Here is a 57,671-nt window from a genome sequence, read left to right as displayed (position 1 = left end):
CCATGGATATACGAACTATTACCGCACAGATCGACCAGTACAAGACCAATTCCCTGACAACGTCAAAGACTGGCAAAAATGCGGCCAAAAAGGACGTGCCGGAATCTTCAACCGACACCATTTCCCTGTCCAGCCGGGCCAAACTTCTGCAGAGCGCAGGAGAAGCGGCAAATGGTTCCACAGGTGTGCGCACGGAAAAGGTTGATGCCCTCAAGGAACAGATAGAATCCGGGGAATACGCCCCCGACTTCCAGGCAATCGCCCGGAACATGCTCAAGGACGACCAGGACATCCTGGGTTAGCAACGCGTTTTACCCAAACGGCAAGAGCCCGTCCGGCCAGACGATTCACATGGCCGGACGGGCTCTTGCCGTTTGAAATAGGGTTTAGAGATCCCGGAGCAAGACCGGCTGGCACATGGCCGGATCCAGCTGAGGGGCCTGGACACCGATCCTGGTGACATTGTTGATGAGAATGGGTCCGCACAGATTGAGACAGGTCTTTTCGGGCTCCCCGTGAGGGATGGTCACCGTGACGATAACCGACAGGTCCTCTATGCGTGAGGTGCCCAGAATTTCGGCGTCGTGGTCCTCGACCTTCAACGCATAGTCGGGAACAAAATCAAAGGGATTGGTAACGATCAACCCGACGGCATTCTCATCCACATCCTGGAGCATCAAAAAGGGCGAATCCTCCTGAATAGCGAAAAGAATGAACCGCCGGCTGGTCTCAAAACCGATAAGTCCCTTGGGAAAAGAGATGACCTTGCTCAAATCGATACATTTTTCCCCGAGACGGGAAGGAATTATTTGTTCTTTTTTGGTTTCCATAGTTCAGTCACGGCAAGAAGATCATCCTGCAGGGTCTGGGCAGCCTGCTTGTTCTGCTCCTGGATTTTTTCGTAAATCTCATCACGATACACCGGCATACCATCGGGGACATCGATCCCGAGCTTGATCCGCTGGCCTTTGACGGACAAAACAGTGATGGTGATATGATCCCCCAGGTGGAGGCTCTCCCCGGGGCGTCTTGAAAGAATGAGCATGAGATGGGTGGTTAGATGTAATTGAGAAGACTCATCTTCATGATCTTGGACGAAGATGTCAATACAGCCTGATAGACGATCTCCTGCTTGTTCAGATCCGTCATCAGCTCGGCAATGTCCACATCCTCGATATTGCTCATCCGCTCTTCCTGGTTGAGCTGAAGCCCGGACAGGATATTCTTGGTCACGGCAAGACGATTTTCTCGCGAACCCACATCAGCGGCCTGATTCATCAACCGATTCTGGGCCACCCCCAACCCCTCCAATGCCTCGGCAATACCGGACTGATCGTTATTCTCCAAAGAGGCAATCAGCTTGCCCATGGTCACGAACAGATTGGAGCCTTCCTCGTCCTGGGAATGATAGTAACCGGTTCCATACTGGAGAGATCCCCCGAAGATGTCCGAACCCATGTTGTTGATGGCCACCCTGTTGTCTGCGGAAATATCCACGGAAAGATCGGCAAGCTTGGGCTGGATGATGAATTGATCGCCTTCTTTGAGGTCATCGTTTCCGTCCTTTGCCGCAAGCTTCAGACTCCCGCCGGGAACGAGGAGTTCGGGGGGGGTGGGGGGGTCGGGGGGTACAGCTTCGTTCGCCGCCTCCTTGCCCGTCATCCAGGACCTGCCTCCGTCCAGGCTGTAGGAGTACTCAATAGTATAGTCTACGGTTGTGAAATCAGCCGAGTCGTTATCGATACGCACCATGATCGGTCGATCGAATTCACCCTCGCCCCGGGCATTGACGTTACTGCCCATCTGCAAAACAGGTGTGGTCGCGGCATGAACGGTCAGCTGGAGACCCGAAGCATCTCCACTGCCATCGATAGTCACCTGCCCGCTGGGGAGTTCGATCTCAAAGTTACCTCCTTCGAGAACCTTGGCCGAAAAAGTGGCGGCCCCGGGGGGAAACGTCTCTCCATCTGATGTATAACGATACGTGACCTCAGGAGGAGAAGCCGAACGATTATCAGTGTCGATCGTGATCTCTACATCCTGTTCGAAACTTCCCCTGGTGGAGGCATGAAAATCTTCCGCGGCACCGCCTGTAATCGTCACTGCCGACTGATCATCAATGCCACCCGTGTACACAGCCGTAGGGGCAACGGTCAGCCAGGTGCCCACATCGGTGTTTTCGTTGTCCACCGAAGAACCCGTGACCACGTACCCGTCACGCAACGTCACGGACAATCCCCCGCCCAGATCGAGCTTGTTGCCGGTGCTGGAAACCGTCCCCGTCTTCCAGCTCTTGCCCCCATCCCGGGTGTACCGATAGTCGATATCATCATCTCCTGTTGTTAACTTTGTTCCATCCCCCAAGAACTGCACCTTCACGGACCGATCACTCGATCCGACGATTGCTTCCACATAGGGATCGACCGAGCCATCCTTGTCATAGACCATCAACCCGGCCTCATAGGCATTCTTGTCCACTTCCTGGCCCGCAAAGATGCTCTTGCCGCCAAAACTGGTATTGGACAGGCTGATCATCTGATCAAAAACCTGGCGCATATCATAGGACAGGATGTTTCGGTTTTCCGCATTCATGGTACCTGTGGCCGCCTGTTCGGCAATCTCCTTGGCCCGGGTGACCAGATCGCTGGCCTGAACCAGGGTTTCGTCGGCCAGACTGAGCCATCCCTTGGCCGTATCGATATTCTCCAGATATTGATCAAACGCGGACAGAGAATCCCTATAGGCCAGAATCCTGGACGTTCCCAACGGATCATCCGAGGGCTTGTTCACATCCTTCTGACTCGAGGCCTTGTTATTCAAATCGATGAGTTCCGAGGTGGCCTGATTCATATTGGTCAGAAAATTGGAATACATGGAACGATGACTCACCCGCATGGAAATTCTCCTTAATTCTTCATGGCCAGCAAGGTATCAAACATCTGGTTTGCCGTGGTAATCAGCTTGGCCGCGGCCGAATAGGCCTGCTGGAACTTGATCAGATTACTCATTTCCTCGTCCAGATTGACTCCGGCAATGGAATCCTGCCTGGCCCGCAAGTCATCTGCCAGACTTTGCTGAAAATTGAGATTGAACTCGGACCGGGCCGTGTCTGCCCCCACATTGCTCACCAGGGCGGTGTAATAATCCTGCAGGGTCTGACTGCCCGTCTCGCTTGAAAAGGTGGAAAAGGCGACCCCGGTATACTGCAGGGCCGCAATGTCCTGGGCCACCACATTGCTCCCGGAATCCATGGACCCCGAGGCATCGAGTTGCCCGGCATTGATATAATCGAGATTTCCGGCCACGACACTGTTCACGGCCAGGGATGATGCGTTCGACCCCTGCAGATAGGTATTGATGCCCAGGCCGGCCAGCAACCCCGTGGAATCCTGCCCAAAGGAAAAGGATTTGCCCGAATCCGCATGCAGATGGAGCTGGTTGTTCTGAATCGTTGCGGTCAGGCCGTCGACGCCATTATCAGGATGATTAATAGCGTCTTGCACTTCTTTCAGAGAATGTTTTTTAGGATCGAAATTCTCCCCGCCCCCAAAATCCAGCACAGAGACAACACTCTCCCCTGAATTTGTATCGTGTATGCTCACAGACAGACTCCCGGCCTGCAGCTTGTCGGCAAAATCCAGCCCCGAACCAGCAGACCCGAGAGCCACTCCGTCATTGGTCACCGAATAGGTACCGGTCACGTCGGTAAAGGATGCAAGACCGCTTCCCTGGGTGTGAATGGCATTGACCTCCCAGACCAATCCCTTGGCCAGGGCGTCCAGACGTTCCTGATACCCCCCGACGTAATCATCCCTGAAGGCCAGATACCCGCCCAAGCTGCCCCCGGTGATCCGGGAGGAATTGGACTGACCATTGACATAGACCTGGGAGGTGATGTTCGTGGTCATGGTGTCTCCGCCGTGCCAGTAAACTCCCTTCTTGGGCACGATGGTGAACATGTCCCCCTGCGCGAGATCATTGGTTGGAACCCCGCCTATATCATCCTTCTTGCCGAACCAGACCTCCAATTCCCCTCCCGGCAGGCTGATCCGGTTGTCATAGCTCGTGGCATCAAATCCACGGACCGTGCCGTCATCGTTTTTCAGCCAGGTGCGACCTCCGTCCAGGGAAACATTGAAGCGGGTCGGGTCATCCTCCGCGCTATCTACCGCCCCCCCGTCAACCACTTTGAGGGTATATTCATAGCTCGATGAGCCGTGAAAATAGACCTGGCCATCGGTATCAAAATCTGAACCATCGGTCAGGTGGGTACTCACCTTGGGCCCCTGAACCCCGAGACGAAACGACGCACCTCCATCCACCAGGGTCTGGCCGCCGCCGGTGGTGATGGTCAGGTTGCCCCCACCGTTATCAATGCAATTGACGTCCAGTTTTTCCGAAAGCTCACGGATCTTGAGGGCCCGCTCATCCCGGGCGACGTTGGCGTTGATGCCGGGCTGCTCGCTGACCTGGATCTGACTGTTCAGATCGGCAATCTGTCTGATGATTTCGTTAATGTCATCGACCTCTTGGGCGATGTAATCGTCCATGCGCCCGGCCAGATCCTCGAGATCCTCCGAAAGCATGCCCATGGTCTCGAGAAGACTCTGGGTATTTCCAAGCAACGCACTGCGGACATTGGCGTCATCGGGACGAACCGACAGATCCTGCCAGTCCTTGAAAAACTGGGCCATGACATCGTTGAGTCGCCCTCCCTGATTCTCGTTGATGAGCATCTCCACACTCTGCAGATTCGTGTTGAGTGCGCCCCACTTCCCTTGCTCGGAAAGCTTTTCCGTGTATTGGGCTTCAACAAATTCATCGAAAATGCGGACGACTTCCGTCCCGTTGACCCCCGAGCCGATCTGACCGGGCCTGGTGTTGATAGGACGATTTTCCTCGACATTGATCTTGCGCCGACTATAGCCCGGGGTATCTGCATTGGCGATATTGTTGCCGGTCACCTCGATCTGACTCTGGGTCAGATTGAGGGCCTGCTTGGCGATGTCCATAGTCCCTAAAATGCCGCCCATTAGAGTCTCCCGCTTATGAGTGTGGCTGTCTGGGTCCTGGCAGCCCACCGCCCGTGGTTGGAATAGGTGTGCTGGGTTTTGGGCATGACCTGCTTGCGAAAAAAGGCCAGCAGGGAACTGCTCTGATCCTGCAGGGCCTGCGCTATTTCCGCATTCATGGCGGCCTTGCGGGCACATTGCTGCTGGCGCGTATCAATATCACCCGTCAGGCTATCCAACATGACGTTTTCTTCTTCAGAGAACCGCTCCATGACATCCCCAAGCCGGGAAGCCTCTGAAGACATTTCCCGGATACAGGTTTTCACCCAGGTCTTTTCCATTGCGATCTGGCGCACCAACTCCTGGATGGAAAACTCGAGACCGGCAACGGCCTGAGGCGAATCCTCCTTGAGCAATCGCAATTCCTGGTCGAGAAGGGTTCCAAGGAGCAAGAGTCCCTTGGCCTGTCGTGAAAGACTCTGGATGATCAAGGTTTGCATATTCGTATTCCTTATGAAGCGACAAAAGAGAGTTCCTGCGAGGTATGCCACCGGGAAAAAGATTCCGGTGACCATATGTATGCAATGTTTTTACCAAGTAACCTAACAGCCTCTCATGACTATCTTTTTCCCATTGCCCGGCAACAATCTCCGTCCCTTGAGGAGATACCCTGGCCCTTTTTGAATCAACCCGTGCTGAAACGACAATTTTTTGACCAACTCCACGAAAAAAACCCGCCCTTTTCAAGCTCGTCCGGGCTGAAAAGAGCGGGGCTCGAAGTGAACCAAAAAATGAATATTTCACGAAAAATACAACCACCCAAGCAGGATCATGGCCCCTGTACGAGGCAAGCAGTGCGGTCGCACATCAGGGATGATTACACATCCCTGGTGAACTTTGCCTCCGATTCATCTACGCCGTGTTCCTGTTCGATCTTTTGAATGAGCTGTTCCAGTTCACGCATGGTTCCGGAATCGCGCGTTGGAGGCGGGGGAAATGATGCCTCCATCTGGGTTCTGCTCCGGTTCGGCAGAGGATTCAACGAGGCTGCTTGGGATCCGAGGGGTTTGAGGGACACGGCGTTGTGACTGGCCTCTGAAAGTCGATCCTTCAAGCTGTCATAGAGCATTTTTCCGAGCCCAATGCCCCCGGCATCGGCCATTTTCTGTGACAATTCCCGGTCGAACATGGACAGATAGAATTCCTCTTCCTTGCTGTGCAGGTAGTCGTCCTTGGGCACGGTAGCCCGCATGCGCTCCCAGATCTTGCCCATGAAAATGGATTCAAACCCTTGGGCCGCTTCCTTGAGCTTTGTATCCTGGTTCTGCCCCTCGCCCAACTGATTGCCAAGCCTTTTGAGCTTTTCCTGATCCTGCAGGGAAGCGATATCCTGAGCCTGAACAGATGTCATGCTGGTGATTCCCATTGTCTACCTCTCTTTGAATGCGTCCACTCTCAAAAACAATTGTGTATCCCAGACCGGGGTTATATGGTCTCCAGGTCGGCATGCAGGGCACCGGCGGCCTTGAGAGTACGCAGAATGGACATGATGTCCCTTGGAGTGGCCCCGATGGCGTTGAGACCGTTGATCAACTCCTGAATATTGGCCCCTTCCACAAGAACGAGCCGTTTGGTCTGCTCCCTGACATTGATCTGGGTGTCCGGCGTAATGGCTGTCTGCCCCCGTCCAAAGGGCTGGGGCTGGGAGACCTGAGGGGATTCCTTGATCACCACATTGAGATTGCCATGGGTCACAGCGACCCGGGAGAGGGTCACGGTGCCGCCGAGCACAACGGTTCCGCTGCGCTCGTCAATGACCACCTTGGCCCTGATATCCGGTGAAAATTCAATGTTTTCCAGGGAGGCCATCAAGGGAACGAGATTGCCCTGGTACTGCTCGGGGATGGTCAGCCGGACGGAGGCGATATCCTCGGCCGAGGCATACCTCCCGCCCAATGCCCCGTTGACCCGCTGCACGACCTGTTCGGTCGTTGAAAAATCCCGTTCGTTGAGATGAATGAGCAGGGATTGCTGGTTGTTGAAGGCAAAGGGTACCGCCCGTTCCACCGAGGCACCTCCGGGGATCTGCCCCACGGTCGTCACATTCTTGGAGGCCTGTCCGGCATCACCTCCGGCCGAATATCCGCCCAGAACCAGGGAACCCTGGGCCAGCGCATAGACCTTGCCATCGATACCCTTGAGCGGGGTCATCAAAAGTACCCCGCCATACAGACTCGAGGCATCGCCCAGGGATGAGACCACCACGTCCAGCTTGGCTCCCGGCCGGGCCGATACCGGCATCTTGGCCGTGACCATGACCGCAGCCACGTTCTTGACCTTCAGGCTCGTCCTGTCCACGCGCACCCCCATCTTCTCGAGCATGTTGACCATGGATTGGATGGTGAATTCAGTCCCGGACTTGTCTCCACTCCCTGAAAGACCCACGACCAAGCCATATCCGACGAGCTGGTTGGTACGCACCCCGCTGAAGGTGGCCATGTCCTTCAGCCTGACGGCATCAGCTGTGGGGACAAACAGACCTGCCGCAAGCAGGGGTAGCAACGCTGCCAGGAATATCCGTGTAACGGTCTTTCCGAGTGGGGAATTCATTGCACTTCGCATACAGTGTCCATTGATACTCATGGGTTAAAAAGGCCAGATATTGTCCAGAATCCGGGCCAGCCATCCGGGTTTCTGCTTGTCGGCCAGAATACCCTGGCCATACAATTCTATCCGGGCATCAGCCATGGCCGTGGAGGGGATGGAATTGTCCGGCCCGATATCCCGGGAACGGATGATCCCCCTGACGACCACAATCTGGGTCTCGTCGTTGACACGAACCTCCCGGCCCCCTTCGACTTCGAGAATCCCGTTGGCCAGAACCCGAACAACACGGACAGAAACGGTTGTGGTCAGATAGTTTTCGCGTTTGGTCTCGCCATCACCGGAGAACTCACTGGAAGAGCTGGTCTGTATGGCCGGAGCCTGCCCAACGGGAATGCCCTTGAAATAGCCATCTCCCATAAAATTCTGAATACCCAGATTAAGGCTTGATTCCTTGTTCGCATCCGTGGAGGCCTTGTTCTTGGAAACCGTGTTCTCGGCAATATAGATGGTCACGATATCCCCGACCCGCCGCGCCCGACTGTCGGCAAAAAGATAATCGGCCTGGCCGGTATCAAAAAGCGATCCCGGATTCTCTTCAGGTGAAACATATTCGTTGGCCTGGGTGTACACGGGTTCGGGCAGGGCATGCTTCTGGGACGTAGCACATCCCGTCACAACCGAGAAAATCCCGAAACACACGGCAACAAGCCATGTACGTTTCCAGAAGGAAACATGAAAAACAACCTGTTCAAAATGGAGATGTCGATGTGATGACATGGTGAACCCTTGGGTGAAAATCGCCTGAAATGGTCACTGCCCTTAACTTAATGGACAACAACCGTGTTCTTGTCCCTGACACGGGCAAGGATCTGCTTATCACTTTGCAAATTGCGAACCATGATGGATTTGCCCGTGCGGCCATCCTCCAATGCCTCGGCCGGGACCTCGAGCCTGATGTTCGGTCCATCGAAAACAAGGGATACCCGAGCCCCTTGGACAATGATCGGCATGAGCTCGATATTTTTGTCGTACACGACCTCCCCCGTTCCCATGGGCCGTTTCACCCACCAGGGGCCACCGCGGCCATTCCAGACCGCACCGCGCAGATACGCCAGATTCTTGCGTTCAAAACGCACGGCCTCGGGAACGATCACCCTCCCGCGACCAAGGGGCCGCGCGGCACAGGGAACCGTTACCCATGCATCGAGAAACACACTCGCTGAAATCCGTTTGACAACATTCCTGTTGCCGTCCAGCACGTTGATCCGAAAAGAGATCCGCCCGGGCTCGATCTCCCGGGAGGTGTCCATGGCCAGGGTACCTGCAACATCGGGCACAAAAATACGGTCGGGAAGTCGATAATCCCGGATGTTCACCTCGGCCTGTTTGGACGCAAGGGCCCGTGTCAAAAACTTGTCGACCTCTTTTCTGATCTGGGGCCCATCGATCACACGCCCTCCCCGCTGAACCTGAATCTGAAAGGGGATATCACAGCTGCCCGGGGCAGCCGCGATCCTGCTCAACCCCTCACGGATCATATCTGCGCTGATGACCTTTCGATCCCCCTGGCGAGGCGGGGCGTCAGCCAGCGTGTGCGCGGCGAAGTGTTCCAGAAAAATCGTGGATTCCGGACCATTGGCCACGGCAAGATCCCCGAGAGTCACCTCGGCGCCCTGCACACAGACGGCCTCACGAAAGACAATGTGCTCCTGTGCGTGGGCAACGTCCCACCCTTCTCCCATGCAGAGAAGCAGGAGAAGCATGGCAAAGATGCGAAACCGTTTTTCTGGCAAACCCTGCATCATCTCACCTATCGCTTCATCTGGTTGGCGGTCTGGAGCATGGTATCCGAGGTGGTGATGGCCTTGGAATTGGTTTCATAGGCCCTCTGGGCAACGATCATGTTCACCATCTCTTCCACGAGATCCACGTTGGAGGACTCCAGAAAACCCTGGGCAAGCGTACCGACATTGTTTTCACCGGGAATACCTTCCACCGGATCGCCGGAACCTTCGGTCTCGGCGTAAAGATTGCGTCCCCTGGCATTGAGTCCTGCAGGATTGATGAAGGTGTACAAGGGGATGTCGCCCTCCTGCAGAGCCTCGCCATTCTTGTCGAGTGCCGAGATATGACCGTCTTCGGTGATAACGAGGTTCTGCGTTTCAGCAGGAACGGTGAAGTTCGGCTGCAACCGGTACCCTCCCGAGGTGACCAGCTCGCCGTCGACATTGAGTTTGAACGAGCCAACACGGGTATAGGCGTCATCGCCGTTGACATCCTCGACCCTGAAAAAGCCGTCGCCTTCGATGGCCACGTCGAGCTGATTCCCGGTGTTCTTGAGATCCCCTTCGGTAAAAATCTTGTGCACATCCACGGCCCGAACCCCCATACCGATCTGGATACCCGTTGGCAGTCTGTCGCCGGCCACATTCTGGGCCCCGGATATCTTCAGGTTCTGGTACATGAGATCTTCGAACTCCGCCCGACTCTTCTTGAACCCGGTGGTACTCACGTTGGACAGGTTGTTGGAAATCACGTCGATGTTGCGCTGCATGGCCACCATGCCGGAGGCTGCAGTCCAGAGTGATCGCATCATAATCTTCTATCTCCTCGCTTTATACATTAACGTCCTACCTGATGGGAATTTCTCCCTTGCAGAAAGACCGTTTATTCACCATGAGGCGTTTAGACCTTGCCCACGTTATTGATCACTTTTTCGTCCATGGATGAAGAGGTAGTCATGATCTTCTGCTCGGCCCCGACATTGCGGGAAACCTCGATCATCCGAACCATCTCCTGAACGACCTCGACATTGGAATGTTCGAGAAAGCCCTGATGGACAAAGGCATCCTCGGCGGGTTGTTCGTCAAAGGGATCGTCCTCGGGACTTTGAAAGTAATGCTGCCCCACCTGTTCAAGCCGCTCCGGCTCCTCAAAGGTGACCACGGCGATCCGTCCCAGGGGAGCATTGTCGGCAAGCATCTCCCCGTTTTCGTTGATAACGAGATTCGCACCTCGGGGAACGCGTACGGGACCGCCATCTCCCTGCAAGGCATTCCCATGCGCATCGGTCACGGTTCCATCGTTAGTGAGTCGAAAAACACCCGCCCGTGTATACCGGATACCCTGGTCAGTATCGATTTTGAAAAAACCCTTTCCCTCGATGGCCAGATCCAGGGGATTTCCGGTCTGAGTCAGTCTTCCCTGACTGAGATCGACATCCAATGCGTTTATCCGGGTCTGGGAAATCATGGAATCCGTTCCGAGCTCCTGATTCTTGAAGGCGTCACAAAAGGACATGGCGAGCCGTTTGTACCCTGTGGTGTTGACGTTCGCCAAATTATTGGCGATCAGGTTGAGGCGTTTGGATTGGGTCGTGCTCCCGAAAACCGCACTATATACCGCTGATTGCATGTTTGATATCCTCCATTGCCTGTTCTACAAGCAATATATCTGCCAATTTTTCTTTTTCCTTTCAAAAAAACCGCCCACACCCCCATGGGAGAGGGACCTGGGCATTTTTTTCCGAAACGGAAAACAGGGAGGAAACGGCCGCCATTCTTGCAATCGATAAAAAAATATGTTGACAAAAGGGAAGAAGTCGACAAAAGGGAAGTGCTTTCCGGGCGGATGTAGCTCAGCTGGTAGAGTACAAGCTTCCCAAGCTTGGTGTCGCGGGTTCGAGCCCCGTCATCCGCTCCACTCCAAGATGTAATGTCATAACCGATGTGGTAGGGTTATTGAGGGGTGGACCATATGGTCCACTTTTTTTTTGGGAACAAATGCAAAAAGATATATTTCACGACCAATTGGTCGCTCTCCTGACCCCCCTGTGCGAGGAACAACACCTCGTCATCTGGGGGATTGAATTGATCCTGGCCTCCCCCAAACACCGGGTGCTGCGTATTTTCATCGACTCGCCCCAAGGGGTGACCATCGATCAATGTGCCGAGTTCAGCCGACACGCGAGCGTGCTTCTCGATGTGGAGGATATCGTTCCGGGTGCGTACAATCTGGAAGTTTCCTCTCCAGGCCTTGACCGGAATTTTTTTTCACCCGATCAGCTCGATGATTTTGTGGACAAAGAGGTCAAGCTAACCCTGGACACCCCAAGAAATGGCCGCAAAAATTTCAGGGGCACCCTGGTAACCCGCACGGGTGATACCTTTATATTACGACTTGAAGACCAGAGCGAACACGAATTTTCGTGGAACGAGGTCCGCAGACTGAAACTCGTATTTACCGGCTGATCACACTACCGGCCGCGGGGAGCCGCAGGCTGCGCACGACACAACCACCACCATCAATCAATCGTCATCCGAATCTTTTCTTGATTCCAGGTAGAAGCGGAGAATCCTCATGGGCATGGAGCTAAAAAAGGCAATCGACCAAATCAGCAAGGACAAGGGCATCGATCGCGATCTTCTTGTGGACACCCTTGAAGAGGCCATCAGAGCCTCGGTAATTAAAAAATACGGCGACAATCTCGACATTGAAGTCAGCTTCAACGAGGAAATCGGCGAAATCGAGGTGTATCAGTTCAAGGTCGTGACCCAGGAAGTGGAAGATCCCGCGCGGGAGATCACCCTGGAGGCTGCCAAGATCCACGATCCCAACGTTCAATTGGACGATGAAGTAGGATTTCGCATGGAAATCGAAGACCTGGGAAGAATCGCGGCCCAGTCGGCCAAGCAGGTCATCATCCAGCGCATGCGCGATGCCGAACATGAGATCATCTACGAGGAATACAAGGATCGGATCGGAGAAATCGTCGGAGGGATCATTCAACGACGGGATCGCAACGGATGGGTCATCAACCTCGGCCGGACCGAGGCCATCCTGCCTAAAAACGAACAGATTCCCAGGGAGCGCTTCCGTCAGGGCGATCGGGTTCAGACCTATATCGTCGATGTCAAACAGGAAGGACGAGGCCCCCAGGTCGTGGTTTCACGGTCTCACCCCGATTACATGAAGGCCCTGTTCAGGCGCGAGGTCCCTGAAATCGACGACGGCATCGTGACCATCATGGGAGTGGCCCGAGATCCCGGCCTGCGGGCCAAGGTGGCGGTCATTTCGCACGAAACCGATGTCGATCCCGTGGGAGCCTGTGTGGGGGTCAAGGGATCGCGTATCCAGAATATCGTCCAGGAGTTCAGAGGCGAACGGATCGATATCGTTCTCTGGAATCCGGATATCACCACCTACGCGGTCAACGCGCTCTCTCCGGCCACCATAACCAGGATCACCGTGGATGACGATGACAAAACTCTCGAGGTTGTCGTGCCTGACGACCAGCTCACGCCTGCCATCGGGCGCAAGGGACAAAACGTCAAACTGGCAGCCAAGCTTTTGGGATGGCGCATCGATATTTTCACGGAAAGCCGATACGGTGAACTGAACAAAAACCGCCAGGGGCTGGAACAACTTGCCAGCGCCGCGGATATCTATGTCGAGAATCTCATTGAGGCCGGGTTTGAGGATGTGGACAGCGTGGTCGACAGTTCCGAAGAGGAGCTCCTGGACATCGAGGGAATCGGCGAGGAAAACGTCGCCGATCTCAAGGCCGCTGCCATGCTGCTCTTTCAAAGAACGGATGACGAGCCAACAGACGACGACACAGACACCGAGACGGCATCTGAAGATGAAAATCAATAAGCCATGATTCCGATACAGGGACCATGACAACCATCAATTTCATAACACAACATTATTTTTCGACCTGCTATGCATCCATCTGACCGATCTCCCCGGATCGAGGCGGACCATCAAACCTCGAACACGCACAAACACATTCCCATGCGCATGTGTGTGATTTGCCGGCAACGATTTCCAAAATCAGAGATCATACGATACACATGTCCGCCCGCCGATGAGAAAACTTTGTGGGCTGATCCTGCCGGAAAACGGCCAGGACGGGGTTTTTACGTGTGCACAAGCAGTGAATGCATGAGAAAGTTCAAGAAGTTTAGGGGCTGGCAGAAGAAATGTAGGGGGGAAGAGTATGACCACTAAAATGCGAGTAAGAGAATTATCCGGTGAACTCGGCATTTCAAACAAGGAGCTGATCCATTTGCTCCGCAAGCTCGAGATCAACGTCAAAAGCCACATGAGCGGTCTGACAGACGAAGAAGTGGCAAAGGCCCGCAAGGAATTCCACAAGGAGTCCCAGGCACCGGACGTGGAAAACAAACGAGTCCGATCAGGCGTCATTGTCCGGAGACGAAAAAAACCGGCCAGAAAACCCAAGCAGGAACCCGTGGAAGCCGCGCCTGAACAAACTTCTGCCGAGGAAACGATCACTGTTGACGAGTCGACCCCTGCCGCCCCTGCCAAGGATAAAGAAGGAACCTCCTCGGCCCCCACACCCAAGCAACCGGAAGATACGCCTCTTTCCCAGTCCCAGAAAGAAGACGCAACCGAAGCCTCGCCCACGGTGACTCAGGAAACCGAACCTGCCCCCCAGGAAGACGACGAGGAGAAAAAATCGGCTGAAAAAAAACGAGGAAAACGCAAGAAGGGCAAAAAGAAAAAAACCTCCCAAGCGGCTCCTCAGGTCAAGATCATTTCCCGCCCCGACCCTTCGGAGGAACCGGTCCTTCCCCAGCCTGTGGAAACAACTCCGGAGAAGAAAAAAGACAAACCCTTCAAGAAAAAACACCGCCGGACGGTTGAGGCGGATGAATTGTACCGCAAGGTCCGTCAGGCTGAAACAGCCAAACCGGATCTGGTGGGCGGACGCAAGGGACGGGGTAAAAAAGGCCGCAGAGGCAGAGAACAGGCCCCTGTCAAGCCCATGATCACAACCCAGCCCATCAAGGCAGCCAAACGCAAAATCCGTATCGACGAGGCCATCAGGATCGCCGACCTGGCCCAGCAGATGGGTATCAAGGCCCAGGACCTGATCAAGACGCTGATCGGTATGGGGGTTATGGCCACGATCAATCAGTCCATCGACGCCGACACTGCCGCCATCATTGCGGCGGATTTCGGTTATGACGTTGAAAAAATCGGCTTTTCCGAAAAGGAATTTCTCGCTCCTGTGCATGAGGATAAAGAGGAAGATCTCTGTCCCAGACCGCCGGTTGTCACCATCATGGGTCACGTCGACCATGGAAAGACCTCCCTGCTCGATGTCATTCGCAAGTCGCATATCACCTCGGGAGAGGCCGGTGGCATCACCCAGCATATCGGTGCCTATCATGTGACCACTCCCCGGGGAGAGATTGTCTTTCTGGATACCCCTGGCCATGAGGCCTTCACGGCCATGCGTGCCCGGGGCGCCCAGGTAACCGATCTGGTCATTCTGGTTGTAGCCGCTGACGACGGGGTCATGGATCAGACCCGCGAGGCCATCAACCATTCCAAGGCCGCGGGCGTACCCATCGTGGTGGCAGTGAACAAAATCGACAAAGAGGGTGCCGATCCCGACCGCGTCAAACGAGAACTCGCCGAACACGGACTGGTTCCCGAAGAATGGGGCGGCGACACGATTTTCGCCAATGTTTCGGCCAAAAAAAAGCTGGGGCTTGACGAGCTTCTCGAAATGGTCCTTCTTCAGGCCGAGGTTCTCGAACTCAAGGCCAACCCGGACAGGCGCGGCATAGGCCATATTGTCGAGGCCCGTCTGGACAAGGGTCGCGGTGCCGTGGCCACAGTGCTTGTGCAGACAGGCACCATCCACAAGGGTGACGCCTTTACCTGCGGTCTGCAATCCGGAAAAATCCGGGCCATTCTGAACGATCAGGGGAAGATGCTCAGGGAGGCTGGTCCGGCCATGCCCGTAGAGGTGCAGGGCTTCGACGGTGTCCCCGATGCCGGCGACGAGTTCGTGGTTGTGGCCGATGAAAAGGTTGCCCGCAAGATTTCCGATACCCGAAAGGGCAAACAGCGGGAAAAGGAATTGGCCAAAGAGACCAAGTTCACCCTGGACAAATTCCTTGCCGCCAAGGCCGGAGAAAAGGTCAAGGTTCTCAATCTGGTGGTCAAATCCGACGTCCAGGGCTCCCAGGAGGCCATTACCGATGCCCTGAACAAGCTTTCGGGTGACGAGGTACGTATCGAGATCATCCACAGCGGAACCGGTGCCATCACCGAATCGGACATTCTGCTGGCCTCGGCATCCAACGCCATCATCATCGGTTTCAATGTCCGGCCCACCGCCAAGGTCAAGGACGTTGCCGAACAGGAAAATGTCGAGATCAGATTTTACAACATCATCTACAAGCTGGTCGCTGAAATTAAGGATGCCATGAGCGGCATGCTCGCCCCGGCCATCAGGGAGGTCTACCTGGGCCAGGCCGAGGTCAGGCAGACATTCAGCGTTCCCAAGGTGGGCACGGTTGCCGGTTGTGCGATTATCGACGGCAAGCTGGTACGCAATGCCATGGTCAGACTGTTGCGTGACGGCGTGGTCATCTATACGGGCAAACTCAATTCCCTGAAACGGTTCAAGGACGATGTCCGCGAGGTCGCCAAGGGTTTCGAGTGCGGAACCGGCCTGGAAAAATTCAACGACATCAAGGAAGGCGACATTATCGAAGCCTTTGAAGAGGTCGAAGAAAAACGCACCTTATGATCATAGGCATTTTGCAACTCGAATTCAGGCTGCATGAAGTGCACTCGCTCAAGGAGAAACGGCGCATCGCCAACAGTCTGAAACAAAAACTCAAAAATAAATTCAACGTCGCAGTATCCGAAGTGGACAACCAGAACTCCCACGACCGTCTCGTTCTTGCAGCGGTCACGGTTTCCAATGAGACCCAGCGGGTCCAGAGTCTGTTGTCCAAGGCCGTTTCCATGATCGAGGCGAGCACGTCGGAAGAGCTTGTGGATACCCATCTTGAAATTTTTGGAGCATGAACATGCAACGATCGACATCGAGACGGGCCACCAGGATGGCAGATCAGCTCATGCGTGAGCTGAGCAGAATCATGGTCGAAGAGTCCCAGGACCCTCGGCTGGATCTGGTCTCCATCACCGGCGTCCGTTTGAACAGGGACTTCAGCATCGCCGAAGTTCTCTATACGCACATAAAAGGCCGTGACGCCATCCCCGAGCTTGAAAAGGGATTTGTCAAGGCAACGGGATTTTTGCGTTCACGACTTGGCCAACGGCTCAAGATGCGTCGCATTCCCGAACTTCGGTTCACCTGGGATGATTTTTTGGAGGAGATGGTCTATGACCACATCGATGGACAGGATCACTGAGGTCCTCCAGACCGAGGACGACTTTCTGGTCACGTCGCATTACAACCCCGATGGGGATGCCGTCGGTTCCATGGCAGCCATGGGATGGATACTTGCCTCCCTGGGAAAAAGATTCCGGATGTACAACACGTCGGGGATCCCGGACCGGTATGCCTGGCTGACCATGCCCGGACCCATGGAAAAAGACCTGCCCGCGGACAAACCGAAATGGACCATTGTGCTCGATTGCGGTGAACCCAAACGGGTCGGCATGGATCTGGCCAAAAAGCTCGATAAGTCCGGGGTGATCAATATCGATCACCACAAGGGCAATCCTCTTTTCGGGCAGATCAACTGGATAGATACACAGATTTCATCAACCGGAGAAATGATCGCTGAAATCGCCCAGCATCTGGGGATTCCCCTTTCCGGAGACATGGGAGAGGCGATCTACCTCGCCCTTGTCAGCGATACCGGCTGGTTCAGCTACGGAAACACATCCTCCCAGACCATGGAGCTGGCTGCGGACATTATCCGGCAGGGTCTCCGGCCCGATCAGATCACCCCCAAGCTCAAGTACAATTGGACTGTCAACAAGATCCTGCTTATGGGCAGGGCCATGTCCCAAGCTCGATTCTATTCCCGGGGAAAGATCGGAGTCGTTTCGGCATCGAGCCAGGACTTTTCCCAGACAGGGGCCACCGGAGACGATACCGAAGGGCTCGTGGACATGATTCGCAACGTGCAGAGCGTTATCGTTTCCGTCAGCTTCCGGGAAGAGGAAAGCCGCAAGGTTAAATTCAGCATCAGATCGACCGGCGACGTGGACGTCCGGCAGGTGGCGGTTCGATTTGGCGGAGGCGGCCACATGAACGCCTCCGGTGGCGTCATCAATGCCTCGCTGGAATCGGCGGAACGTCAGATGGTCAAGACGATCCAGGATATCCTGGGCCTTGGGGACAACTAATTCCATGAAACCTGCCCAGCAGCACGGCATTCTGGTCCTGGACAAACCGAGTGGGCCGACTTCGGCCGCATGCCTCAACGCCATCAAGCACAAACTCGGCCAGAAAAAAATCGGACATGCCGGGACCCTCGATCCCATGGCCACAGGCGTACTTCTCGTTCTCCTCGGTCATGGAACCAAATTGGCCCCTTACCTGACCTCAGGCGTCAAAACCTACCTGGGCGAACTCAGATTGGGGCTGACCACAGACACCTATGACATCCAGGGTCGAATCATAGAAGAACATCCCTATGATCACCTGAGCGATAAAGAGGTTGAGGAGGAACTCCTTCTCTGGCAGTCATTGACTGAACAGGAGGTGCCGCCGGTCTCGGCAGCCAAGCATCAGGGAAAACCTCTTTACAAACTGCACAGGGAAGGTAAAGAGGTCCCTGTCAAGACGAAGTCCATCCATATTTCCCAGGTGGAGATCATTGCCATTGATCTCCCTCTGGTAGTTTTTCGGGTCACTTGCTCCCAAGGCACCTACATACGATCCCTGGCCCACAGCCTGGGGAAACGTCTAGGGTGCGGAGCGGCTCTTACGGGATTGAGGCGGGAACGCTGTCACCCCTTTGGCCTGGTCCAGGCCCACGTTCTTGATGACGTCGTGGATGATCCGTCGGGCTTTCCCGAACGCGTCATTCCGCTTGTCAAGGCTCTTCCCCACTGGCCGATCATGGTCGTGAATCATGAACAGGCCGCTGCGGTCAAGAACGGAACCTGGTTACCTGTCTGTCCGGAGGAACATCCCACGGAAGGCGACAAGCATATGCTCGTTGATCCCCAGGGCAAACCTCTTGCCCTGGTACAGGCGACAATGCGCGACGACTCCCTGTATTGGGCCATCCTGCGGGGACTCTGGTCATCCTGAAGGACGGCCTCCAGCCCAAAACCCCGCCATAACCGACCCGAATCGGCAAAGGCACACGAAACCATTCATTCTCATCGGAGGATACCGCTGTGGTCATGACCCCAGAAGAAAAAAACAAGATTATCGAAGAATTCAGCCACCACAAAGGCGACACCGGTTCACCGGAAGTCCAGGTGGCCCTGCTCACCAACCGGATTATCTACCTGACCGAGCATTTCAAATTCCACAAAAAGGATTTCCACTCCCGGACCGGGTTGCTCAAACTCGTAGGTAAGCGCCGCAAGCTTTTGAACTATCTCAAGAAAAAAGACATTCAGCGCTACCGCGATATCATCGCCCGATTGGGGCTGCGCAAGTAGACTCATGATCCGACAGGACAGAAGGCGACCCTTCTGTCCTGCTTTTTTGTGCTTTGTGTTTTGTGTTTGGTGTTTGGCCCGTGGTTCCAGGACAGTGCATCCTCTGGAGATACCGGCAAAACACTGAACAGTCGCAAGGAATGTGCAAAACACCAAGCCATCACCATAAGCTTTACCAAGGAATATCTATGTCACACGCATTTGAAACCACTACGGTTTCCATTCCCGTCAACGACGATACCCTGACCATCGAACAGGGCCGTGTCGCCCTGCAGGCCAACGGTTCCGTACTTGTCCGCTGCGGCGAAACAGCGGTCATGGTCACCGCCGTCACCCAGCCCATGGAGCGGACCGTCGACTTCATGCCCCTGACCGTCAATTATGTCGAAAAGATGTACGCTGCCGGCAAGATCCCTGGATCGTATTTCCGCCGGGAAATCGGCAGGCCCAGCGACCACGAGACCCTCATCTCCCGACTCATCGATCGGCCCATCCGGCCCCTGTTTCCCGACGGGTTCAGGGACGAAGTCCAGGTGATCGCCACGGTCATCTCGGCCGGTGACAAGCACGACCCGGATGTCCTTTCTCTGGTGGGCGCATCGGCCGCCATGCATATTTCGGACATCCCCTTTCTCGGCCCCATTGCCGGCGTGCGGGTCGGCTATGTGGATGGCGAATTCGTCCTCAATCCGACCTATGCCCAGCAGGAGCAAAGTACGCTCAACCTGCTCCTCGCCGGCACCCGTGACGCGGTGGTCATGGTCGAAGGTGGATCGAAATTTCTCAAGGAATCCCTTTTGGCCGAGGCCATCGCCTGGGGTCACAAGGCCCTGCAGCCGATGATCGATGCCCAGGAGGAACTCCGGTCCAAGGTCGGCAAGGAAAAACTCGAGGTGATTCCCCCCGAGTCCGATACCGAACTTGAAGAGATGGTCGCAGAAATCGCCAAGCAGGATCTTCAAAAGGCCCTGGCCATTCCCGCAAAGATGGAACGCTACGCCGCCAAGAGGCAGGTCAAAAAGAATACCATGGAAACCCTGGCCGATCGATTGGCAGAAACCCCGGAACGGCTGGCCAAGATTCCCGGTATCCTCCAGGACATGGAAAAAGCCATTGTCCGGGAACAGATCGTGACCACAAACACCCGTATCGACGGGCGGGACATGACCACGGTCAGGCCCCTGACCATGGAAGTGGGCCTGCTTCCCAGAGCCCATGGTTCGGCCATTTTCACCCGCGGAGAAACCAAGAGTCTGTGTACCGCCACCCTTGGCAGCAGCCGCGACGAACAGCGCATCGAGACCCTGACCGGAGAAATGGTCAAACCGTTCATGCTCCACTACAACTTCCCGCCCTTTTGTGTGGGTGAGGCCCGCATGCTTCGTGCTCCGGGTCGCCGGGAAATCGGTCATGGTGCCCTGTCCGAACGGGCCATCTCTCCGGTTCTGCCCTCGTTGGAAGATTTTCCCTATACCACCCGGGTCGTTTCGGAAATCCTTGAAAGCAACGGCTCCTCGTCCATGGCCTCGGTCTGTGGCGGAACATTGGCCCTTATGGATGCGGGTGTTCCCATCTCCGCTCCGGTTGCCGGCATCGCCATGGGACTGATCAAAGAGGGAGACGAGTACCGCATTCTGACCGATATTCTCGGGGACGAAGATCATCTCGGGGACATGGATTTCAAGGTCGCCGGAACCGCTGAAGGAGTCACCGCCATCCAGATGGACATCAAGATTGCGGGCATTCCTTCCGAGGTCATGGCCAGGGCCCTTGAACAGGCCCGTGAAGCCAGACTGCACATCCTTGAAGAGATGACCAGGCTCATTGCCAAACCCCGCACCGAACTTTCCACCTATGCCCCGCAGATGGAAATCGTGTACGTGGACACGAGCAAAATCCGTGACGTCATCGGTCCGGGCGGCAAGAACATCAAGGCCATCACCGCTGCTACCGAGGCATCCATCGACATCGAGGACTCGGGCAAGATCTCCATCTTCGCCTGCAATCAGGAAGCGTTGGACAGGGCCAAGGAAATGGTTCTCTTCTACGATCAGAAGGCCGAACCGGGCAAGGACTATGACGGCGTGGTCAAGAAGATCATGGATTTCGGTGCATTTGTCGAAATTCTCCCCGGACTTGAAGGCCTCTGTCATATCTCCCAGCTGGCCCGGGAACGGGTGGATCAGGTTGGAGACGTGGTCAGGGAAGGCGATCCCATCAAGGTCAAGGTCATCGAGGTCGATCCCAGCGGCAAGATCCGTCTGAGCCGCAAGGCCGTGCTCATGGAAGAGGCCGGAGAGACCTTCTCCATGGACGACGCCAAACGTCCCGGCGGCGGCGGTGGGAACAACCGCAGACGTCCCGGCGGCGGAGACAGGAACAACAACCGCAGACGCTAGATTTATTATTCCATAGCCGTCCTGCCCACTCCGACCAGACCGACATTCGAAACCAAAAAACCCTTCCAGCTCAAAGCCGGAAGGGTTTTTTGGTTCTGATGGCAGCATCAACGTTCTATCGTGTTCGAATCAGCGCAGCTGTTCTGGCTCAACCTCCCTGCACGAATAAAAGAAATGCAAAAAATCGAGCAGACGCATTCCACCTGTTCCTCCCAACTCTCTCCAATCTCTCACATCTCTAAAATTTCTCAAATTTCTCAAATTTCTAAAATCTCTAAAATTTCTAAAATTCCTCAAATTTCTCTCATTGCTTAACCCGGATAATTCCATCATCGCTTCATCTGATTGAGCATCTTCAGGATTTCATCTGAGGTGGTAACCACCTTGCCATTGGCCTGAAATCCCTTCTGGGTCAGGATCATTTCCACGAATTCCGTGGCCATGTCCACGTTGGACTGCTCCAGAGACTCAGAGGCAATCCCCCCCAGTCCGTCAAGGGCCTCACCCCCGACGTCGAATCGGACATTTCCGGTACCCGCGAGACCCAATTGCATCCCCCCGCATCCAGGTGTTTCCGAAAAGAGATTTCCTCCCTCACGGTGCAGCTCGAACCGATTGGTACAATCGGCCACAGCCAGGGCAAAAAGACTCCGGATCTGCCCATTGGAATACTGTCCGGTAAGTACGCCGTCTCGGTCCACGGAAATGGACATGAGACTGCCCTCGGGATACCCGTCCTGATCCTGTCGCAAGGTGGCCGAACCGGAGTCGAAACTGGTGGAGGAACTCGCGAATCGGCTCGAATCATTGACCATGTTCAGCATCCTTACGGCCGCAGCAGCATCCAGATCAGGGATGTCCGCAGCAGAGAGATCAGGATCAGGAACCTGCGGTGATCTGTCCTTGATCCCGAAATTCACTTCCATGCTCCCGAAATCCCCTTCCTCACCTTCAAACCGGGGAGAAAAAAAGAAATAGCCGTTGTCGGACATGGAGGCGGCCTTCCAATTGGAGAGATCGGCCAGATCGGCTCCTTCTCCCGGGGTGAATGCCGACTGATTGACAAGTTCCCCTGTGGCATTGAAGGTCATCGTACCCGTCATGAGCATTCCCGCCTTGGAACTTCCCTGGGCCACGGCCCGGGCATCCTCCGCGGGATCCGTAGTCAGCACGTATTCCCAGACCATGGATCCTGCCAATTCATCACCCTGACCGGGGGTGTACACGGGATCGAAATAGGCATTCACCGTATGGGCTTCCCCCGACTGGTCATAGATGGTCAACGGAGAGGTATAGGAATATTCTGCCGGATCAAGAGGATCAGCATTGCCAGCGTTCCACTCGCTGAACAGGGCAAAGGCGGGGCTTGTCCCTGCAGGCGGTTCACTCGCCTTGTTGGTGGCCTGGGAATCCAGATTGACCACCATTTCCATCCGCGTGGTTCGCTCGGGCGGGGATACAAAACCGCTCGCCTCACCGCCCGCATTCAACCGGACATCGGTCATGGCTGTAAAATCAATGGATTCTTCCAGTTCGGAGGCTCTATCGCCGTTTGCAGTGACTACTGAAGGATTCTTGTGGGTCACAACAGCATATCCCTGGACGATACCGCCTCCGGGTTCCTTGAGATACCCGTCCTTGTCAAACCGGAAGGCTCCGCTTCGCGTGTAGAACCGATCCTCACTCCCCTGCGGGGAAACCACGAAAAATCCGTTGCCGCCAATGGCCAGATCCGTGGATTCCGTTGCCGGAGCAAAGGTGCCCGGATTGAAGTCCGTGATCAGGTCAGAGAGTTGAACGCCCTTGCCTACCTGGGCCGTCCCGCCGCCCGTGACAACGGTATCGCTTATGACATCGGAAAAATGGATGGTCTCGCGCTTGTACCCGGTCGTACTCACGTTGGCGAGATTGTTACCGACAACGGACATTCCCTGGCCCAGGGCCTGGAGTCCTGTTGCCGCCGTATAGAGACTGGTTACCGCTGTCATGGTCGATGCTCCTTGTGATCCTGGGAAAAATATGCCGAGTTTGCTATCATACCATCTCCAAAAGCATGATCGATGCCAAAAAAGCAGGCCCCAGGGGATGGTTCCCAAGGGGCCTCATGCAAGCGTACGGCAATCGTGATCATTTTTTCTTGATGCTCCTCACCTCTTCGGGTGAATCATGCAGGCGGAGCCTGTAGGTCTCTATCTGTTGATCAGCGCGAACAGTAACCGAGATCTCGTCGATTCCCTTGTTCCCGGGCAGATACACATACCCTGTCCGGGTATAGGAGGGCGGAATGGGACTCTCCTTCCAGGCATATTGGGTCAATTCCTGCTTGATGGTCCGTTCGAGTTTGGCCTCGGCCTCGGGCAGGGATCCGGCGGCAAAGGCAGTCCCGCCCACAGCGGCTCCCATACCGGCTCCGGCAAGGACATTATCCCCTGTGAACATGGAAATGATCGCTCCAAGCCCGCCGCCAAGAGCCGCTCCGAGTCCACCGGACTTGAGGGCATTTTTCGCGGTCTGCTTGAAGGTTTCCGAGGCAAAGACCAGTCTGACAGCCTCGTTTGTGGAATAGGCCAGGTAATCGCCGTCGTCTCCCACACCCCGGATTTCTTCCACAAGCACGGTGGGATGGGCGTGGCCGATATTCTTGAACACCAGAAAAACCGGCTCCAGATCGGCCTTGCTGTAGTCGAGCCCCTGGCCGGAATGAACATAGCGAATGGCTGCAATATCCCAATCGGAAGTTTTCACGGCGCTATCCACGGTCGAGGGATCCACAACCTTTCGCGGCTGGGGAAGGGGATGGGTCGGGGTACAGGCAAAAACCGGGACCAGGACAAACAAGACCAATAGGGCAAAAAATCTATATTTCATGAGGATCGCCTTCTGGTTGGAAGAATACAAACACATATCAAGAGATCGTTGACAACACGATTATATCGTTTGAGTCCGCGGGTCAGGCTGCTGTTGGCAAATCGTTTGCCGGTTTCTTCGAGCAGACAAGGCACTCCTGTCTGCAGATCTTGAGATACTATGATCGCCGGGCCGCTTTCCAGTGAGAAACCGGGGTACTCTGTACAATTCCCTGATTGTCCATGGTAACGACGCCCTGCATCTCAAGCTCCTGCAAACTCTTTTCAAACATCTCGTGGCTGGAATTCCACTTGGTTAAAAGAATTTCCCGGGTCACCCTGCCAAGTGACTCCTCGAAATGATCGAGCAGAATGTACAGGGAAACCGCCTCTACAGAAAGACCCAACTCAAAAATCGAACGTTCCATCATCTCATCAACCTTCACTGGCGTGGATTTTCACGATTCGCAGCATACATCCCACAAATTACAATTCATTGATCGCAGCTGCGATAGTTTCCTGAACTTCAGATTCCAGATACGGGTGCATGGGCAGGCTGAAGATTCTCTCTCCGGCATCTTCACTCACCGGCATGGATCCCTTACTATACCCAAGCCCTGAAAAGGCCGTCTGGAGATGTAGGGGAATGGGATAGTACACTGCCGTGGGAATGCCCTGTTCGTTCAGATGGGTGCGCAGGGATTCGCGATGAGCCGCATCCCGGGCAAGAACCGAATACTGGGCCCAGACTGAACCATATCCTTCTGGAATCTTCGGAGTGAGAACATCTCCCTTGATGAGCTCGCCATATCTTCTGGCAACACGATTGCGGGCCACCACCTCGTCGGGAAAGACCTCGAACTTGGCCAGAAGCACGGCCGCCTGCAGGGAGTCGAGTCGTCCGTTGATCCCGATACGCACATTGTCGTACCGGTCCGTGCCCATACCATGTATCCTGATGGATGTCAGCTTTTCCCTGAGCGCATCGTCATTGGTAAAGCACATCCCCCCGTCCCCATAACATCCCAGGGGTTTGGCCGGAAAAAAAGAGGTACATCCGATATCCCCGAATCCACAGGCTTTGGAGGATCTGTTCTTGTACGTTGCCCCGAACGCCTGGGCCCCGTCCTCGATAATCCGCAGGTCATGGGCTTTGCACAGCGACTCGATCCGATCATAATCAGCAGCCAGCCCGAAAAGATCCACCGGGATGACAGCCCGGGGGGTCAGATGATCATACCCCTTGGGCAGGGGATAGATCGTCTCATCCCCGGCCTTGAGTGCAGCGATGGCCTGTTCAAGACATGCTGGATCGAGATTGAAGGTTACGGGATCGATATCCACGAACACCGGCGTGGCTCCGACCATGGCAATCTCTTCGGCCGTGGCGAAGAAGGTGAACGGCGAGGTGAAGACCGCATCACCCGGGCCGATATCCAGGGCCATCAGGGCCATGAGCAGGGCGTCACTTCCCGACGAACACCCGATGGCATGCCTGGAACCGATGTACTCTCCAAGCCGTTGTTCAAGCTCCTGTATTTCCGGCCCCATGATATAGGCCCCATGCTCCAGAACCCGGTCCATGTTTGCCCGGATTCTCTCTTCTATGAGCGCATACTGCGCTCTCAAGTCGACAAATGGCACGCTCATACACTCTGCCTTCTTATGCTGTTTTCTTGTTGTTTCGGACTGAATTCCTGACCGTTGACTGCGTGTCCTGCCCGCTGGAATCTGACTTCTGCGCTACTCCACCTTGCCGGCAAGCTGGATCTTCCGAAGGATAGTCGAGGCCACATCCAGGGCCCGCAGACCGTCTTCTCCGGTAACCGGGGTATGTTCGCCCTTGTCGATGGCGTTGGCAAACTGATCCAACTCGAATTCCATGGAATTGACTTCAGGCACCTCAGGCCGCTCATAGAGGACCTGCCGGGCCCGCTCACCCTCGCCGAGGGTGGCCACGGGCAACCCTTTTCCCCGGGAACCTTCCTCGCCGGCAAGTTGAAAAATCTCGGACTGTTTCTGGAGAAAATCGATGGAAATATACATGTTTTTCTGAAAGATGCGCATCTTGCGCATGGCCTTGACCGAAATCCGGCTGGTGGTGATATTGGCCACGGCCCCGTTGTCAAAGGTCAACCGCACGTTGGCGATATCTTCACTGTCCGAGACAACAGCCACCCCCGAGGCATCGATGGCAACCAGGGGACGATTCACCAGGGACAGGATGATGTCCAGATCATGGATCATCAGATCGAGGATCACGCTCACATCCGTTCCCCGCGGGTTGAAGGGGCTCAACCTGTGGGATTCAATGAACATGGGCTCGAACGTATACTCCTTGAGGGCCAGGACTGCCGGATTGAACCGTTCGATGTGCCCGACCTGCAATTTTTTCCCGGCCTCTTTAGCCATCTCCACGATCTGTCTGGCCTCGTCCACGGTAGCGGTGATCGGTTTTTCAAGAAAAATATGGCAATCGTGCTCCAGGGCCTTTTTGGCCACCTCGAAATGGTGCACAGTGGGCACGACAATGCTCACCGCGTCAACCCGGTCCAGAAGTTCCTCCATGGTCGTAAAAAAAGGAACCTGGACCTGGTCTGCAACTTTTTGACCTCTGGTTGGATCCGTATCGTACACGCCGACAAGATCGAGGGAGGTCATCTGTCTGGCCACCTTGGCATGGATCGCCCCCAGATGGCCGACTCCGATTATTCCATAGGCAAGTGCGCTCATGCTCAACTCCGTTAGTAACTTACTCAGAATATTCTGTAATAAAAAACAAGAAAATTCCGTAACCGCTTGAACTTAAAACTTAAAACCTAAAACTTAAAACTGCGGCTTGGCCGCATTAGATAACATATTCCATGATGATTCCAGCGGCCCGATGGGTTGGTCTGCCCGTACCCATCATTTCCGGAAGGACTTCGAGTTCTCTTCTGATCTGCTCGAGATGCCCGGGATGATCCAACCAGGATTGTCCCTGCGCGGCCATGGCCTCAAACGTGGCCGCGTGCTGGATGAATTCCGGAAAGACCTCTTTGCCCAGGATCAGGTTGGCCATGCCGATATAGGGAACCTGAATGAGCTTTCGGCCTATGAGATAACTCACACATGCCACCTTGTAGGCCAGCATGGTCGGAACCCCGAGGAGGGCGCATTCAAAGGTGGCCGTTCCGGAAGCGGCCATGACGAACGAACACCGTCGCAAGGCGTCATACCTGTCCGCTGACGAAACGATATCAACGGGAACCCGGCCGGGCCATACCTCCCGGATCATCACGGTCGCCACATGGGGCGCCCTGACCAGGGTAAACCCGAGATCAGGATCCCTGCCGTAAAGCAGGGAGGCGGCTTTGGCGAAAACCGGAAGCAGGGAGACCACTTCCTTGTGCCGACTCCCGGGCAAAATACCTATTCGTTTGGGCTCGGGACGAATCTGTCTGCGGGTCCCAAGATCCATGGTTTCGAGCAGGGGATGTCCCACAAAGGTCGCATCCAGTCCGCGATCCTGAAAAAAGGGTTCTTCAAAGGGAAAGATGCATACCAGCCGGTCCACATATTTCTTGAGAAACGCGACCCGGCCCTGCCGCCAGGCCCACACCTGGGGGGTGATATAATAGATGACCGGGATGGAAAGCTTTTTGGCCATTTTGGCCACCCGAAAATTGAAATCCGGGGAATCGATGAGGACCACCACCGAAGGACGCTCCTTTTCAAGCATCCGGCGCATCCGGGAAAACAACCCCAGAATTCTCGGCAGATGACCGATGACCTCGGTGAGTCCCATGACCGACAGGGCCTCGGAATGAATCAAGGCGTTGAATCCCTGTTCACGCATGCAGGCTCCGCCCATGCCCGCACAGACAATGTCCGGATCGATTTGGTGCAAAGCCTCCACGAGCATGGCCCCGTAAATATCCCCGGATGCCTCTCCCGCACAGATCCAGACCTTTTTGGATGGCCTTGTATGATCCTGATTGCTCATGAATCTCCCGGCAGTAATGCGTGCTGATCAATAAAGGACTGCTCCTTACCCTTCAAACAGGGGCAAGGCAATGATCAGATTGGTGCCCCAGGGCTGATTCGTTCTCATTGCGGCTTGACAGAAACCCGGACCCAAGGACATTTATAGATCCCGCACACCCCATTCATGACCAAGGAGGTTTTCATCATGATCGATTTATTACGCAGCCGCCGAAGCATCCGGGTGTTCGAGGATCGACCCATTGATCCATCCATCATTGACACCCTCAAGGAGGCGGTCCTTCGTTCCCCGTCTTCCCGGAGTCTGAACCCCTGGCATTTTGTATTTATCACGGACGCATCCCTGCTCACCACCCTCTCGGCGTGCAAACCTCATGGATCCGCCTTTTTGAAAAACGCTCCCCTTGGGGTTGTCGTGTGCGCGGCCCCCTCTGTCTGCGATGTCTGGGTCGAGGACACCTCCATCGCCTCGATCATTCTGCATCTGACAGCCCACAGTCTGGGCCTGGGAAGTTGCTGGATCCAGATTCGCAAACGGGTGCACTCCGATGAAACAGGGGCAGGTGACTACGTCAAACAGACCCTCGATCTGGACGATCATCTGGAGGTGGAATCGATCATTGCCATGGGCTACCCTTCGGGCACTGTTTCGGGTCATCCCACAAGCAACCTGCTCTGGGATCGGATCATTGAAAAATAACACTCACCGGTGTATCGCGACGACCGCCGAGGACAGGCTGATTCGTATCTCCTGAACCCTGATTTTCCTACTCTAGTCCACCGTACGGTTTAAAACTTCGGATAAAGACGCTTCAGTTTAAAGGGTTGTCCTTGACCGTGAAAAGCCCGTGCACTTAGGTTCGCAGGTTTTGTTGTAAATACTAAGAATTAGGATTTAGTGTGTACTAGTATCTTACTCACAATGTTCTGTTGTAAAAAACAAGAAAAATTTATACTCGTTTGAACTTAAAACCTAAAACCTAAAACTTAAAACTTCAAACTGCGGCTTGGCCGCATGAGTATACTATCAAGGAACAACGCATGACATCACCAGCATCTCCATCTTCTTCCCATTTTATCCGCGCCATCATCGACAAGGATCTCGCCCTTGGCAAACATACGCATATTGTGACCCGGTTTCCTCCCGAACCCAACGGCTACCTGCATATCGGCCATGCCAAATCCATCTGTCTCAATTTCGGCCTGGCCGAGTCCTACCAGGGAAGCCATTGCAACCTCCGTTTCGATGACAGCAATCCGGCCAAGGAAGAACAAAAATACATCGACGCGATCAGCCGCGATGTCTCCTGGCTGGGTTTTTCCTGGGGAAAAGCACCTTGTTATGCCTCGGATTATTTCGAAACCCTGTATGCATACGCTGTCGAATTGATCGAAAAGGATCTCGCCTATGTCTGCGAACTTCCGGCCGAAGCCATCCGGACCTACCGGGGAACACTGACCGAGCCCGGCAGGGAAAGTCCCTTTAGAAACCGTACCGTAGAGGAAAACCTGAATCTGTTTGCCCGGATGCGTCAGGGAGAATTCGAGGAAGGCACCCATGTCCTGCGGGCCAAAATCGACATGGCCTCCCCGAACATAAACATGCGCGACCCGGTCATTTACCGAATCGTCAAGGTCCGCCACCCCCGAACCGGGGATGCGTGGTGCATCTATCCCATGTACGATTTCGCCCACTGCATTTCCGACGCCCTGGAGGGTATCACCCACTCCCTGTGCACCCTTGAATTCGCCGACCACAAGCCTCTGTATGACTGGATTCTCGAACATGTCAGCGGTCCATGTCATCCCGAGCAGATCGAATTCGCCCGGCTGAACATCAACTATACCGTGACCAGCAAGCGGAAACTTCTGGAACTTGTCCGGGAAGGATTGGTACAGGGATGGGACGATCCCCGCATGCCGACCATTTCCGGGATGCGGAGACGCGGATTTCCCCCTGAGGCCATCCGGGATTTCTGTGAACGCATCGGGGTCAGCCGCAAGGAGAGCTGTGTGGACATGGGCCTGCTGGAAAGCTGTGTGCGTGACGCCCTCAATGCATCAGCCCCCAGGACCATGGCCGTGCTCAAGCCCCTCAAGGTGGTCATCACCGACTATGCGGTGGACAAGGAAGAGATCTTCGAACTTCCCGTCCATCCCAAAAACCAGGAGATGGGAACCCGATCCGTGCCGTTTTGCCGTGAACTCTATATCGAAGCGGACGATTTTCTCGAAAACCCGCCCAAAAAATTCTTCCGGCTCAGTCCGGGTCGCGAGGTCCGTTTGCGCGGGGCCTATCTGGTCACCTGCACCGAGGTGATCAAAGATCCGTCCACCGGTGCGATCACGGAGGTCCATTGCACCCACGATCCGGCCAGCCGCGGCGGTGACGCCCCTGACGGCCGCAAGGTCAAGGGAACCCTGCACTGGGTTTCGGCCCGCCATGCCATGGACATCGAGGTCAGGCTGTACGACCGGCTTTTTTCCGTTCCCTTTCCCACTGCTGACAAGGAAAAAGACTTCAAAGAATTCCTCAATCAGGACTCCCTGCGTATCCTGACGGGATGTAAGGGTGACCCCGACCTTGCCGAAAGTCTGCCCGAGCAGGGATTCCAATTCGAACGGCAGGGATTTTTCTGCCGGGACAGCCAGAATAACGAACAGAACATTCCTATTTTCAACAGAACGGTCACCTTAAGGGATTCCTGGGCCAAAAAGAAATGATGTAAGACGTCTGCCCCGATCAACCTCCACGGAGGAGCATCCATGGATATTCAAATCTTTTATTGTACGGTGTGAAATTACTACCCCAAGGCCGCCGGTCTGGCGGAAGAACTGAAAAGCAGGTTCGGCTGCAAGGTTACACTGACTCCGGGGCAGACCGGAGACTTTGAGGTCTTTAAAGATGGAACCATCATCTATTCCAAGCGCAAGACCGGCAAGATCCCACCTCCCCAAACCATCTTGAATCTGCTCGATTGAGGATACAGCAATCACCATGACACGCCACCAATCTTCCCCGTCTCGCATGGATATCGCCGCACAAGCCCCTGACTGGGACGAGGAGCTCTTTGTCCTCAATTACGCCACCCGGTTGTTTCTGGCCATTACCGACAAGAAGGCCCTTATCCAGACGGCCCTGGAAACCTTTGCCGACTTCTCCCGCACGCAGCAGGTTGGAATCATGCTGGTGGACGAAAGCAGGCTCGAACTCACCGAGGCGGGGTTCTATGAGCAGGGAATGACCACCTTTCCCGGCAGAACCTTTCATCTTGAAAAAAATTCCCCGGAGCACGAGCTCATCCTGTCGCACGAAATACAAAGGTGTCCCGAGGACTTGAAATTCTTTCCCCGGATCGAACATACATCCTCCGAACAGGATCATTGCCTGTGCATCCCGGTAGCCTGCTCATCCAAGGCAATCAGGGCCCTGATCATCCTGACCATCAGCGAGCAACCTCCGGATTTCGAGACATTGCAGCGTCTCAGGGTGTTATCCTCGGTTTTAGCTCTCTCCCTGGAGAATATGCTTCTTTTTGAAATGGCGGTTTTCGATGGGCTGACCAAGGTCCATGTGCGCAGATATTTTGAAATCAGGGCCAACGAAGAGATGGCCAAGATGAAGCGTACTCCCCAGTACCTCGGGATCATCCTCATGGACATCGATGATTTCAAAGCGGTCAATGACTGCTTCGGCCATCTGGTCGGGGATCATGTTCTCATCGAGTTTGCCGGGACAATTTCCCAGGGGCTGCGGCAGAACATCGACATCGTCTGTCGGTATGGAGGGGATGAATTCGTGATCCTCCTTCCCCAAACAGATCCCAGGGAAACCAAAACCGTTGCCCAACGCATCCTGGACAGAGTGAACAGCCACTCCTTTGCAGCGCTGCCACCGGGTCATGACCTATCCTTTTCAGCCGGCGCCATCTGTATTGGACCGGATGAGCACATCCCTCTCCAGTCGCTGATCCACCGGGTGGACACCTTGCTCTATATGGGTAAAAAAAGTGGGGGAAATACCGTTGTCACAGCCTGGGAGGACCAGCCCGCGGAGTTGAAACCATGCTAAACGAGGTGTCCCCGCATCCAATCAGATAATCAGATTGGATGCGGGGACACCTCGCTTGAACGGGATTACTTGGGAAGGGAAAAGGCGACAGTCAGGACATTCGAGCCGTCCAGACGTTCATAGGCAAGGGAGTCGACCATGTGTTTGACCAGGTGGATCCCGAGTCCGCCAATCCGGCGCTGATCGATATCCTGAGAGGTATCCACATCGTCTCGGGCAAGAGGATCAAAGGCTACCCCCTGATCCCTGATGGCAAAAATCAGATTCCCGTCATCAAGATGGCAATGCAGGGTCACCTGTCCGGGAGTATCTTCGGGATAGGCGTAATTGAAAACATTGACCAGCAGCTCTTCGAGAACGAGTTCGACCTTGCCTGCAAGGGTATCCGGCCCGCCAAAACGGGTGACACATGAGACGGCAAATTTCTGGAGAATTTCCAGGGAGGAGATGTCGGCCGTGACGGTCAGAAAATCACAGGAAGCGTCATCCGAGTTTGGTGAGCGCATCGTCCTGGCTCTCCCCTACTGGAAAGATCGAACTGAACCCGGACATCTTGAACACCTCACTGACCATGCCGGAAAGATCATAAAAGGCCAGTCCACCGCCAAGCGACTTGAGTTTCTTGCCGATGAGCAGAACACTGCGCAAGCCAGCACTGCTTATGTATTCCACCTGAGCCATTTCCACACAGATACGTTTGTTTCCCCCATCGATGATGGCGGTGCACTCCTTTTCAAATTCCGGAGCGGTGACAGCATCCATCCGACCACTCACTTTGAGAATCACGGCATTTTCCGTTTTAATCTGCTCAAATTCCATCTTTCACCTCGGTCCCCTTTGCAAATGCACGCAGAGCGCAGGGATAGGAGTTGTATGTCGACGAATAGTTACATCTGTAAAACATATCCGGACTAACTAGCACAAAGGTATCACGCACCACAAGAATTTCCTGGCCGGCCTCCGAAACAGAATCAGAAAAGGATGTCCACCTGTTCGGACTCCTCGCCCGGACGGTCGGCAATTTCACCGATCACCCAGGCATCCTGATCAAGGGCCCGCAACCGGGACATGACATCTTCCTCGATATCCGGGCTGATGATCAAAATATAACCGATTCCGGAATTGAAAATCTGGAGCATTTCCTCCCAGGAAAGATCACCCTGTTTCCTGAGCCAGGAAAAAACAGGGGGTATATCCCAGGTGCCAAATCGGATGGATGCCATGAGCGAGGAGGGAAGCACACGGGGGATATTGTCGTAGAAGCCGCCGCCCGTGACATGAACCATTCCCCGGATCTCGAGATCGCGCAGGAGATTGCACACGGTCTTGACATAGATCGTGGTCGGTTCGAGGAGTACCTCGGCGACGGTCTTGTCCGTGCCGGGAAAGGGTTCAGAGGCCTCAAGACCACTTTCCTTGTAGATCTTGCGGACCAGGGAATAGCCATTGGAATGGATTCCGGAAGAGGCCAGCCCAATGATCTTGTCCCCGACACGAATCCCATTGCCGTCGACAATGCGATCATTGTCCACGATGCCCACACAGAACCCGGAAAGATCATACTCCCCCGGGGCATAGAAGTCGGGCATCTCGGCGGTTTCTCCCCCCAAAAGGGCACATTCGGCCTGGCTGCATCCTTTGGCTATGCCCTTGAGTGCATCGTGGGCCTTTTGTTGATCGAGTTTGCCGGTTGCGAAATAATCCAGAAAAAAAAGCGGCTTGGCGCCCTGAACCAGAATATCGTTCACACTCATGGCCACCAGGTCGATACCAATGGTGGCATGCCGATCGAACATAAAGGCGAGCTTCAACTTGGTTCCAACTCCATCGGTGGATGCGACCAGCACCGGCTCGCGCAGATTGTGCAGATCCGGTTTGAAGAGTCCGCCAAATCCGCCGATATCCGTGATCACCCCTTTGGTAAAGGTCCCTGAAACCATGGCCTTGATACTGGAAACAAAGGCGTTTCCTGCATCAATATCCACCCCGGCCGCCTTATAGGCCTTGTCGCGTTGCTGCATAGCCATCTTTCTCCTTTGTTGCTCCAACCTGGCTTGAAAATTCTTCCCGGATGACAATGCATCCAATGGCGGGTATCTTCCAACCAATTTGAAGATTTTCATCCTGAAAATCTCCTGCCCGCACGGTTTGACCAGACAAACGGCTCATCCATACCCTATGGAGAAACCACCATGAAAATCCTTGCTGCGTCCCTGCTTGCGGTTCTTATTCTTACAGGAACCGCTTGGTCCCAGAATGCCACCCCGGATGATCGCCCGACACTGTATATCGGTCAGGACGAGACCACGGGCGATGCAATCATGTCCATCGGTCCTGCCCGGAACAACGACACCACATCTTCGGACACGGATCCCCTGATTATCAGACCTGAGATCATACTCCCCCCCAAAGACCACCATCGCCACCGGCTCAGGGACGACAATCATCCCAAGAAAAACGGCAGCCGGGATTTCAGGAATGGACCAGCCGATCCACAGCGCCCCGGAATCCGGCAATGATCTCCTCCTGCCCGGGAACGACCCGATTTTCCATGAGTACACGACCATTGCAGATGACCGTGTCCACACAATCCCCGTTGGCACTGTAAACGATATTGGATAACAGGTTGTGGTTGGGGATAAGCTGGGGATGATCCAGATCCACAAGCATGCAATCGGCGAGCATGCCTTCACGGATTTCCCCGCAGTCAAGTCCGTACATAGCGGCCATGTTTTTTGTGGCCATGGCAAAGGCATCCTCGGCCGGAAGCACTGTTGGATCGTCAGCGACGGACTTGGCCAGCAGAGCGGCGATTTTCATCTCCTCGAACATATCCAGGTTGTTGTTCGAGGCACACCCGTCCGTGCCAAGGCCGATGTTGAGTCCCTTTTCAGCCAGAGATGCGTAATTGAATCCGCCTGAAACAAGTTTGCGGTTCGAGGCAGGACTGTGAACGATCTGGACGTTGTTTTGGGCCAAAAGCTCGATCTCATGATCGCTCAGCCACACACAATGACAGGCCATAAGCCGATTGGACAGCATACCGAGTGAGTCCAGATACTCCACGGGACGCATCCCGTGCTCCTTGCGGCAGTTTTCCACCTCCACACTGGTCTCGCTCACGTGCAGGTGGATGAGCAGGTCCTTTTCTGCAGCATACCGGACCACCCAGGCAAGGGAATCTTTGGACACGGTATAGATGGCATGGGGTCCGAGGGTGAAAATGATCCTGTCGGAAGAAGACGCGTATGCTTCATGAAACTGTTCGACCTGGGCCTTGGCCTGTTTTGCCCGCTCCTGGATTCCAAAATCGAAAAACGCCGAAGAAATCCCGGCCCGAATCCCCATCTCCTCGACAGCTCGGACAGTCCCTGGAAGATGCCAGTACATGTCGGCAAAAAAGGTCGTCCCGGTTCGGATCATTTCCAGACAGGCAAACTTGGTTCCCCAGTAAACATCCTCTTCGGTCATCCTGGCCTCTATGGGCCAGATATTCTCCTCGAGCCAGACCCCCAGGGGCATATCATCGGCATATCCCCGCAAAAGGGTCATGGCGGCATGGGTGTGTCCGTTCATGAGGGAAGGCAAAATAGCCTTGCCTGTTCCGTCAATACGCGTGTCCGCCTGGCGTTCGCCCAGGGATCCTATCGCTGCGATGCGGTTTCCCTCAATCAGGACATCTGTCTTCTCCGTATCCAGGAGAACGTTGGTTATCAAAATTCCCATGCACACCCCATCATACCCTTTTGGCGGTTCTGCCGTTTCTGAAATCCGCTTCTCACGAACCAAAAATTATTCAGCGAGTTCGACCTTGGTGATCGTGACGGTTTCCTTGGGAACATCTTCATAAAATCCCCAGGCCCCGGTTTCCACGTTCTTGATGGCATCGACAACATCCTTGCCCTCGACCACCTTGCCGAAAACCGCATATCCCCAGCCCTGCTCGGTCTTGGCTGTATGGTTCAAAAAACCGTTGTCCACGGTGTTGATGAAAAATTGAGCCGTTGCCGAATGCGGCTCCATGGTCCGGGCCATGGCCAGGGTGTAGGCCTCGTTTTTCAGCCCATTGTCCGCCTCATTCTTGACCGGAGAAAAGGTTTTCCTTTCCTGCATCTTCTCATCCATACCCCCGCCCTGGATCATGAAATTCTTGATCACCCGGTGAAAGATGGTCCCTTCGTACAAACCTTCCTTCACGTACCGCAGAAAATTCTTCACGGTCTTGGGGGCCTTGTCTTCGAAAAGCTCCACCACAATGATTCCCTTGCTGGTCTCGATTCGTACCACGTTGATCTCCTTGATGAACAAGTATGTTTTTTTATAAAGCGTAAGTAATTACAAAACGTGAGATAAGGGAAAACCAGACACCGAAGTCAAACAATTTCCCACCCCTCCCAACTTTCTTAACTCCCTCAAACCTTTTAAATCTCTAAAATTTCTTAAATTTCTTAAATTTCTAAAACACCTCTGCCTGGAACCAAAAAACCTCGGTTGCCGGATCGTTCCAGGCATCCGGGGGTAATCCGGCCTTGACACAGGTCTGCGCCAAAAAGGTTTCCCGGTCCCATCCCCATTCAGTGGCTACCTGGGGCAGCAAAAGGCCTGACCGGGCGCCCCGGCGCATATACAATCCATGAACCCCCGGAGTGACTGCAGCGAGATCCTCGACCCGCTCCAAGGGACTCAGGATGGAGATCTCCACCTCGAGTTCCTCGAATTCAGCGACGGTGACAGGAGGAAACCTGGGATCTTCAAAGGCAGCGGCCCCGGCCATGGTGGCCACGGTCTCAAAAAGAGGGGCCTGGCCGACAATATGACCGATGCATCCACGAAGCTGGTTGTTTCTGGTCAGGGTGACAAAGGCCCCGAGCTGCTCGGTCAGCCTGGGGCTCTTCGGCGTCATGTCCGGTGGCGGATTGAGGCCGAGACGATGGCCGATGCTCTGGACAACAAGGTTTTTGAGCGCATTTTTTTCCTCGTCCGTCAATTCAAAACGAAATCCGGTCATGACTCCCTCCAGGACAGAAAACAAACAAATCAAACCTTCCCATGAGCCCATACCATCTTTTTTCGGCTCCCGCACGGTCCTCTCTGAACGTACCGTCTCATCGAACCCTTTGTTATCGGCGAGGGGCTAAAATCCCTTTTCAAGGGGCGGATTGATGAGCACCCCGTTCTCGGGCAGTCCCTCTGCCTTGCCTGCGTTCGCCACCACGACCTTGCGTCCCTCGATGGTGAGCCGCCCCTGAGCAAGCCATTGAATGGCCTGGGGGTAGATCCTGTGCTCGTATGCAAGGATACGGCTGCTCAGGGTATCCCCGTCGTCATCGGGATAGACGGGAATGACCGCCTGAATGACAATGGGTCCGTGGTCCATTTTTTCATCCACGAAATGGACCGTGCATCCGGCCAGTCTGACCCCGAAATCGGCCTGCTGCCTCTGGGCATTGGTCCCGGCAAAGCTGGGCAGGATGGCCGGATGGATATTTAGGATCTTTCCGGAAAAAGCGGCAATGAACTTTGGGGAGAGGATACGCATGAACCCGGCCAGAATGACTGCCTGGGCACCCGAGTCCTGAACCGCTTCCACGAGAACCGCGTCGAATTCCTCCCGTGAAGAAAAATCCCCATGATCGATGACCCGGTAAGGCAGATCATGGGCCTTGGCCCGTTCCAACCCGTACGCATCTGGATTGTTGCTGATGACCACGGTAATTCGGGCATCAAGACGCTTTTCCTCGATGGCCTGAATAATGGCATCGAGGTTGGTGCCGCTGCCTGAAATCAACACGGCAATGGGTAAGGTCATGATCCCTCCTCTATCCTGTAGCCTCTTGTTTCATCCCGTTGGCCACGGCCTCGGCCAGGGCCGGAACCGTATAGTCCCCGGGCTGGATTGTGGCTGAAAAGCCATAGCTCTCAAGGGTTTTCGCCGTGATGGGACCGATGACCGCAATGACCAACCCCTGATCCACGAACCCTCGGATGACATCGGGTTCCACCAGGGAGAAAAAATTCTCCACCGTGGAAGAACTGGTAAAGGTCAGGCAGTGGATCTCTCCCCGTTCAAGTCCGGCAAGAACGTCGTGTCTGCCCGCATCGGCGAGTACGGTTTCATAGACTGGAAGCACATCGACCTCGCATCCGACCTGACGCAACCCTTCGGGCAAGACCTCACGGGCCTTTTCGGCCCGGGGAACAAGGACCTTTTTGCCCTGGATGCCCCGTTCCAGAAGGCCGGCAACCACGGATTCAGCCACGTATTTTTCAGGTACAAAATCCGGAAACACGCCGCGCGCCTCCAATTCCCTGGCCGTTGCCGGTCCGATGGCGGCAATTTTTTTGCCCCCCATGGCCCGGGCATCCCGGCCCGCGCTTCGCAATTGATTCCAGAAATGGATCACCCCGTTGACCGAGGTAAAAAGCAGCCAGTCATAACCATCCAAAGCGGCAATACGCGTCTGGACACCCGTATAATCATCCAGCGGCTTGATCCTGATGGTCGGAAATTCGTAACAACAGGCCCCGAGATCTCTCAGCAGGGAAACCAGTCCACTGGCCTGCTGTCTGGCCCGGGTGACCACAACGCCCTTGCCGAGCAATGGCCGGTGTTCGAACCAATTGAGCCGATCACGCAGGGTGACCACATGGCCGACCACCAGAAGCGACGGGGGCTTGATCCCCTGCGTGAGGGCATCCTCGGCGATATTTTTGACCGTGGAGACCATGGAGAAATGACGACAGGTCGTTCCCCATCTCACCAATGCCGCAGGCGTATCCGGATCCATCCCGGCCTGAATGAGATTTTTCGTAATATGGGGCAGGTTCTTCACGCCCATGAAAAAGACCAGGGTGCTGGTTCCTTTGGCCAGGGACTCCCAGTCATGGGCACTCTCCCCCTTGGTCGGGTCTTCGTGACCGGTGATGAAGGAGACCGAGGAGGCGTATTTGCGGTGCGTCAGGGGGATACCCGCATAGGCAGGGCCGGCCACGGCCGAAGTGACCCCGGGGACGACCTCGAAATCAATGCCCGCATCCAGGAGTTCTTCGCCTTCCTCGGCGCCACGGCCAAAAATATACGGGTCCCCGCCCTTGAGACGGGCGACCACGTTGCCTTCGCCGGCCTTGGCCACAATAAGCTCGTTGATCTTGTCCTGGGGCAGGGTGTGATCCCCGCCCTTCTTGCCCACATAGATGATCTGGGCATCATCCCGGCAGTAGTCCAGAAAGGCCTTGTTCGCCAAATAGTCGTAGATGACCACATCGGCCTTTTCCAGGATCTCTTTGCCCTTGACGGTCAAAAGACCTGGGTCTCCGGGACCCGCACCTATAAGATAGACATATGCCATGATTATTCTCCGATAATGTCCCGAAGTCTGGCCTGCAGGCCCTCGAGTTTTTCCCGTTTTTCGCCGAATTCTTTGGCCTTGGCCTCTTCCTTGGCAACGACATCCGCGGGGGCCTTGTCCAAAAAGCTCGGATTGGCCAGCTTCTTGGTCACCCGGTCGAGCTCCTTGGTCAGCTTGTCCAGTTCCTTGGACAGTCTGGCCAGTTCGGCGTCGAAATCGACCATCCCCTCCAGGGGAACAAAGAGCTCATGCCCTTTGACAACAGTAGTGGCACATCCCTTGGGCGGATCAAACCGCGCCTGGACCGAAATATCCTCCAAACGGGCCAGATTGGCGATCTCCTGCTCGTGATCCAGGATGAACGAGGCGTCCTCGCCATCGGCCTTGATCAGAACCCGCACCTTCTTGGCCGGTTCCACGCCGAGTTCCGAGCGAATATTTCTGACCGCGACCACAAGCTGCTGCAAAAATTCCATTTGTTCACCGGCATCCTTGTTCTCACAGTCCGGATGAACAGCGGGATACGGCTCTTCGGCCAGGTTGTCCCTGCCGGTAGCGGGCACGTGGGACCAGATCTCCTGACTGACAAAGGGGACCACCGGATGGAGCAGAACCAGGGTCTCGCGCAGGACCTGACCCAGACAGGCCCGGGCCCTCTGCTTGGCCGCTTCATCCTCGCCGTAGAGTTCGGGTTTGATCATTTCCAGGTACCAGTCACAGAACTCATGCCACACGAATTGGTACATGGTCCCTGCGTATTCGTTGAATTGATAGCCTTCAATGGCCTTTTTGACCTCGCCCTTGATCTCCTCGAGACGGTTCAGAATCCAGGCATGATGCAGTCCCTTGAGAGCAGCGGGATCGAGCTTCGGGGTGGTCTCGTCCAGATGCATGAGGGAGAAGCGGGCCGCATTCCAGATCTTGTTGATGAAATGACGGTATCCTTCGATACGGTCTTCGGCCAGTTTGATATCCCGTCCCATGGCCGCAAAGGAGGTCAGGGTGAACCGGAAGGCATCGGTTCCGAAGGTATCGATGGTCGTCAAGGGATCGATGACATTGCCCGTGGACTTGCTCATCTTGCGCCCCTGGGCGTCACGGACCAGGGCATGGATATACACATCATCAAAGGGAATCTTGTCCATGAAGTGCAGTCCCATCATCATCATCCGGGCAACCCAGAAGAAGAGGATGTCAAATCCCGTGACCAGAACCGAGGTGGGATAGAAGGTCGCCAGCTCCGGGGTTCTATCGGGCCATCCCAAAGTGGAAAAAGGCCACAATGCCGAGGAAAACCAGGTATCGAGGACGTCGTCTTCCTGGACCAGCCGTTTTCCCTGACACTCGGGACAGACGGTCGGATCTTCCTTGGCCACGATAAGTCTGCCGCAGTCCTGACAGGTCCAGGCCGGGATGCGGTGCCCCCACCAGATCTGCCGGGAAATGCACCAATCCCTGATATTGTCCAGCCATTCGAAATAGGTCTTGTCCCAATGGGAGGGGTAAATTTTGGTCCTGCCATCGGCCACGGCCTGGCGGGCCACCTTGGCCAAGGGCGCGGTGGACACGAACCACTGCTTGGAAACATAGGGCTCAATGGCGGTGTTGCACCGGTAGCAATGTCCGACGGAATGGACATACTCTTTTTTACCGACCAGAAAGCCGCCCTCCTCGAGCAGGGCCAGAATCTTCTTCCTGCAAGCGAAGCGGTCCAGGCCGACAAATTCGGGTCCTGCCTCTTCGGTCATCATCCCCTTGTCGTCGATGACCTGAATGGTCGGAAGGTTGTGCGTTCTGCCCAGGGCAAAGTCGTTCATGTCGTGAGCCGGAGTGACCTTGAGACAGGCCGTGCCGAACTCCCGATCCACGTACGAATCGGCAATGATCGGAATCCTCCGGTTCAAAATGGGCAGGATAAGCTCCTTGCCCACCAGATGGGCATATCGTTCGTCCTCGGGATGCACGGCAACGGCCGTATCCCCGGGGATGGTCTCCGGTCGGGTGGTGGCGATGACCACATCCCCGCTGCCATCGGCCAGGGGATAGCGGACCTCGTAGAGTCCTCCGGGGATTTCCTTGTGCTCCACCTCGATATCGGCCAGGGCGGTATGACAGCGCGGACACCAATTGATGATGTAGTTACCCTTGTAGATAAGTCCCTCATCATACAATCTGACAAAGACCTCCCGCACGGCCCGGGAAAGCCCTTCGTCCATGGTGAAGCGTGTCCGGGTCCAGTCAACCGAGGCGCCCATGCGTCGGATCTGATTCAGGATGGCATTCCCATACTCTTCCTTCCACTCCCAGACCCGCTCGATAAATCGCTCCCGGCCCACGTCATCCCGGGTCTTGCCCTCTTTGGCCAGGGCCTTCTCAACCACGTTCTGGGTGGCAATTCCGGCATGATCGGTCCCGGGAACCCAGAGCACATTCCTGCCCTGCTGACGGTAGAACCGGCACAGAATATCCTGCAGGGTCAGGTTCAGGGCGTGTCCCATATGCAGCTTGCCCGTGACATTGGGGGGAGGAATGACAATACTATAGGGTTCTTTTTCGGATGCAGGATCCGGGGTAAAGGTCGTGTTATCTTCCCAGTACCTGAGCCACCGCTCCTCCACCTCAGCCGGCTCATAGCCTTTGGGCAACGCATGTTCTGCCATGATCACTCCATTATCGAAAAAATACACATCGACTGGTTAAATATATGATGAAATTATAAAATTTAAGAAATTTGAGAAATTTAAGAGATTTAAGAGATTTGAGAAATTATCGCTGATTGAAAGGTCTGTCTCCAATTCCTTTGTCTGCCACGCCCTGAAAAAACCTCTCACGTCCTTGAGCTTTTCCTGCGCACTGAGCACTGTGCACTGCGCACTTTCTTTCTCTTGCTTTTCCTGCGCACTGAGCACTGTGCACTGCGCCCTTTCTTTCTCTTGCTTTTCCTGCGCACTGAGCACTGTGCACTGCGCCCTTTCTTTCTCTTGTCGAGTCGCTTGCTCCCGGGCTAACCTCTTGGTATCATCCAAGACATGCACACAAACAACGGCCGCATCTTTATGCTCTGGGACGAATCCCATCTCTGGGGACTCCTGCTCCGGCACACCCTGAGTGCATGGAAATTGCCGGTCTCCATTATTCAGGCCTCCCAGATCAAGGATGGCATCCTGTCCGAAAACCCGCCCTCGGCTCTTCTTGTTCCGGGGGGATGGGCCCGGCTCAAGTCACTGCAACTCGGGCATGAGGGCAGAGAATCCATCCGTACGTATCTCGCTCAAGGCGGACACTATATCGGATTCTGCGGGGGAGCCGGACTCGGCCTGTGTCACGACGGGGAACATCGAAACCTGGAACTCTGCTCCTGGGGCAAAAAACCGTACGGGGAGCGCGTTCCCAATTTCAGCGGACACCTTTATACCAGGGTCTTCCCGCCTGCAACCCCCGGAGAAAGGACCCTGAAGCTCCCTGCATGGTGGCCGGCCCAATTCGATGGCCCCAACGACGACCACCAGGTCACGGTCATAGCCCGATACGAACGGCCCGCCCGGGATTTCTGGGCCGCCGACCTGAACCTGGGGCAGTGTTCGTCTGCAGACCTTGCCAAATGGGAGTCCATCTACGGGATCAAACTTGACGCAGGACCCCTTAAAAACGAACCGTGCATTATCGGCGGGGCCTACGGAAAGGGCTCCTATGTACTCAGCTACGTCCACCTGGAGACCCCGGCATCAGAGCAGGCCAATCAGCTGCTGGCCCTGCTCCTGGAAAACCGGATCCACGGCCTGATGATCCCCGAAAAAATATCTCCGGCCTGGGACATCAGCCGTCTGGATATCGAATGGGCCAACCGGGAACTTCTGGAAATCCGGGAATGTCTCGAAACGATCATCACCTTGGCCCGGGACAATTTCCTCATGTCCTGGCGGCAGCCCTGGCTGCTCGGCTGGCGCCGCGGCATCCCGGGTTCGCAGATCAATTTTCTCTATGCCATGATCAGGCAGGCCCTGGCCTCTTCTCCCACGCAGGAGGCACGCTCCTATTGGCGCGATACAGGTCCGAAATGCGTGGCCCTGGCCTCCCGGTTCACGACCGAGGTCTGCACCTATCTGATGCACGAACGACTGGTCCTGGCGGCCGAAGGCACATCCTCTCCCGCTGCCAGCGGATGCCCCCGACAGGAGAGTGAGCGAAGCCGGCTTTTTGGGCGCTTCCCCGGGTACGGCGGCATGTACGGGGACATTCTGACCACTCTGGACCAGTTACTCTGGCTGCTGGTCCGCGATCCCGACCTGTAAATCATGCACCAGCCCCTCACGCAGACGGATAAAATCATCGTTTTGGGGCAAAAGACCAAAAAGCTGGTCCAGATAGCCACGCCCAAGCACCTGTTTCCTGGTCCATCCATAGGTCAGCCCGTAGGACCATGAAACAAGAAGCAGTTTGAAATCGTTTACAAAACGCATGGCTGTATACTCCACCATCTCCCTGGCCGCCACCTGATCGAACACCGATGGGGTGAATTTGTCCGGATCAGGATCCAGTCCCAGCCGGATCACCGGATTGTCCGGAGCCCCCGGGGCCACCTTGGCCAGGACCACGGGAACGATATCCAGCTTGTCCGCATCCCTGACCGCCCTGGTGATTCGGCCAAGGGGTTCGCCCAGATCCCCTGGAAGTTCCTTTTTATTGTGCAGCCTGACCGCCTCGAGAACGATCTCTCTGTCTTTCTCGGTAAGCTGATCGAGAATATCTTCGGATTCCAGCACCTCCCTCCCGAGATCTCCGTGATCCACGGATAGGGGATCGCAATAGGTCTTGAAGGTATCGTACTGTCTGAACCGTCCCACGTCATGAAACAATGCGCAAAGATGAACGAGTCTGGCGACATCCGGCTCGAAAGCTTCGTGCTCTGTTATTCCCGTTGCCTCGGCAAGTACCCGCAGGGAATGATCCACCTTGAGATCGATATTTTCCTGGTCGCTGGCCCTTTCCTGCGAAAACCGCCCGGCATAGGCCACGAACCACTCCTTGTACGCCTGCATATCCATCATCCCTCAAACCACATCTTGAGAACAAACAACCATCCCGCCACGGTGACCAGCGATGCAAGGGTGGAGATCAAAATGGCCGATCCGGCCACCCGGGTATCTCCCCCAAGCTCACTGGCCATGACATAGGAAACCATGGCCGTAGGCATGGCCGCGAGAAGGACCCCCACGGCAAGATCGGCCCCGCTGACCCCGAGCCAGACCAGACAAAGAAGCGTGGCCAGCGGCATGAGCACATTCTTGAACAAGGCGATCAACAGAACGTCCGGAGAAAAGCTCACTGGCTGAGGCGCAAAACTGCCGCCAATGGCCACCAGTGCCAGGGGCAGAGTCATTTCAACCACAAGCCCTAGTCCCCTGTCGAGGATCCCGGGCAGGCTCCAGCCGAACAAAGCGGCCACAATGCCACCCAGGGCGGCCAGGATGAGCGGGTTGCGAAAAATTTCCCTGACCCAGAACACAAGCCCCCGCCCCTTGCACGAAGAGCGGGCCATGGAAAGAACCATGATCGAGCAGATATTCACGGGAGGGACCAGGCAGGCCAGCAGCAGTCCGGATCGTACCAATGCCTCATCGCCCAGCCCGTAATAGATCACGGCCAATCCCATATAGGCCATGTTCCCACGTGCCGCGCCCTGGCTGAAGACCCCGACCACCTGATCGGAATATCCCATGATGCGGGCAAACCCGTAACTTGCCCCGAAAATACAGAGAAGCACCCCGGTGGACCCGGCAACCAGCAGGGGGTTGAAGGTCATGTCCAAGGGAACTTCGGCAATCTTCACAAAAAGCAGGCAGGGGAGACAGACATAATAGACCAGACGGTTGGCATCGGTCAGAAATCTGTCCCCGATCAACCCCTTGCGTCTGAGCCCGTAGCCGAGTCCCATGACCAGGAAGACAGGGGCAATGGTGGTAACGATGGATGCGAACACACAAACGCTCAGGTAAAACTTTTGTAAAAAACCTTATGTACCAGAATGGCAAATCCATTCTCGTCCTCAACCGCCTTGATCACCGCCCCGGGATTCAGGGCCAGATCCATGGCCATCTCCCCGAGGCGGTGCATCTCCTCCTGGAGCTTGTCTTCCATGGCCTCAAACCGCTCCACCTCTATCCAATCTTCCATATCAAACCTCGATGTCTTATTTTTTCCAGAATTCGGGTACAAAAAGCACAATGACCGTATAGACCTCCAGACGGCCAAGAACCATACAAAGCGTTAGAACCCATTTTCCAAATACCGGAATATGGGCAAAATTATCCGTGGGACCGACACTGCCGAGTCCGGGACCGATATTCCCGATACATGCCAGGACAGCACTTATGGAGGTGAGCACATCCACTCCGGTAGCGGCAACCAACAGGGTCGAGATGACCAGCAATCCGAGAAAAAGGACAAAAAATCCCCAGACCCCGCTCAGAACCTCGGGTTTGACCAGCCGCTCGCCGATCTTGACGTTTCTCACTCCCCGGGGATGGATCAGGCGAAAAAGTTCCCGATACCCCTGCTTGAAAAGGAGCATGATCCGCATGCACTTCATCCCGCCGCTCGTTGATCCGGCACATCCTCCGACAAACATGGAAAAAAGGAGTAAAAGCTGGGGCAAGGGGAGCCAGAGTTCGTAGTCCGAGGTTCCATATCCCGTGGTAGTCAGGATGGAGATAACCTGAAATGCGGAATACCGGAAGGATGTCGCAAGAGAGGAATAGACCGATCCGAAATTGACCACGGTACAGACAGCGACAAGCAGGGCGGTGAGCAGGGCGAAAAACCTGAACTCGGGATCTTTGAGCAGAAAAAGGGGTTTGCCGCGCAGCAGATTGAAATGAAGGGCAAAATTGATCCCGGCCATGAACATGAAAAAGGTGATCACCCCGTCGATATATGCGGAATCATACCAGGCGATGGAGGCGTTCTTGGTGGAAAAGCCCCCTGTGGCCAGGGTCCCGAAGGAATGACACACCGCGTCGAAGAAATCCATGCCCCCGAACATGAGCAAAAGGGCCTCGACCAGGGTGAAAAGGACATAGACCTTCCACAGGGTCACGGCGGTATCCTTGATCCTGGGGCGAAGCTTGTCCGGGATGGGACCGGGCACCTCGGCCCTGTACAGCTGCATCCCTCCGACCCCGAGAAAAGGAAGGATGGCCAGGGAAAGGACAATGATCCCCATGCCCCCGAGCCAATGGGTCAGACTCCGCCACATGAGCAGTCCCCGGGGCAGGGCCTCGATATCGGTTAAAATGGATGCACCCGTGGTCGTGAATCCGGAAAACGACTCGAAAACCGCATCGGTGAAGCAGTCGATGCCTCCCAGACAAAAAGGGATGGCCCCGAACAATCCGGCAGCCGCCCACCCCAGGGCGACCACGGCCATGCCCTCGCGGTGGTTCAATGCCCGGGGCGAGCCAGACCTGAGCCCGACAATGAGGCCTGTGCCAACCAACAGGGTTGTGGCGCAACCAATGGCAAGGGGAAAGATCCCGCCATCCCGGTAAAAGAGGGAAAAAACCAGCGGGAGGAGCATGGACAGGCCCACAAAAACAAGAATGACCCCCACCAGGTGCAAGGTTTGCCCCCAACGCATCAGAGCTGCTCCAGGGTCACGGTAAGGGCCTTTTCCACCCTGGAGATACTCTCGCGGGTCGCCAGCAGAATGACCCGGTCGCGGGGTTTGATGATGTCATCACCCGTGGGGATGATCACAATGTCCCCGCGCACAATGCACAGGACAATGGCCCCCCGGGGGAAGGGAAGATCCTTGATCGGCCGTCCCACCAGGGCCGATCTGTCCTCGGCGATGGCCTCCAGGGCCTCGGCCTCGTCCTTGATGGCCACCGAGGAGATGACATTGCCCTTGCGGACATGCTTTAAGAGACTGTTCACGGCAGAAAGTCTGGGGCTGACGACATGTTCCAGCCCGATGGCCCGGACCAGGGGGATATATTCGGATTTGTTGATCCGAGTGATGCATTTGTTCACCCCGATGCTCTTGGCCAGCAGCGAGGCCAGGATATTGGTCTCCTCACTCCCGGTCACCGTGATGACCGCATCCAGGCTGCTGACATTTTCTTCCTCCAGGATCTCCTTGTCCGTACCGTCACCGCACAGCACAACCGTCTTGTCCAGATGCTCGGCCAAAAACTCGCATTGGTCGCTGTTCCTATCGAGGAGTTTGACATTCACGGACATCTTTTCCAGGGCGAGGGCCAACTTGAAACCGATATTCCCGCCACCGACAATGAGCACATCCCGCCACCCGGCACGGGCTGGAGCGAAATCCTTGAGCAGGGTGGAGGTATCCTTGTCTTCGCAGGCCAGATAGATGAGATCGCCGGCACGGATGGTGTCCATACCCGTGGGGATGATCAGCCCGCTTCCCCGGATGATGGCAGCAACGATGAACCTGACATCGACGATCTTCTTGCGAAGATTAATGAGCTGGGTGTCGACCAGGTCATTGTCCTCGCCGATCCACACCCCCAAAAGCTTGATCCGGCCATCGGCGAATTCACTCAGATCCGTGGCTCCGGGGGTCCCGAGCAGACTCGAGATGGTCTTGACCACCTCGACCTCCGGATTGATGATCGTGCCCAGATGAAGTTCCCGGTTCAGAATGTCCTGATACGCAAGAACATCCTGATTTCTTATTCGGGCGAGCTTGGTGATCCCCGGGGCAAGGAGATTGGCAAACGTGCATGCCGTCAGGTTGGTCTCGTCACTGTCGGTCACAGCCAGAAAGATATCCGCATCCTTGATCCCGGCCCGCTTGAGAACCTCCGGATTGCTCCCCGAACCCTCCAGGCTCTGGACATCCACGGCATCCTGCAGTCGACCGAGCACCTTGGAATTCCGATCAATGACAACCACTTCCTTGTTTTCCGAGGCAAGACGCCGAGCGCAATGAAACCCGACCTCGCCGGCTCCGACAATAATGATCTTCAAAGCATACCTCTGAGAAACGGGCGCAGACCATAACCTGCCCCTTTGCTTTGGAGGACAGAAGGCGGAGGGCAGTCAAAAAGAAATCCCGCCTGGAACATACTCCGGGATCTCTTTATGTGTCTGCCTGGCATGCCCCAAACGAGGCAGGCTGAGTATTCGCCTGACAACTCCACGTGATGCGTTGATGCTTACCGCGCCTCCGGCCAGGGGGTGCAGGATCGACAGGGTGCAAACCCCGCATAAAAGGCCTGCCGCAGGCTTGAAAAAGACGTTCTGTTTCTTGGACTGATCTGTTTGCCGTAGGGGCACTCACGGGTGTGGAACCGATGGGAATTTGTATTTCCCACGTATGGCTCGGCCGCAGCGGGTATGCGTAAAATCCGGGCCCACATGCCGCGTAACCCGTTCATGGCCCGCTGCTGGGCTGTGAGCAGAACATCATGGTCCCTGCCGGGGTGTTTCCCATGCGGGAAACAAAAGGCATACCCGTTTTCAACCAGGACATGACTGATGGACCTGCCATCGGGAAGATAGACATGGGTAACGATCCGTCCAAATCGATCAGCTCCCATTTCCGAGGTCTCAACGCGCAGCTGCCGACCTCGGACAAGCCGCCACAGATAGCCTCTGGCCTCTTTGGCATAGTATTGAGAGGGGCTCCCCCCATGGCCCATCTCCGGGCAGTCGATCCCCTTGACCCGCAGTTTTTCACCCGAGGTCAAAAACAGCGTATCCCCGTCAGGAACAGAACGAACACTGATCGTCCAATCCGCAGCTGACGCCAGGGAAATGCAGACAGCGATCCCAAGGATCAGTGAACCTATCGAGGCTGTGAAAATCTTCTTGTACATGGGGTGAGTTGAGCCAAAGTCGTCAAGTAAGACCTGTTCCACGCTCCAGAGCGCCACAACCGTGATGCATGCCTCATGAAATGTGGATTGGCAACTGCGAAAAATACGATACGAGCGGGCGGCATTATGAAAAAAAGGCAGCCAAAAGCTGCCTTTTTTTCATGATTTCATCTTACAACAGTCTATCAGGACTCGTAATAGGACCTGAGTCCCTGGCTGCGAATGGGATGGCGCAGTTTGCGCAGGGCCTTGGCCTCAATCTGCCGAATACGCTCGCGGGTCACGTTGAACAGCTTGCCGACCTCCTCAAGGGTATGATCGGACTTTTCACCGATTCCGAAACGCTTGCGAAGAACCTGCTCTTCACGCGGGGTCAGATCTGAAAGCACCGAGGCGATTTGTTCCGAAAGCTTGGTGCAGACGACTTCCTCGGCCGGGGCCACGGCCTTCTTGTCCTCGATGAAATCGCCCAGGCTGCTGTCCTCCTCGTCACCGATGGGGGTTTCAAGAGAAATGGGCTCCTTGGCGATCTTGAGAACTTTCTTGACCTTGTCGATGGGGTAATCCATCCGTTCAGCGATCTCTTCAGGCGAGGGATCACGCCCAAGTTCCTGAACAAGGTAGCGTGAGGTCCGAACGAGTTTGTTGATCGTCTCGATCATATGCACGGGGATACGGATGGTCCTGGCCTGATCGGCAATAGCCCGGGTGATGGCCTGCCGGATCCACCAGGTCGCGTAGGTGGAAAACTTGTACCCCCGCTGGTATTCGAATTTGTCCACCGCCTTCATCAGGCCGATATTTCCTTCCTGAATGAGGTCGAGAAATTGCAGGCCCCTGTTGGTGTACTTCTTGGCAATGCTGACCACAAGTCTCAGGTTGGCCCGGATGAGTTCCTGTTTGGCGTTCAATGCATCCTGATTGCCCTTGCGCACCCTCCAGAGAATCTCTTCAAGATCTCCGACGTCATGCATACAAATTTCCTGCAACCGCTGCAGGATCTCGATCTTGCCATGGACCATTTCCTTGAAGGAAAAAAGCTCCTCAACGGTCATGTTCAGGGAATCGGCAGCAGCCACGGGATTGATCTGCCGTTTTTCCATCTGGTCGAACAATTCGAAGATATCTTCCTTGGATTTGCCGATGGACAGAATGTATGCGGAAAGATCCCGGCGGCAATTATGCATCTGGCGCACATAATCGCCCACAGTCTCGATAATCCGGTCGAGCAGATTCTTGTCCAGCTTGATGTCACGCAAACACTGGACCACTGAATTCTTGTACTCCACGATCTTGTTCTGCAGGCCATAAACACGTCGGTCGATACGGGCGCATTCATCGAGCTTTTCATAGACGGAGCGTTTCTTGCGATAAATATTTCTGACCTCTTCAAGCAGCTTGATCACCCGCTCGCGCTGGTTCATCTCCTCTTCAGAGGGGTCGTCTTCCTCGATGGTCTTGACCACGTCCTTGAGCTTGATCCGACCGTTGCGCAGATCTTCACCCACCTGAATGAGTTCTTCCACGGCCACGGGAACCTCGACCAGGGAATACATGACCTCGAACTCCCCTGCCTCGATCTTTCGGGCGATATACACCTCACCCTCCCGATCGAGAAGTCCCACCGAACCCATTTCCCGAAGATACATGCGCACGGGGTCATTGCTCCGGGTAGGATAATCCACGGCATCTTCACTTTCGGCAAGCTCGATTTCGCCCTCACTATCATCCACAACATCGCCCTTGGCCTCGAGGGTCTTTCCGACCTTCTCGTCGACAATGGCGATATTCATGGCATCGAAAATAGAGATGACCTCTTCGATCTGATCACTATTGGTCACCTCTGCCGGCAAAGATTTGTTGAGTTCCTCGAAGGTCAGAAACCCCTTTTTCTTGCCGATGGCGATCAGTTCCTTGATCTGTTGCACATCCTTGATGTTGCTCATCCTACCCCCTTGCGAAACCTTCCGTATGTATCCGGCCCCCCACCCAAAAAACGCCCCGCCTGCCCCTGTCATCTGCGGTCGTTCGTGGTGTCGGCCCGGGTTGTGGTCATTAATGGACGATGATATCCTGTAACTGCGAAAGAATCCGCTTGACCTCCTGCAGATCACCGTCCTGCTGGGCCCTGGCCAGGGCCATCTTCAAATGCTTCTGACGTGTCCTGGACATACTGCGGGCCATAAATTCCTCGATTCCTTCCCACTCCTTTTTCCCTGCATCAGGGGAAACTTCCTGCTGCATCCGGCACTTGACAAAAAAACTTCGTTCCCCCTCGTCGAGGTGGGAAAGCAGATGATCATGGCCGTAGCGAATGAGTTTTTCCCAGAACTCCCTGCCCCGCTGCGTGCACAGGCAGGAGGGAAAATGACAATCCTTCAACCGGTCCAGATACGCGGGAAACCTGATGGCAAAAGACAAAAGTTCACGGTCTCGCTGGGCCGGTCCACACAGATGCAGCCGGTCGGCACCCCGCCCCTGGCCGGCCTCCCCTGGACGGCCGATGGCCTGACGGAGTTCCTTTTCCGAGACACCGAGCCCTTCGGCTATCTTGGGAATATAAAAGGCCTGCCAGGAAACCTCCTTCAACCCCTGGATGAAGGAAATAGCCCAGCGCATGACCTCTTTGGGAGACTCGTTCTCTTTAACCACCCCAAGGCAGAAGGCAAGGCCGTCCCTGGCATTTATCAGGAGATCGGCGAAAACCTCTCTGCCCTGGTCCCTGAGCATTGAATCCGCATCCTCCCCATCGGGCAGCATGACAACACGGCAGCTCACACCCTCTGAAAGTACCATCAGGGCACTGCGGACGGCTGCCTTTCGGCCGGCCCTGTCACCGTCAAAAAGCAGGACCACCTCTTTGGCCAGACCAGCCAGCCGATGCACCTGACGGGGTGTCAAGGCTGTGCCAAGCACACCACACGCATTGGAGAATCCATGCTGATGCAGGGTGAGAACATCCACATACCCTTCGGTAAGAAGCACGGATTTTTCACTGGAGACAGACCGGCGGGCCTGGAACAATCCGTAGAGATGATCCCCCTTGGTATAAATCGGTGTCTCGCTGGAATTGAGATACTTGGGTTCCTGGTCCGGTTCGATTCCCCTGCCGCCAAAGGCAATGACCTGACCGGCAAGATTGTGAATGGGAAAAATGATCCGCCCACGGAACCGATCGTACATCCGGCCCGACTGATTGCTGGAAAGCAGTCCCGCCGTAACCCCGGCATCTTCGGGGTATCCAAGCTGATGGAGATGATCTTTAAGGGCGTTCCAGGAATCCGGCCCCCAGCCAAGACCGAATTGTTCCTGGATTTTCCGGGAGATGTTTCGCTTGGCAAGATAGGCCCGGGCCTTTTCAGCACCCCGTGCGGCAAGGGCGTTACGAAAAAACCGTTGCGTCTGAGCATGCAGTTCGAAACATTCGGCCTTGAGCTCCCGCTTTTTGTAGCCCCCCGGGGTCTCGGGCCGAAGTTCCACTCCGGCCTCCCGGGCGAGCTGCTCCACGGCCTCGGGAAAACTGAGTCCGTTGATGGCCCGGTAGAATTCGATCACGTCTCCGGCAGCCTGACAGCCGAAACAATAGTAAAACCCCCGCGTAGGACTCACGGAAAAAGACGGTTTGGTCTCCTGATGGAAGGGACAGGGTGCGACCCAGTTCTCCCCCACAGGCCGCAGTTCCACATAGCGGCCGATCAGATCGAGGATGTCGATCCTGGCCTTGATGGCCTCCAATGTGCTTGAATCGAATCTCGCCATGGGGTCCCGTAAAAAAGTCAATACATAGATGTGGAGATGGAGAATACAAAAAGATGATCATCTGCGGAACAAGAAAACCACCCTATGGCATGTCTCCCGCGTCCCCATCATTCCTGCTAGTCCAATACAACTCTGGTCATACCGCCACCACCCTCATCGGCATCGGCCATGGCAAAAGACTGCACCCCGGGGAACCCTTCAAGGACTTCGTGGGCTATCTGTCTGAGCACCCCGGTCCCCTTGCCGTGAATGACCTCCAGCTCGCCGCCACCCTTGAGAATCGCGGTGTCCAGAAAGGATTCCAGCCTGGCCCTGGCCTCGTCGGCGCGCATCCCGCGAAGATCCAGCCGGAGTGTCGAGCCGGATACCGGCTTGCTTTTGACCGTGTACCCGGGTGTCTGATTCTGCTGGTGACGATCCTCGGTCAGATCTTCAATTCCGACCCAGACAGCCAATCCGCCGGCATTGATCTTGATGCGGCCCCGGCGCTCATCCAGGGCCTCGACAATGGCGTTCTTATCCCAGGGGGTGTAGAAAACCCGCTTGCCCGGGGCAAGATCGCTCCACGCAAGCCCTTCCTGGCTCTTTGTGGTTCCGGAAGCTGGTGCAATCTGTTTCCGGGCATCGGCCAGTTCCTTGAGGGCCTGTTTGCGACCCAGCCGGCCCTCGCGCCAGGTGCGGACAATTTCCTGGGATCGAGCCGTCAGGCCCCCCAGAAGTTCCTCACGCTCACGCTCAAACCGCTTTTGCCGGCGCTCCCATTTTTCTTCCAGAACAGCCTCGCGCCTTGCGAGCCGCTCGAGCTCCTTTTCCTTACTATCGGCCAGTGCGTTAAGTCTATTGAATATATCCCTGGTATCTCCGCCTTCGAGAAGGAGATACTCCTCGGCCCGGGCCAGAATGGACGCATCGAGCCCCTGTTCCCTGGCCACATCCAGGGCCTGGCTCGCACCTACCTGATCATAAACAAGCTTGTACAAGGGTTTTTTGGTCCTGGGATCAAAAAGCACCGATGCCGCCCGAACCCGGTCCCTGGTCAGTCCATAGACCTTGAGGGCCGGAAAATGTGTGGCCACGGCCACAAAACTGTCCCGTTCGAGCAGACCATCGACCACTGCCTGGGCAAGGGCCGCCCCCTGGCTGGGATCCGTGCCCATACCAAACTCGTCCAAAATGACCAGGGTATCCGGACCGATCTGGGGCCAGAGCCTGGCAAAATGGCTGATCTGGGCCGTGAAGGTACTCAGGCTGTCCTCGAGACTCTGCTCGTCACCCATGGAAACACAGACCTGATCGATGTACGGCAACCGGCTTTCCGGAGCCACGGGCACCGGCAGGGCCGCCTTGGCCATGAGAGTGATCAACCCGAGGGTCTTCAGACTGACCGTCTTTCCCCCGGCATTGCCGCCACTGACAATCAGTCCCCTCTGTCCGGGTGCGAGTACGATATCCACAGGCACCACATCACTGTTCTGCAAGGCAAGCAGGGGGTGACGGGCACTTTTAAGGGCCAGGGGCGCACCGTCCTCCATGGACAAAACGATCCCGTCCAGGGCATCTGCGAGGCGAACCTTGGCCTGGAGCAGGTCCATCCTCACCAGCCAGTCATAGCACCCCTGGATGCGTGTCAGCTCCTGGCGCACAAGATCCGTGAGCCAAGAAAGTACTTCCCGCTCCTCCCTGCGCTCCTCCTGTTTGAGATCCCTGACCTGGTTGTTCAGTTCAACGAGGAAAAGGGGCTCAATATAACAGGTTTCTCCGGTCTGGGAAAAATCATGGACACTGCCCCTGATCTTGCCCTTGAAATTGGATTTAACGGCCAGGACATACCTGTCCGAGGAGATGGTCAGAAATTCGTCCTGCAGAAAATGAAGGACATCCTTGTCTCCGAAAAAATCGTTCACCTTGCGGGTACACCGGGTCAGGATGGAACGCATCTCCTGGCGAACGGAATACAGTCCCGGAGAACTTTCGTCCTTGAGTTCCCCATCGTTACCCACGCACCGCTTGAGCCCGGACCATGATCTGGAGGGCCACTCCGTCTCCTTGGCAGCGTCCACAAGGAGGGAAAAGCGATCCGCCCCGGATGTCAGAAGAACGTCCCGTCCCGTCTTGGCGGCCTCGAGCATTCTGGAGAGGGCCCACAACCCATCCTTGTCCAAAACAGCCGTTGGCTGGCTGACAAACGCGAGCACCCCGTCGAGTTCGGGAAATTCAGGAAAAACATGGCCGGTCTCGCCGATCCAGGCCACAGCCTGGGTGAGCAGCAGGGACTCTCTAATCAGGCTGCCGTGGTCTTCGCACGGCACGAGATTTCTGCAGGCCCGTTTGCCGGCAGGAGACAGGGCGTGGCCGGACAGCAATTCGAGAACTTTGGGATAATCCAACAAAGTCAGTGTTCTGGATTCCATAAAATGGGGGGAAGCAAGGTTGTGAATCTGTGGGTGCGGCATGTGAACGAGGATTCGTCACTCCACCGTGAAGCTGGACAGGCCATAATCGGCCTGCAAACAAACCGGTCAGGGAAACGGCAATCGTGCCGAGCCCGGGAAAACGAATGGAGCTAAAAAATAGTGGGGAAAATGGCTGGTTCCAGCATGAAGTACACCCGCCCCGGTACATGCCGGAACGGGTGCAGGTCGAGCAATATCGCAGATAGAAAAACGCAGCATGTGCCCTACATCATCTGGATTTTGCGCATCTTTTTCATCAAGCGCTTACGGGCGGCAGCCTCTTTCTTCTTCTTCTGGATGCTGGGCTTCTCGTAATGCTGACGCTTCTTGAGTTCGGAGAGAATACCGGCCTTTTCGACCTGCTTCTTGAACTTGCGGAGCGAATAATCAAAGGTATCGTTGTCGCCTAATACAACTCCTGGCAATAGAATCACCTCCCCCTCGTAAATTTGGAAAGGATGGCAGATACCTAAAAAGATCTCCTTTGGCAAGCAAAAAAAGAGGAAACCTTCAGCAGAAGGTTTCCTCTTTGGTATCTGGATGTTCTCCCTGGTCAAGTCCGCAAAGACATGACCCGGCACCACCTCAAGGCTCACGTGGAGAGTGCTACCTGGTTGACGCCTCTTCCTTGCGGGCTTCCTTGATTGTCTCGAGAATTGACTGCAGAAAAACAATGCCGAGCCCTGAGCCGATGACAAAAAGGACGGTGTACAGAACACCAAAAAATACCGCATGATCGGGTGCCCACCAGGGCAGATCCTGGGGGAGCATACTGTGAACAGTTTCGCCGGGAATCATGATGCCTCCAGAGGATTTACTTGACGGCTTCTTTCAAAAGCTTGCCAGGTCTGAAACGGACAACCTTGCTTGCGGGAATCTCGATCTCTTCTCCGGTCCGGGGATTGCGGCCTTTGCGGCCCTTGCGATCCTCAACAACAAAGGTGCCAAAACCGGTCAGGGTCAGTTTTCCTTCGGAAACCAAGGTCTCCTGTACGGATTCAAGAAAGGCGTTCAAACCTTTTTCGGCCTGGGCCTTGGTTAACTCGGCCTTCTCTGCCATTTTGGCTACCAACTCAGCTTTTGTCATCAGTCTCTTCCTCCTGAATAGAAAGTGATCATTTGCATAAACTAACGATCATGAACGAAAAAATATTGTATATCCAAACCGGATCACACGTCACCGTATAGCCGTGGAACCGATGTAGTCCCAGTCTGACGGCACGACCAAGTCGTTTCCTAGAGCAAAGTTTTTCCTCTGTCCACACCCAATCGTTTTTTCGAGAGCCTGCCTGATCAATGAACGCAAACGGTTTCGTGCCGCGCGACTCTTCGGCAAGAACAAAATTTCGCTCCTAAAGTCAAGGAAAATTTGGGTATGACAAGAGTTCCCGGGTTGTTTTCACAAACATCGGGACAACCCTGCAAACTGTTCCGTGGTGAGATCTTCAGGACGAACCCGCCGATCCACACGAGCATCTTCCAACCATCGATCGATATTATTTGTCCACAACGGCTTGAGGATGGTTCCGAGTTGCTTGCGGCGTTTTTGAAACAAGAGATGGATGGTCCGTGCCAATTTTTCGCTATCGACCGAGACAAAGGGACGCTGGTCAAACCATACCACTGAGGAATCTACCCTGGGACGCGGATGGAAACAATGGGGGGAGACATGAAAGAGAATTCGGGGAATCGTAAAGGTCTGCACCCATACGGAAAGCCCGCCATAGGTCTTGGATCCCGGTTGGGCCACGAGGCGCTGGGCGACCTCCTTTTGAACCATGAAGCAGCAGGCGGTGAACGGTCTGACCCGGCTGAACACCTCCCACATAATCGGAGAGGCCACGTTATAGGGAAGGTTGCCCACGAGTTTGAGGGAGGGCAGTGCCCCGAGATTTTCCCAGACAAAATCAAGTCCGTCCCC

General features: G+C 55.2%; 56 protein-coding genes, 1 tRNA gene and 1 pseudogene. 18 read left to right on the top strand and 40 right to left on the bottom strand.

The features are described from left to right. Nucleotides 1–2 precede the first annotated feature (2 nt). Entirely contained in the window at nt 3–302 is a 300-nt protein-coding gene (gene flgM, locus ACTVJH_RS10115) for a flagellar biosynthesis anti-sigma factor FlgM (RefSeq protein ID WP_455989991.1), read from the top strand. An 84-nt stretch (nt 303–386) separates the two neighbouring features. On the opposite strand, the gene fliW is transcribed toward flgM, so the two are convergent. From fliW to flgF, 11 genes are all read right to left on the bottom strand, one after another. Continuing rightward, entirely contained in the window at nt 387–830 is a 444-nt protein-coding gene (fliW, locus tag ACTVJH_RS10110; protein WP_455989989.1) for a flagellar assembly protein FliW, read from the bottom strand. Further along, nucleotides 806–1,045, bottom strand: coding sequence for a carbon storage regulator CsrA (gene csrA / locus ACTVJH_RS10105; protein ID WP_455989987.1), 240 nt, complete (start codon nt 1,043–1,045; stop codon nt 806–808). The genes fliW and csrA overlap by 25 nt, the downstream gene beginning before the upstream one ends. Nucleotides 1,046–1,056: 11 nt before the next feature. Beyond that, nucleotides 1,057–2,895, bottom strand: coding sequence for a flagellar hook-associated protein FlgL (gene flgL / locus ACTVJH_RS10100; RefSeq protein ID WP_455989985.1), 1,839 nt, complete (start codon nt 2,893–2,895; stop codon nt 1,057–1,059). Nucleotides 2,896–2,906: 11 nt separating this feature from the next. Continuing rightward, on the bottom strand, nt 2,907–5,033 hold the full coding sequence (flgK, locus tag ACTVJH_RS10095) for a flagellar hook-associated protein FlgK (protein ID WP_455989983.1): 2,127 nt from the start codon (nt 5,031–5,033) through the stop codon (nt 2,907–2,909). Continuing rightward, a complete protein-coding gene (gene flgN, locus ACTVJH_RS10090; RefSeq protein ID WP_455989981.1) occupies nt 5,033–5,512 on the bottom strand; it encodes a flagellar export chaperone FlgN in 480 nt (159 codons plus the stop codon). The genes flgK and flgN overlap by 1 nt, the downstream gene beginning before the upstream one ends. 377 nt (nt 5,513–5,889) lie before the next feature. Further along, nucleotides 5,890–6,423 (bottom strand): rod-binding protein, encoded by a 534-nt coding sequence (locus ACTVJH_RS10085; protein WP_455989979.1) that lies wholly within the window; start codon nt 6,421–6,423, stop codon nt 5,890–5,892. Nucleotides 6,424–6,497: 74 nt separating this feature from the next. Beyond that, a complete protein-coding gene (locus ACTVJH_RS10080) occupies nt 6,498–7,622 on the bottom strand; it encodes a flagellar basal body P-ring protein FlgI (RefSeq protein WP_455989977.1) in 1,125 nt (374 codons plus the stop codon). A 36-nt stretch (nt 7,623–7,658) separates the two neighbouring features. Beyond that, complete coding sequence (locus tag ACTVJH_RS10075) at nt 7,659–8,396, bottom strand: flagellar basal body L-ring protein FlgH (protein ID WP_455989975.1); 738 nt, start codon at nt 8,394–8,396, stop codon at nt 7,659–7,661. A 47-nt stretch (nt 8,397–8,443) separates the two neighbouring features. Then, on the bottom strand, nt 8,444–9,424 hold the full coding sequence (gene flgA, locus ACTVJH_RS10070; protein WP_455989973.1) for a flagellar basal body P-ring formation chaperone FlgA: 981 nt from the start codon (nt 9,422–9,424) through the stop codon (nt 8,444–8,446). Between the two features lie 5 nt (nt 9,425–9,429). After that, the gene (gene flgG, locus ACTVJH_RS10065; protein ID WP_455989971.1) at nt 9,430–10,215 is read right to left on the bottom strand and encodes a flagellar basal-body rod protein FlgG; all 786 of its coding nucleotides are present in this window, start codon (nt 10,213–10,215) and stop codon (nt 9,430–9,432) included. An 89-nt stretch (nt 10,216–10,304) separates the two neighbouring features. Continuing rightward, on the bottom strand, nt 10,305–11,033 hold the full coding sequence (flgF, locus tag ACTVJH_RS10060; protein WP_455989969.1) for a flagellar basal-body rod protein FlgF: 729 nt from the start codon (nt 11,031–11,033) through the stop codon (nt 10,305–10,307). 212 nt (nt 11,034–11,245) lie between these two features. Here flgF and ACTVJH_RS10055 point away from each other — a divergent pair. The 11 genes from ACTVJH_RS10055 (at nt 11,246) to pnp (ending at nt 21,442) form a co-directional block, all read left to right on the top strand. Then, nucleotides 11,246–11,321 (top strand) — tRNA-Gly (locus tag ACTVJH_RS10055). A gap of 80 nt (nt 11,322–11,401) precedes the next feature. Then, nucleotides 11,402–11,869: a ribosome maturation factor RimP gene (locus ACTVJH_RS10050; protein ID WP_455989967.1), complete on the top strand. Its 468-nt coding sequence runs from the start codon at nt 11,402–11,404 to the stop codon at nt 11,867–11,869. Nucleotides 11,870–11,978: 109 nt separating this feature from the next. After that, nucleotides 11,979–13,274 (top strand): transcription termination factor NusA, encoded by a 1,296-nt coding sequence (nusA, locus tag ACTVJH_RS10045; RefSeq protein ID WP_455989965.1) that lies wholly within the window; start codon nt 11,979–11,981, stop codon nt 13,272–13,274. Between the two features lie 69 nt (nt 13,275–13,343). Continuing rightward, nucleotides 13,344–13,631 (top strand): YlxR family protein, encoded by a 288-nt coding sequence (locus ACTVJH_RS10040; protein WP_455989963.1) that lies wholly within the window; start codon nt 13,344–13,346, stop codon nt 13,629–13,631. Then, nucleotides 13,621–16,194, top strand: coding sequence for a translation initiation factor IF-2 (gene infB / locus ACTVJH_RS10035; protein WP_455989961.1), 2,574 nt, complete (start codon nt 13,621–13,623; stop codon nt 16,192–16,194). Before ACTVJH_RS10040 ends, infB begins: the two co-directional genes overlap by 11 nt. Further along, nucleotides 16,191–16,478 carry a DUF503 domain-containing protein gene (locus tag ACTVJH_RS10030; RefSeq protein WP_455989959.1) on the top strand — a complete coding sequence of 96 codons (288 nt, stop codon included), beginning with the start codon at nt 16,191–16,193 and terminating at the stop codon, nt 16,476–16,478. The genes infB and ACTVJH_RS10030 overlap by 4 nt, the downstream gene beginning before the upstream one ends. Before the next feature lie 2 nt (nt 16,479–16,480). Next, the gene (rbfA, locus tag ACTVJH_RS10025; protein ID WP_455989957.1) at nt 16,481–16,825 is read left to right on the top strand and encodes a 30S ribosome-binding factor RbfA; all 345 of its coding nucleotides are present in this window, start codon (nt 16,481–16,483) and stop codon (nt 16,823–16,825) included. Next, on the top strand, nt 16,797–17,771 hold the full coding sequence (locus tag ACTVJH_RS10020) for a DHH family phosphoesterase (protein ID WP_455989955.1): 975 nt from the start codon (nt 16,797–16,799) through the stop codon (nt 17,769–17,771). The genes rbfA and ACTVJH_RS10020 overlap by 29 nt, the downstream gene beginning before the upstream one ends. Before the next feature lie 4 nt (nt 17,772–17,775). Continuing rightward, nucleotides 17,776–18,684, top strand: a complete 909-nt coding sequence (truB, locus tag ACTVJH_RS10015; RefSeq protein ID WP_455989953.1) for a tRNA pseudouridine(55) synthase TruB — start codon at nt 17,776–17,778, stop codon at nt 18,682–18,684. A gap of 89 nt (nt 18,685–18,773) precedes the next feature. After that, nucleotides 18,774–19,043 (top strand): 30S ribosomal protein S15, encoded by a 270-nt coding sequence (rpsO, locus tag ACTVJH_RS10010; protein WP_455989951.1) that lies wholly within the window; start codon nt 18,774–18,776, stop codon nt 19,041–19,043. 188 nt (nt 19,044–19,231) lie between these two features. Then, nucleotides 19,232–21,442 carry a polyribonucleotide nucleotidyltransferase gene (pnp, locus tag ACTVJH_RS10005; RefSeq protein ID WP_455989949.1) on the top strand — a complete coding sequence of 737 codons (2,211 nt, stop codon included), beginning with the start codon at nt 19,232–19,234 and terminating at the stop codon, nt 21,440–21,442. Between the two features lie 329 nt (nt 21,443–21,771). Here pnp and ACTVJH_RS10000 read toward each other — a convergent pair whose 3' ends face one another. The 6 genes from ACTVJH_RS10000 to lpxB all read right to left on the bottom strand — a co-directional run bounded on the left by ACTVJH_RS10000 (nt 21,772) and on the right by lpxB (nt 28,273). Continuing rightward, nucleotides 21,772–23,430, bottom strand: a complete 1,659-nt coding sequence (locus ACTVJH_RS10000) for a flagellar hook protein FlgE (RefSeq protein ID WP_455989947.1) — start codon at nt 23,428–23,430, stop codon at nt 21,772–21,774. A 139-nt stretch (nt 23,431–23,569) separates the two neighbouring features. Next, the gene (locus ACTVJH_RS09995; protein ID WP_455989945.1) at nt 23,570–24,310 is read right to left on the bottom strand and encodes a hypothetical protein; all 741 of its coding nucleotides are present in this window, start codon (nt 24,308–24,310) and stop codon (nt 23,570–23,572) included. 157 nt (nt 24,311–24,467) lie between these two features. After that, entirely contained in the window at nt 24,468–24,719 is a 252-nt protein-coding gene (locus ACTVJH_RS09990; RefSeq protein ID WP_455989943.1) for a hypothetical protein, read from the bottom strand. A 55-nt stretch (nt 24,720–24,774) separates the two neighbouring features. Then, nucleotides 24,775–25,938, bottom strand: coding sequence for a DegT/DnrJ/EryC1/StrS family aminotransferase (locus ACTVJH_RS09985; protein ID WP_455989941.1), 1,164 nt, complete (start codon nt 25,936–25,938; stop codon nt 24,775–24,777). 93 nt (nt 25,939–26,031) lie between these two features. Beyond that, nucleotides 26,032–27,021, bottom strand: coding sequence for a Gfo/Idh/MocA family protein (locus ACTVJH_RS09980; RefSeq protein ID WP_455989939.1), 990 nt, complete (start codon nt 27,019–27,021; stop codon nt 26,032–26,034). A 115-nt stretch (nt 27,022–27,136) separates the two neighbouring features. Continuing rightward, nucleotides 27,137–28,273, bottom strand: coding sequence for a lipid-A-disaccharide synthase (gene lpxB / locus ACTVJH_RS09975; protein ID WP_455989937.1), 1,137 nt, complete (start codon nt 28,271–28,273; stop codon nt 27,137–27,139). A gap of 186 nt (nt 28,274–28,459) precedes the next feature. Between lpxB and ACTVJH_RS09970 the strand changes: the two genes are divergently transcribed. From ACTVJH_RS09970 to ACTVJH_RS09955, 4 genes and pseudogenes are all read left to right on the top strand, one after another. After that, complete coding sequence (locus ACTVJH_RS09970; RefSeq protein WP_455989935.1) at nt 28,460–28,972, top strand: nitroreductase family protein; 513 nt, start codon at nt 28,460–28,462, stop codon at nt 28,970–28,972. A 341-nt stretch (nt 28,973–29,313) separates the two neighbouring features. After that, the gene (locus ACTVJH_RS09965) at nt 29,314–30,996 is read left to right on the top strand and encodes a glutamine--tRNA ligase/YqeY domain fusion protein (RefSeq protein WP_455989933.1); all 1,683 of its coding nucleotides are present in this window, start codon (nt 29,314–29,316) and stop codon (nt 30,994–30,996) included. A gap of 87 nt (nt 30,997–31,083) precedes the next feature. Continuing rightward, nucleotides 31,084–31,254: pseudogene (locus ACTVJH_RS09960) on the top strand (Rdx family protein); the annotation flags it as partial. Between the two features lie 16 nt (nt 31,255–31,270). Beyond that, the gene (locus ACTVJH_RS09955) at nt 31,271–32,344 is read left to right on the top strand and encodes a GGDEF domain-containing protein (RefSeq protein WP_455989931.1); all 1,074 of its coding nucleotides are present in this window, start codon (nt 31,271–31,273) and stop codon (nt 32,342–32,344) included. 65 nt (nt 32,345–32,409) lie between these two features. Here the strand turns inward: ACTVJH_RS09955 and ACTVJH_RS09950 are convergent, their stop codons facing one another. The 3 genes from ACTVJH_RS09950 to purM form a co-directional block, all read right to left on the bottom strand. After that, nucleotides 32,410–32,850, bottom strand: coding sequence for an ATP-binding protein (locus ACTVJH_RS09950; protein ID WP_455989929.1), 441 nt, complete (start codon nt 32,848–32,850; stop codon nt 32,410–32,412). Then, nucleotides 32,828–33,163 (bottom strand): STAS domain-containing protein, encoded by a 336-nt coding sequence (locus tag ACTVJH_RS09945; RefSeq protein WP_455989927.1) that lies wholly within the window; start codon nt 33,161–33,163, stop codon nt 32,828–32,830. Before ACTVJH_RS09945 ends, ACTVJH_RS09950 begins: the two co-directional genes overlap by 23 nt. Before the next feature lie 152 nt (nt 33,164–33,315). Next, nucleotides 33,316–34,365: a phosphoribosylformylglycinamidine cyclo-ligase gene (purM, locus tag ACTVJH_RS09940; RefSeq protein ID WP_455990015.1), complete on the bottom strand. Its 1,050-nt coding sequence runs from the start codon at nt 34,363–34,365 to the stop codon at nt 33,316–33,318. A gap of 171 nt (nt 34,366–34,536) precedes the next feature. Here purM and ACTVJH_RS09935 point away from each other — a divergent pair, with 171 nt between their 5' ends. Further along, the gene (locus ACTVJH_RS09935; RefSeq protein ID WP_455989925.1) at nt 34,537–34,863 is read left to right on the top strand and encodes a hypothetical protein; all 327 of its coding nucleotides are present in this window, start codon (nt 34,537–34,539) and stop codon (nt 34,861–34,863) included. On the opposite strand, the gene ACTVJH_RS09930 is transcribed toward ACTVJH_RS09935, so the two are convergent. The 7 genes from ACTVJH_RS09930 to ACTVJH_RS09900 form a co-directional block, all read right to left on the bottom strand. Further along, entirely contained in the window at nt 34,817–36,070 is a 1,254-nt protein-coding gene (locus ACTVJH_RS09930) for an amidohydrolase (RefSeq protein ID WP_455989923.1), read from the bottom strand. The two genes, ACTVJH_RS09935 and ACTVJH_RS09930, sit on opposite strands and share 47 nt — an antisense overlap. A gap of 66 nt (nt 36,071–36,136) precedes the next feature. Then, nucleotides 36,137–36,631 (bottom strand): peptidylprolyl isomerase, encoded by a 495-nt coding sequence (locus tag ACTVJH_RS09925; RefSeq protein WP_455989921.1) that lies wholly within the window; start codon nt 36,629–36,631, stop codon nt 36,137–36,139. Between the two features lie 169 nt (nt 36,632–36,800). Further along, on the bottom strand, nt 36,801–37,352 hold the full coding sequence (amrA, locus tag ACTVJH_RS09920) for an AmmeMemoRadiSam system protein A (protein ID WP_455989919.1): 552 nt from the start codon (nt 37,350–37,352) through the stop codon (nt 36,801–36,803). Nucleotides 37,353–37,478: 126 nt separating this feature from the next. Then, nucleotides 37,479–38,153: a phosphoribosylglycinamide formyltransferase gene (purN, locus tag ACTVJH_RS09915; RefSeq protein ID WP_455989917.1), complete on the bottom strand. Its 675-nt coding sequence runs from the start codon at nt 38,151–38,153 to the stop codon at nt 37,479–37,481. A gap of 10 nt (nt 38,154–38,163) precedes the next feature. Next, nucleotides 38,164–39,693: a uroporphyrinogen-III C-methyltransferase gene (gene cobA, locus ACTVJH_RS09910; protein ID WP_455989915.1), complete on the bottom strand. Its 1,530-nt coding sequence runs from the start codon at nt 39,691–39,693 to the stop codon at nt 38,164–38,166. A gap of 2 nt (nt 39,694–39,695) precedes the next feature. Beyond that, nucleotides 39,696–42,353 (bottom strand): valine--tRNA ligase, encoded by a 2,658-nt coding sequence (locus ACTVJH_RS09905; protein ID WP_455989913.1) that lies wholly within the window; start codon nt 42,351–42,353, stop codon nt 39,696–39,698. Between the two features lie 36 nt (nt 42,354–42,389). Beyond that, nucleotides 42,390–42,770: a hypothetical protein gene (locus ACTVJH_RS09900; RefSeq protein ID WP_455989911.1), complete on the bottom strand. Its 381-nt coding sequence runs from the start codon at nt 42,768–42,770 to the stop codon at nt 42,390–42,392. Here ACTVJH_RS09900 and ACTVJH_RS09895 point away from each other — a divergent pair. Further along, nucleotides 42,750–43,985, top strand: a complete 1,236-nt coding sequence (locus tag ACTVJH_RS09895; protein ID WP_455989909.1) for a BPL-N domain-containing protein — start codon at nt 42,750–42,752, stop codon at nt 43,983–43,985. The two genes, ACTVJH_RS09900 and ACTVJH_RS09895, sit on opposite strands and share 21 nt — an antisense overlap. Here ACTVJH_RS09895 and ACTVJH_RS09890 read toward each other — a convergent pair. From ACTVJH_RS09890 to ACTVJH_RS09830, 13 genes are all read right to left on the bottom strand, one after another. Further along, nucleotides 43,950–44,732: an HD domain-containing protein gene (locus ACTVJH_RS09890; RefSeq protein ID WP_455989907.1), complete on the bottom strand. Its 783-nt coding sequence runs from the start codon at nt 44,730–44,732 to the stop codon at nt 43,950–43,952. The genes ACTVJH_RS09895 and ACTVJH_RS09890 overlap by 36 nt on opposite strands. Nucleotides 44,733–44,737: 5 nt before the next feature. Continuing rightward, nucleotides 44,738–45,673, bottom strand: coding sequence for an AEC family transporter (locus ACTVJH_RS09885; RefSeq protein WP_455989905.1), 936 nt, complete (start codon nt 45,671–45,673; stop codon nt 44,738–44,740). 8 nt (nt 45,674–45,681) lie between these two features. Further along, complete coding sequence (locus ACTVJH_RS09880; protein ID WP_455989904.1) at nt 45,682–45,867, bottom strand: hypothetical protein; 186 nt, start codon at nt 45,865–45,867, stop codon at nt 45,682–45,684. A 16-nt stretch (nt 45,868–45,883) separates the two neighbouring features. Further along, the gene (locus ACTVJH_RS09875) at nt 45,884–47,329 is read right to left on the bottom strand and encodes a TrkH family potassium uptake protein (protein WP_455989902.1); all 1,446 of its coding nucleotides are present in this window, start codon (nt 47,327–47,329) and stop codon (nt 45,884–45,886) included. Beyond that, entirely contained in the window at nt 47,329–48,687 is a 1,359-nt protein-coding gene (gene trkA, locus ACTVJH_RS09870) for a Trk system potassium transporter TrkA (protein WP_455989900.1), read from the bottom strand. The genes ACTVJH_RS09875 and trkA overlap by 1 nt, the downstream gene beginning before the upstream one ends. Before the next feature lie 188 nt (nt 48,688–48,875). Continuing rightward, nucleotides 48,876–49,580: a thermonuclease family protein gene (locus ACTVJH_RS09865; RefSeq protein WP_455989898.1), complete on the bottom strand. Its 705-nt coding sequence runs from the start codon at nt 49,578–49,580 to the stop codon at nt 48,876–48,878. Between the two features lie 143 nt (nt 49,581–49,723). Then, complete coding sequence (rpoD, locus tag ACTVJH_RS09860) at nt 49,724–51,484, bottom strand: RNA polymerase sigma factor RpoD (protein WP_455989896.1); 1,761 nt, start codon at nt 51,482–51,484, stop codon at nt 49,724–49,726. A gap of 109 nt (nt 51,485–51,593) precedes the next feature. After that, nucleotides 51,594–53,297: a DNA primase gene (gene dnaG, locus ACTVJH_RS09855; protein ID WP_455989894.1), complete on the bottom strand. Its 1,704-nt coding sequence runs from the start codon at nt 53,295–53,297 to the stop codon at nt 51,594–51,596. A gap of 116 nt (nt 53,298–53,413) precedes the next feature. Next, entirely contained in the window at nt 53,414–55,708 is a 2,295-nt protein-coding gene (locus tag ACTVJH_RS09850; RefSeq protein ID WP_455990013.1) for an endonuclease MutS2, read from the bottom strand. Nucleotides 55,709–55,974: 266 nt separating this feature from the next. Next, nucleotides 55,975–56,175 (bottom strand): 30S ribosomal protein S21, encoded by a 201-nt coding sequence (gene rpsU, locus ACTVJH_RS09845; RefSeq protein WP_069860142.1) that lies wholly within the window; start codon nt 56,173–56,175, stop codon nt 55,975–55,977. Nucleotides 56,176–56,356: 181 nt separating this feature from the next. Then, the gene (locus ACTVJH_RS09840) at nt 56,357–56,548 is read right to left on the bottom strand and encodes a hypothetical protein (protein WP_455989892.1); all 192 of its coding nucleotides are present in this window, start codon (nt 56,546–56,548) and stop codon (nt 56,357–56,359) included. 16 nt (nt 56,549–56,564) lie between these two features. Then, nucleotides 56,565–56,837, bottom strand: coding sequence for an HU family DNA-binding protein (locus tag ACTVJH_RS09835; protein ID WP_455989890.1), 273 nt, complete (start codon nt 56,835–56,837; stop codon nt 56,565–56,567). 312 nt (nt 56,838–57,149) lie between these two features. After that, the coding region (locus ACTVJH_RS09830) for a ribosomal RNA small subunit methyltransferase A (RefSeq protein WP_455989888.1) at nt 57,150–57,671 on the bottom strand (522 nt) is incomplete at its 5' end.

The organism is Desulfoplanes sp. PS50, from assembly GCF_053851535.1.
This window is presented reverse-complemented; position numbering and strand designations above follow the sequence as displayed.

Excerpts from the sequence above, each read along its gene's own strand:
- flgM (WP_455989991.1), top strand. The coding sequence starts at position 3 with ATGGATATACGAACTATTACCGCACAGATCGACCAGTACAAGACCAAT.
- fliW (WP_455989989.1), bottom strand. The coding sequence starts at position 830 with ATGGAAACCAAAAAAGAACAAATAATTCCTTCCCGTCTCGGGGAAAAA.
- csrA (WP_455989987.1), bottom strand. The coding sequence starts at position 1,045 with ATGCTCATTCTTTCAAGACGCCCCGGGGAGAGCCTCCACCTGGGGGAT.
- flgL (WP_455989985.1), bottom strand. The coding sequence starts at position 2,895 with ATGCGGGTGAGTCATCGTTCCATGTATTCCAATTTTCTGACCAATATG.
- flgK (WP_455989983.1), bottom strand. The coding sequence starts at position 5,033 with ATGGGCGGCATTTTAGGGACTATGGACATCGCCAAGCAGGCCCTCAAT.
- flgN (WP_455989981.1), bottom strand. The coding sequence starts at position 5,512 with ATGCAAACCTTGATCATCCAGAGTCTTTCACGACAGGCCAAGGGACTC.
- ACTVJH_RS10085 (WP_455989979.1), bottom strand. The coding sequence starts at position 6,423 with ATGACATCTGTTCAGGCTCAGGATATCGCTTCCCTGCAGGATCAGGAA.
- ACTVJH_RS10080 (WP_455989977.1), bottom strand. The coding sequence starts at position 7,622 with ATGAATTCCCCACTCGGAAAGACCGTTACACGGATATTCCTGGCAGCG.
- ACTVJH_RS10075 (WP_455989975.1), bottom strand. The coding sequence starts at position 8,396 with ATGTCATCACATCGACATCTCCATTTTGAACAGGTTGTTTTTCATGTT.
- flgA (WP_455989973.1), bottom strand. The coding sequence starts at position 9,424 with ATGATGCAGGGTTTGCCAGAAAAACGGTTTCGCATCTTTGCCATGCTT.
- flgG (WP_455989971.1), bottom strand. The coding sequence starts at position 10,215 with ATGATGCGATCACTCTGGACTGCAGCCTCCGGCATGGTGGCCATGCAG.
- flgF (WP_455989969.1), bottom strand. The coding sequence starts at position 11,033 with ATGCAATCAGCGGTATATAGTGCGGTTTTCGGGAGCACGACCCAATCC.
- ACTVJH_RS10050 (WP_455989967.1), top strand. The coding sequence starts at position 11,402 with ATGCAAAAAGATATATTTCACGACCAATTGGTCGCTCTCCTGACCCCC.
- nusA (WP_455989965.1), top strand. The coding sequence starts at position 11,979 with ATGGGCATGGAGCTAAAAAAGGCAATCGACCAAATCAGCAAGGACAAG.
- ACTVJH_RS10040 (WP_455989963.1), top strand. The coding sequence starts at position 13,344 with ATGCATCCATCTGACCGATCTCCCCGGATCGAGGCGGACCATCAAACC.
- infB (WP_455989961.1), top strand. The coding sequence starts at position 13,621 with ATGACCACTAAAATGCGAGTAAGAGAATTATCCGGTGAACTCGGCATT.
- ACTVJH_RS10030 (WP_455989959.1), top strand. The coding sequence starts at position 16,191 with ATGATCATAGGCATTTTGCAACTCGAATTCAGGCTGCATGAAGTGCAC.
- rbfA (WP_455989957.1), top strand. The coding sequence starts at position 16,481 with ATGCAACGATCGACATCGAGACGGGCCACCAGGATGGCAGATCAGCTC.
- ACTVJH_RS10020 (WP_455989955.1), top strand. The coding sequence starts at position 16,797 with ATGACCACATCGATGGACAGGATCACTGAGGTCCTCCAGACCGAGGAC.
- truB (WP_455989953.1), top strand. The coding sequence starts at position 17,776 with ATGAAACCTGCCCAGCAGCACGGCATTCTGGTCCTGGACAAACCGAGT.
- pnp (WP_455989949.1), top strand. The coding sequence starts at position 19,232 with ATGTCACACGCATTTGAAACCACTACGGTTTCCATTCCCGTCAACGAC.
- ACTVJH_RS10000 (WP_455989947.1), bottom strand. The coding sequence starts at position 23,430 with ATGACAGCGGTAACCAGTCTCTATACGGCGGCAACAGGACTCCAGGCC.
- ACTVJH_RS09995 (WP_455989945.1), bottom strand. The coding sequence starts at position 24,310 with ATGAAATATAGATTTTTTGCCCTATTGGTCTTGTTTGTCCTGGTCCCG.
- ACTVJH_RS09990 (WP_455989943.1), bottom strand. The coding sequence starts at position 24,719 with ATGATGGAACGTTCGATTTTTGAGTTGGGTCTTTCTGTAGAGGCGGTT.
- ACTVJH_RS09985 (WP_455989941.1), bottom strand. The coding sequence starts at position 25,938 with ATGAGCGTGCCATTTGTCGACTTGAGAGCGCAGTATGCGCTCATAGAA.
- ACTVJH_RS09980 (WP_455989939.1), bottom strand. The coding sequence starts at position 27,021 with ATGAGCGCACTTGCCTATGGAATAATCGGAGTCGGCCATCTGGGGGCG.
- lpxB (WP_455989937.1), bottom strand. The coding sequence starts at position 28,273 with ATGAGCAATCAGGATCATACAAGGCCATCCAAAAAGGTCTGGATCTGT.
- ACTVJH_RS09970 (WP_455989935.1), top strand. The coding sequence starts at position 28,460 with ATGATCGATTTATTACGCAGCCGCCGAAGCATCCGGGTGTTCGAGGAT.
- ACTVJH_RS09965 (WP_455989933.1), top strand. The coding sequence starts at position 29,314 with ATGACATCACCAGCATCTCCATCTTCTTCCCATTTTATCCGCGCCATC.
- ACTVJH_RS09955 (WP_455989931.1), top strand. The coding sequence starts at position 31,271 with ATGACACGCCACCAATCTTCCCCGTCTCGCATGGATATCGCCGCACAA.
- ACTVJH_RS09950 (WP_455989929.1), bottom strand. The coding sequence starts at position 32,850 with ATGCGCTCACCAAACTCGGATGACGCTTCCTGTGATTTTCTGACCGTC.
- ACTVJH_RS09945 (WP_455989927.1), bottom strand. The coding sequence starts at position 33,163 with ATGGAATTTGAGCAGATTAAAACGGAAAATGCCGTGATTCTCAAAGTG.
- purM (WP_455990015.1), bottom strand. The coding sequence starts at position 34,365 with ATGCAGCAACGCGACAAGGCCTATAAGGCGGCCGGGGTGGATATTGAT.
- ACTVJH_RS09935 (WP_455989925.1), top strand. The coding sequence starts at position 34,537 with ATGAAAATCCTTGCTGCGTCCCTGCTTGCGGTTCTTATTCTTACAGGA.
- ACTVJH_RS09930 (WP_455989923.1), bottom strand. The coding sequence starts at position 36,070 with ATGGGAATTTTGATAACCAACGTTCTCCTGGATACGGAGAAGACAGAT.
- amrA (WP_455989919.1), bottom strand. The coding sequence starts at position 37,352 with ATGACCGGATTTCGTTTTGAATTGACGGACGAGGAAAAAAATGCGCTC.
- purN (WP_455989917.1), bottom strand. The coding sequence starts at position 38,153 with ATGACCTTACCCATTGCCGTGTTGATTTCAGGCAGCGGCACCAACCTC.
- cobA (WP_455989915.1), bottom strand. The coding sequence starts at position 39,693 with ATGGCATATGTCTATCTTATAGGTGCGGGTCCCGGAGACCCAGGTCTT.
- ACTVJH_RS09905 (WP_455989913.1), bottom strand. The coding sequence starts at position 42,353 with ATGGCAGAACATGCGTTGCCCAAAGGCTATGAGCCGGCTGAGGTGGAG.
- ACTVJH_RS09895 (WP_455989909.1), top strand. The coding sequence starts at position 42,750 with ATGCTCTGGGACGAATCCCATCTCTGGGGACTCCTGCTCCGGCACACC.
- ACTVJH_RS09900 (WP_455989911.1), bottom strand. The coding sequence starts at position 42,770 with ATGGGATTCGTCCCAGAGCATAAAGATGCGGCCGTTGTTTGTGTGCAT.
- ACTVJH_RS09890 (WP_455989907.1), bottom strand. The coding sequence starts at position 44,732 with ATGCAGGCGTACAAGGAGTGGTTCGTGGCCTATGCCGGGCGGTTTTCG.
- ACTVJH_RS09880 (WP_455989904.1), bottom strand. The coding sequence starts at position 45,867 with ATGGAAGATTGGATAGAGGTGGAGCGGTTTGAGGCCATGGAAGACAAG.
- ACTVJH_RS09875 (WP_455989902.1), bottom strand. The coding sequence starts at position 47,329 with ATGCGTTGGGGGCAAACCTTGCACCTGGTGGGGGTCATTCTTGTTTTT.
- rpoD (WP_455989896.1), bottom strand. The coding sequence starts at position 51,484 with ATGAGCAACATCAAGGATGTGCAACAGATCAAGGAACTGATCGCCATC.
- dnaG (WP_455989894.1), bottom strand. The coding sequence starts at position 53,297 with ATGGCGAGATTCGATTCAAGCACATTGGAGGCCATCAAGGCCAGGATC.
- ACTVJH_RS09850 (WP_455990013.1), bottom strand. The coding sequence starts at position 55,708 with ATGGAATCCAGAACACTGACTTTGTTGGATTATCCCAAAGTTCTCGAA.
- ACTVJH_RS09840 (WP_455989892.1), bottom strand. The coding sequence starts at position 56,548 with ATGATTCCCGGCGAAACTGTTCACAGTATGCTCCCCCAGGATCTGCCC.
- ACTVJH_RS09835 (WP_455989890.1), bottom strand. The coding sequence starts at position 56,837 with ATGACAAAAGCTGAGTTGGTAGCCAAAATGGCAGAGAAGGCCGAGTTA.